We start from the raw sequence: 57,403 nt of genomic DNA, 5'->3' as shown, positions 1-57,403 counted from the left end.
GTCCATGGAACGGGGTCAGAAAATCGCCCTCATCGGTTCCAACGGCATAGGTAAAACCACGCTTTTAAAAAGTATACTCGGCCTGATCCCGCCTCTTTCCGGCGCAGTGGAGCAGGGGGATTATCTGAGCATAGGCTATTTTGAACAGGAGATGCCGCCGGATATATCCACCAGCTGTATTGAGGAAATCTGGCAGGAATTCCCCGGGTTCACCCAGTATGAGGTCCGCTCCGCCCTGGCGAAATGCGGGCTGACCACAAAACATATCGAAAGCATGGTAAAGGTCTTAAGCGGCGGCGAGCAGGCAAAGGTACGTCTGTGCAAGCTCATCAATAAGGAAACCAACATCCTGCTTCTGGACGAGCCTACCAACCATCTGGACGTGGATGCAAAAGCCGAACTGAAGCGCGCGCTTCAGGAGTACAGGGGAAGCATTCTCATGGTTTGTCACGAACCTGAATTTTATGACGGGCTGGCAACCGATGTCTGGGACTGCACCAAATGGACGACAAGGGTATTCTGACTTCTGCCGGTTATTCCGGCGGAGGTTCCCCTCCGGATATCCTACTTGATTTACCGGAGTCCATACCAAAGGTTCCAGAGAACACTGCCAAGCAACGGCTGCAGGGTCATCATAATAAGAATGACAATGGCAAAGGAAAGCTCCATCTCGTATCGGCAGACGGGACTTTCCGCGCCGGAGCTTTTATTTCCGCAGCCTTTATTCCCACAGCTTTTACTGCCGCAGCATTCCTCATTCACAGTCTGTGCCTTCATACAGGCATCCTCCGCATTTCCTTGCACATTTCCTTCCGCTTTCGCCTCCTGACCGCCTGCCTCCTCCACTGCCCACAGACTTCCGGGCTCCGGCTTTTCTCCCACGCCGAACCTGCCGCACGTCCTGGGGAAAATACGGTTTATTGCCAGAAACAGCAGATATCCCAGCCATGTGCCCATAGTATTCATAAGCAGATCATCAATATCTGTAGCCCGGAACGAGAATAACTGCGCAGCCTCAATAAACAGAGAAAAGAGGAAGCCGATGCTCACCGTCTTTTCCACCATCTGTTCCCGCCGCCAAAGCAGGGGGACAAGAAAGCCCAGGGGCATAAACAGCAGCATGTTTTCAAAATATTGTCTGGAATTACTGAAAAATTCCACCATAGGAATCATATTGATATTAGCGTCAAAATGAAATTCCTGAAACGCCGGCACCCCTGTCAGCGTCAGAATACCAGCCAGCAAAAATGCAAACAGAAAGACACCCGCCGTATGCCATCCGCTTATTTCACACTTTCCTTTCCCCTGAGCCGTACTACACTGTGCCATACCCTTTTGCACCGTGTTGCGCATCCTTTTATGCACCGTGCCCTCCAGCCATCCCAGAAAAGGAATGGAAAGCGCCAGTCCGCTGCCGGCCCCTATTGCCAAATTCAGGATAAATAACATTCCCTCATCCTCCCCTTTCAGACAGTTTTCTTTTATCTGCTTCCATCATAACCTGTTAATTATAAAACTTTCTTCACTTCCCATTAAGATTCTCTGAAGATCAGGCTATTTATTTCTGTATAGGCACCGCTCAGGCTGCTGTTCGTTTTTGATTGTATATTTGCCCGTACTCCATTATAATAAAAACAAATTGATATGGGGGGATAGTTATGATGATTACTGAAAAAAAGGACTCTAAATCCAAAAGGAAAATAATAATAATATGCGCTGTTGCCATCGGCATCCTGGCGACTGTAAATATAGTTCTGCTTATTTTGTTGCTGCAGTCCGGCGGAGGGCCGGGCAGGCACGGCGCCGTAAATGTGGGGATTACTGAAAATCCGACCGTTATAAGTTCCCGCCTGGAAGAAAGCAAAAAGCCGGATTCCATCCTTCAGAATGTGCTGGAACAGTTCCGCAGCATCCGGGAAGAAAAGGAAAAGCAGGCGGCCAAAAGCAAGAAGCCCGTAGAGGTTACTATAACGGATAAAATCAACGTGGAAAAAGGCGCTGCCCCGGATGTGACCCTTCCCCGCTGCTACTTTATTTTTGAAGTTACCAACAACAGCGCAGACAGAACTATCGTTGAAATCCAGGGTTCTGTCCATATGAGCAACAGTGCCGGGCAAGAATTCCTTACCCTTCCCTGCGATCTCACCGACATCAGCGTCGGCCCGGATGAGACCTCTGTGGAGGAAGGCATTTATCTGGATATTTATGAGGATTTGAATGAAACAAGGTTTTTATATTCCACTGACTATGACGATTTGATTTTTGAATATAAAACAAATACGATCATATATTCCGATGGCGGCCAGTCCCTGCCCAATGAGGATTGGCTGTGACCGTAAGACACAATTAAGAGGCAATCAATATGGATCTGATAAATCAATTTATAGAAAATTACAAGAAGAAAATAAACTTTTACGAAACAGCAGGACGCATTGCCGCCGAAATGCTGGAGGATGCCCTGCGCTCCTCCGGTATCCGCGCCATGGTAACCTCGCGCGCCAAGAGCCCCAGCCGGCTCAAAATCAAGGTGACGCAGCGGAATGAAAAACGGGAAACTCCCTATAAAAACATGAGCGAAATCTATGCGGATATCGCCGACCTTTCCGGCGTACGCGTGTCCCTCTATTTCCCCGGCGACCGTGCAAAAGCGGATCGGGTCATCAACAACCTGTTTACGGTGGCTGAAACCAAGAAATTCCCGGTGCAGTCCAAACAGCCTTCCTACAACAAACGTTTTTCCGGCTACTGGGCCACCCATTACCGGGCTTCCATGAAGGAAGATTCCCTGGATAAAAGCCGGATAAAATATGCCCCTGTGCGCCTGGAAATCCAGGTGGCGTCCGTTCTGATGCATGCCTGGTCGGAGGTGGAGCATGATTTGGTTTACAAGCCGCTTCAGGGCACCCTTTCCGATGAAGAGCTAGCCATCCTTGACGAACTGAACGGTCTTGTCCTCAGCGGCGAGATAGCTCTGGAACGGCTGCAGGCCGCAGGAAACGAGCGGATCCAAAGTAAAAATACATCCTTTAACAACCAATATGATCTGGCGGCTTATCTTTACAATTATCTGAGCACCCGATATAAGCGGATGGATATCGAACCGCGCATGGGAAATGTAGAACTGCTCCTGCGTCTGATGGGACGGCTGAAAATAGCCAATGCCAAAGAGCTTGAACCGATTCTGAAGTCCACAAAGCTTGTCAACGACAAGCGGACCATCTCAGAACAGCTCTCCGACCAGATCATCTGCGGCAATGAAAAACGCTATCATCTTTACAGGGAGCTTCGCGCCCCCGGAGAAAAGCTGAGCAAAGAGCAGTACCAGGCTATGGAATACTTTATGAAGCCCTGGATTAGCCTGGAAACCATTCTCGGCAGGCTGACCCTGAAAAGCAATCCCAAGGCAAGAGGCACCTTTAATGTGAACAGCCTGAAACGGATGAAGGTACTTTCCAAGGAAAACCTGGACCGGGTGGTTGCGTTGCGGAACGCCCGGAATGTCCTCGTCCATGGAATTGAAATTCCCGATATGGCCGCCCTTATAAAAATGGGTGACGATGTGCGGGAAATCCTGTCCCAGCTGGCGGCTTCCGGGAATACATAAGGGGTTGTTTATTTATATTACCCTGAAAAATTGCAGGAAAAAGACGTTGGCCGTTTATCAGCCAACGTCTTTTTCCTATAAGAATATATGAATTTATAATAATTATTCAGCAGATCAGCGCATCTACGACGCTGACCATAAGAAAGTAATTCAGGAATGTTACAAACGCTTCCTTTCAGAATTTTAGTTCGTCCTTTTTCATATAGCCGCCGGAACCCGCATATTTTACCTTTGCAGCTGTTGTTGAGGATGAACTGTCAAGTACCTCAACCGGCCGCCCCTTCAAAACATAAAATACCAGACTTGAATCCGAACAGTCTGAGGAAGAATAAAATCCGTTTATTTCATATTTTCCGCCTGCGTAAACGGCACTTTTCTGTGGATCATCAGGATCTGTTACGATTGGGACTCCGCTTTCATCATAAGTTATAATCATACCCGGGAAATTGTTTTTATCAAATTCATTACCAAAAACTTCAGAAAATGCTTCCGTCATTTCCCTGTCTATATCTTCATTTGTCTTAATACCATATGCATTTACCGTCCGTTCTGCAGGAATATCTACTGTCCCACGTTCATTTCCCGGCGCTGCAAATACCATTCCGGCGCAAAATATGGACAGGAAACATATAGCGAATACAGCTGTTCCCAATCTTTTCTTCCCCGTACTCATTATAGAAAACAGTCGATTTTTCATATATTTTTTACCTCCGCAGGAAAATGATGAGAATAAGGTATTTGATTTTGCCTTGCAGCCGGCCAGATGTATAATAATCATCGAATACCGATACCTCCCGGCTTCCGGCATATTCTCTGTAACCAACTCATCACAGGATAGTTCGCAAAAGCAGGTGAAAGCCCTGGAAAACGCATAAACAGCCGGATTAAACCAATTGATGGCGACTGCCAGAAGCAGCGCCCATCTGTACCAAAGGTCTTTACGCTTCAAATGAATCATCTCATGCCGCAGTACAAGCAGTAAATCTTCCCTGGCCATTTGGGCATCCGTAAGCAAAATAGCAGGCTTTAACAGCTGAATAAGCATAGGACTTGATATACAGGCGCACTTTCTTATCTGAAGATATGAGGTAATCCCAAGCTGATTCTTTATTTCCCGAAATGCCTCTAATATCCGGGCATCTGCTATATCCCCGCTCCACCGTTCCACCATCCTTTTGAAACTCACGTACTTCATTACATGGTAAAACAATACGACGAAAAAACCAAATAACCATATAAAGAAAACAATCATTACCGGTGATACGGCCGCAGCAGGCGCTGGAATAAAAACAGTTCCGTCTCCCCCGGTCTTTTCCGCAAGAGCTGCAAAAACATTCTGCAGGGAACCTGTTCCTTCAGAACATAAAATACTTGTAGAACCCATGGGAAAAAATATCTTAATTCGCGGTCTGAACGGAATTATAAAACCAGTCAGTATCATTTTCCCGGCACAGTAAAAATCCCCTGCGAAATATTTTCCATTCGCTAAAGCCCCGGCCAGTATGTACACGGCTGCAATGACCGCCATTATACAGGAAGTATGAAATAACTGGTTCATAAATTCAATCATCACTTTTTCCTCTGATCATTAACCCACTTTACCAGTTCGTCTATTTCATCACCGCTTAATCCCTCACCCTGATACAGCGTATTAATCAGATTCAGCCGCGAACCGCCATAATATTGTTTTACAAAGCTCTGTGTTTCATATTGAAGATATTCATCCCTTCCTACCAACGGTTCAAAAAAACGTTCTTTTCCCAGTTTCTCCGTTTTTAAAAATCCCCGCTCTACAAGACGGCCCAACAGCGTATGGACGGTCTGCGCTTTCCATACTTTCCTGTTTTCTCTGTTTAACTGCTCCATCAACATGCCTGATGTGACCGGAGGCGTTAACTGCCATACAATATTCATAATCTCAAACTCCGCGTCCGGTAGCTTTTTTATTGCAGTCATACGCGTCACCTCCATTATCGACAATTGTCTTATCTATATACTATATTACTTACCTGTCAAAGTCAATAGTTTTCTACATTTGTAGACAATTGGCAACGTGGAAATCCTTTCGGACTTAGCTTCGTTTTTTAACAATGCCTTTAACAATATTTTATCACAAATTTTTCTCGCACCATTCCTGAAGCGGACATTGTGTACATTTGGCTTTACGCGCTGTACAGATCTCCCGTCCCAGATAAATCAGCTGAAAATTAATCCGGTTCCAGTGATCCTTAGGCAGAACCTTCATCAATTCCTGTTCCGTCTGCTCGGGGTTTTTCCCTTTTGCCCAGCCCAGCCTGTGGGAAATCCGAAATACATGGGTATCCACCGTAACCCCGGGAATCCCATAAGCGTCCGCCAGAAAAAGAGTGGCCGTCTTTCTTCCCACACCGGCCAGCTTCAGCACTTCTTCCAGCTTATCCGGGACTTTCCCGCCATAATCTTTTACAAGCTGTTCACAACATTTTTTCATGTTTTTCGCTTTATTTTTATAAAGCCCCACTGACCGGATATATTCCTCTATCTCTTCCACCGGGGCCTGTGCCACTTCCTCCGCCGTCCGGAATCTTCCAAACAGGCCGGGAAGGGCCTCATCCACCTGTTTGTCCGTGCTCTGGGCGCTGAGCATTATCGCTGTCAGCAGCTGCCAGTCCTGATTATGATAAAACCCGTCTTTTGTAGTACCATAAATCTTATCCAGAGTCTCCAATATATGCTGTAGCTTCTCTTTTTTTGTCATCGGTGTTTTCCCCCTGCTGACTGTTTTCTTCATCTGTGTTATCATGAAATAATGGGCTTCAGAATCTCCCGAAGCTCCCGTTGCTGCAAAATGGCTGCTATACAATTTATTATAACGGGAATGCCGGCAGGACGCAACTTGGAGGTTTTGCCGCACAGCGGATAGCTGGCGGCGGCATCTGCCCGCTTCCCTTCTTATGGAGAAAAAATATGGACGGTTTTTCCAACCTGAAACATGCCCTGCTTGCGGAGCAGGTCCAGGAACAAATCTATCAGTTTATACTAAACACCCCTCTGCCTGTCGGTGCGCGCCTTCCCAATGAATTTGAACTGGGCCGGAAATTCGGTGTGGGACGAAGCACTGTCCGGGAGGCGGTGAAGCTGCTTGCTTCCCGTGGTATTCTGGAAGTGAGAAGAGGTTCGGGAACCTATGTAGTTTCAACCACTCCCGCGGACCTGGATCCGCTGGGACTGAGAAAAGCAGAGGATAAAATGGCACTCGCCCTGGATTTGGCTGATGTACGGATTATACTGGAACCGGGAATTGCAGAAATGGCCGCCCTTAAAGCCCGTCCCGCAGACGTAGAAAAGCTGGACAGCCTGTGCCGCCTCATCGAAAAACGAATTGCCAGGGAAGAAAGCTACATTGACGAGGATATTGCTTTTCATACCTGCATTGCAGAATGTTCCGGCAATATCGTGGTAAAGCAGCTCATTCCCATCATTGATACTGCCGTCCTGATGTTTGTCAATGTAACCCACCGCCGGCTAACCAAAGAAACCATCCAGACCCACCGCGCCATTACGGATGCCATTGCAGAACATGATTCCATCGGCGCCAAAACAGCGATGCTGATGCATATGATCTATAACCGGGATATGATAAAGCAATTGATAAAAGAACAGGAAGCTCCTGCCCTTACTCACCCAAACCATAGGGATAAAGCAAAAGACATCTGATGATTTTTTCCTGTCATCATCACAAAAATCTGGAAAACCAGCAAACGAGCAGGCAATTAAACGAATTTTTATGGAACCTGTCCAAATAAATAATAATAATTCCAGCAAAAAGTAGAATACACATCTGACAACTTGCTAAGAGAATTAGGGAATGCTAGGATAAAAGCAACGAAACATCTGATGATTTATATTTTGCTCCGCAAAACATGGAGGAAAATCCCTCTGCTCGCCAGGGGGCTCGCATTTTGCTCCGCAAAACATGGAGGAAAATCCCTCTGCTCGCCAGAGGGCTCGCATTTTGCTCCGCAAAACATGGAGGAAAATCCCTCTGCTCGCCAGAGGGCTCGCATTTTGCTCCGCAAAACATGGAGGAAAATCCCTCTGCTCGCCAGAGGGCTCGCATTTTGCTCCGCAAAACATGGAGGAAAATCCCTCTGCTCGCCAGAGGGCTCGCATTTTGCTCCGCAAAACAAGGAGGGATTGACAAATGGAATTGAATAGTCAGCGGGTCAGGGCACTGGCCCCGGAAAACGATCCACTGAAAATCGGCATGGGTTGGACGGTTGAGGATCTTGATAAGCCGCAGATTCTTGTGGAAAGCACCTTCGGGGACAGCCATCCGGGAAGCGCGCACCTGAATCTTTTCGTGGAAGAAGCCATGAAAGGGATCCGGGATTCGGGCGGCAGGGGCGCGCGTTATTTTACGACGGATATCTGTGACGGAATCGCCCAGGGGCATGACGGAATTAACTATTCCCTCGCCCATCGGGATATGATTGCCAATATGATTGAAATACACGGCAATTCCACTGGTTTTGACGGCGGTGTATTCATCGCCAGCTGTGATAAATCCGTTCCGGCCTGTCTGATGGGGCTGGCAAGGCTTAATATGCCCTCCATCGTCATTACGGGGGGCGTCATGGAAGCCGGACCCGACCTGCTGACTCTGGAACAAATCGGCGCTTATTCCGCAATGTGCCAGCGCGGCGAAATTACCGAAGAAAAGCTTACCTATTATAAACAGAATGCATGCCCCTCCTGCGGCGCATGCTCATTTATGGGAACCGCTTCCACCATGCAGATTATGGCGGAAGCGCTGGGATTGATGCTTCCCGGTTCAGCACTGATGCCCGCCACCTGCCCGGAGCTGAAGGAGATGGCCTATAAAGCAGGCAGACAGGTAATGGAACTGGTTAAAGCAGGGCTGAAGGTAAGTGATATCGTAACAATGGAAGCCTTTGAAAACGCGATCATGGTTCACGCGGCTATTTCCGGCTCCACCAATTCCCTGCTGCACATCCCGGCAATGGCCCATGAGCTCGGCCTGGAAATCGATGCGGACACCTTTGACCGGATGCACCGCGGCGCCCACTATCTCCTGGATATCCGCCCCGCAGGCAAATGGCCCGCACAATTTTTCTATTACGCAGGCGGCGTCCCTGCCGTCATGGAGGAAATCAAATCCATGCTCCATCTGGATGTCATGACGGTCACAGGAAAAACTCTGGGAGAAAACCTGGAGGAGCTGAAGCAGAACGGTTTCTATGAAAAATGCAGCGTATCCCTGGAAAAATGGGGGCTGAAGCGTACGGACGTCATACGCCCCTTTGATAATCCCATCGGTTCGGACGGAACCGTTGCCATTCTCCGCGGCAACCTCGCCCCGGAGGGCTCTGTTGTAAAACACTCCGCCGTACCTGCCGAAATGTTTCAGGCAGTTCTTAAAGCCCGCCCCTTTGACTGTGAGGAGGATGCCATCGCCGCTGTTTTATCCCGGAAAATCCGCCCCGGAGATGCGGTCTTTATCCGTTACGAAGGCCCGAAGGGATCGGGGATGCCGGAAATGTTCTATACTACGGAAGCTATTTCTTCCGATCCGGAGCTTGGCAGATCCATTGCACTGATTACAGACGGCAGATTTTCAGGTGCCTCCAAAGGCCCTGCTATCGGCCATGTTTCTCCGGAAGCTGCTGACGGCGGACCGATCGCCCTTGTGGAAGAGGATGACCTGATCCGTATTGACATTCCGGCCCGTATGCTGGAGATCATCGGCGTCAAGGGCCGGGAGCTTCCTCCAGAGGAAATAGATAAGATTCTGGAAGAACGAAGAGCTAACCTGAAGCCCAGGGAGCCGAAATATAAAAAAGGAGTGCTGAAAATTTACTCCGAACATGCGGTTTCACCTATGAAGGGCGGCTACATGGAGTAAACCTCTCCGCTTAAATTTACGGGCTGTCAAAAGGGAACCCCGGCCTTTCCGCCGCAGGTTCCCTTTTATATCAGTTCCATCCATATTTCCCACATTGCTCCCGCCATTTATATAGCCACTCCAACTGGCAGTCGAAAAATTCATCATCCACACAGTCCATGCCGAATACCTCAACAATCGTGGCCTGCAGGGCAAAATGGTAAAGTGCGATCAGATCATAAAATGCTGCCTCCTCCTCCGGCATAATGTCACTATATTTTAAATACGCAGGCAGGAAGCGGGCAAACACCTCACGGGATTTCTCATAGCCGTTCTCCTGAAACTCAAAATAATCGGTCATATTACAGATTAATACCGGATCATACATGGGAAAACCTTCACAGGAGGTATCAAAATCCAATATGTAAAGTCTCCCGTCGCCCGCCTTATGGATATTCCCCCGGTACATATCCCCATGACAGTACCCCGTCGGCAGACCCCTGATCTTTTCCCATAAAGCCTCGCCGTATGCAGCGAACTCTTCAGCCCTGGGATACTTCTTTTCCCGCAGAATATCTATGTACCTGCCAATATAAAAGTATTTATCCCGCTTCACAAGCGTGCCGGGATACGCCTTCATCGCGCTGTGAAATTTCCCCAGCAAAGCACCAATTGCCTCCGCATCCTGTTCCGGATCCACTTCTTTGCCTTCTATGAACTCATACAGAATATAAAGATGCTCTCCGTCTTCTTCACTCGTATGGACACAAGGTGAGCCATCCCGGGTAAAAATAACCGGCGGCACGGAAAATCCCTGTTTCATCAGAAATACATGAATCTCCAGTGATTTATGCACCGTATCAAAAAACGCTGGTTTCGTAATCCGCAGGAAATACTTATCCCTGCCGGAAAATACAGCATAAGCCATACTGCCGCTGTCCCGTACAAACTCCAGACTGTCAAAACACACGGGATAGTGCTCATTCAATATTTCCAGAATCTTTTCCTTCTCCATCATTTTTCCCTCTGTTCCTTAAACTCTTTTAATTCTGGTTTCACCCACCCCGGCCGGTAATATTCATGATTCAGATGAATCAGCGGCAAACCCGTCCGTTCCTGCATCTTCTTTGCCAGAGTACTCTTCCCGGCCCCGCAGCATCCGATAACCAGAAATTTTTTGTCCATAACCCTCTACTCCCGTTTTCCATTATATCACAGAATGCTTTTCTTTCCCCTTCCCTACGATCATGATATATTTTTATTACATCTTTTGCGGATTGCACAATGTATACCCGCAAATGCGGGCTGCTGGAAGAAAGCCCTTGGTATTCCAGTCATTTTCCTGACAGTCTCCGGTGACGAGGCAAGTGTTAACCGGATTTTAACAGCTATCATTTGAAGACCGCCGGAAAACCTTGCAAGCGGCCCTGTATTTCATCTTGACATTGACGCAAGGTCAAGTGCTATTCTGGACATATACAAAACGAGAGGAGCAGAATTTATGGAGCTGGTGAAAATAACCGAGCTGACCGGTATGCTTGGCATCACATCCCGCAGCCTGCGTTACTATGAGCAGGCGGGACTGATCCGCAGCGTCCGGCCGGATTCGGGGAAGTACAGGTACTATGATGCCGCAAACATCGAGCGTCTCAGGCAGATCCTTGTGCTGCGCAAAATGCAGATTCCCGTCAAAGATATCCTCCGTATCTACGAAAGCGAGGATATGAGCGTCGTTGTGGAGACCTTTGTCAGCCGCATCCGCGCCATAGACGAGGAGGTAAACGCCTTAACCGACCTACGCCGCATCGTTAACGATTTCCTTGCGACAATGACGCGGAACGGAATCACTAAAATTTCAGCGTTGCCGCTTTTATATGAAAGTATGGAAAAACAGCTGGATTCCCTGGAAAATAACAGGACCGGAAGCTATAAAGAGCTTGCCTCAATATCGGACCGTCTGACAAAGCCTGTGCAGCCTTCCCTTGTGCAGCTGCCCCCCATGCGGATTCTTTCCTCCTGCCTTAAGGAAAACAGCCAGATCTCCGATGTTGAAGGCTTCTCCCGCTGGGTGCAGATGCATGGAATCCCCTCAGGCAGGCCGGGCGCACATGAACGCTTTGATACCCGGACGGAGGCCGGTGATATCATTCTTCTAAAGCTTGCAAAGGACTTCCAAAACAGCAGCCCCTATCTGGATTACTATTGGGAAGGCGGCCTGTTTGCGGCGGCCGATCTGTATCTGGATGAGGATATGAACGCCGGCTTTTGCAGCCTCCTGTCAGCCTTTGATAACAATCCCTATTACGAAATAGACTATACCCATGGCGGCCGCCTGCGGCAGGAACCCCTGCTGGAGGATCTGATATCGCCGGACAGCCGCCGCGAGCTTGTCTCCCTGCTGGTACCGGTGAAAAAGCGCCTGCCGGATCCCAAACTTTTCAAAGCCCCGGAGGAAATACCGCCAGATTCCATTACGCCTGAGGAAATCGAACGGGCCAATCCCGTGCTTTGGTCGAAGGATGTCCCCATGGATCAGCTGATACCCATCAACCATCCGCATTACCGCGTCACTGAACAGGGGGAAGCGGAGTATATTTCCTGGATCAGCACCCGGGTGCTGTCCACCAATGTGGAAGTCCGGCTTCCTTTCCGCGTCGATATTGATTTCCGTATTGGTGAAGAAAGCGGGGGATGGGGCCATGGCAAAAAAGAAGAAAGCATCCGTTTCCACCATGGCGACGATCTGAATTTTCTGTTCGGTATCAATATGTACAACCATACCGACGAAAGGCTTTCCCGGAAGGCCATTTGCTTCCACCAGCCGGTATTTGGCGACTATTACAGCTTTCCCGGACGGGGCGCAATCCTGCCTGAGGTGTATAATCACCTGACCTGGATTGTGGGCCAGAATCATTTTGCGGTCATTATCAACGAAGAAATCCGCTACTGCGGCAGGAATTTCCCGTATATGTCCGTTAATATGTATCAGGAACAACCCCGGCCGATTATTCTCGGCTCCGACAGCTCCATTAAAAAATATTACCGCGCCATACGCATTTCGCAGCTGGCACAGCTTCCAAAAATCAGGATACAGAAAGGGGCATTAACCATGGTTACCAGACAAAGCAATAATATCATACCCAATATCCACCGGCTTATCACCAGCGAATTCGGAGAAAATTACTGGTTCAGCGGCTGCGCCCGGTACGTTATGGAATCGCTTGGCGAATATACCGCGGAGCCTGACTTTGGCTACTGGTTTTTCGCAGGTCTGACCGGCGATATTCTTGCACAGGTATATTCTTATGAAAAATATATGGGAGAGGCCGTATCCTCCTGTATGTTCAACAGCATGGGCGGCAGCTATTTTCAGGGAATTTTTGAAAAGTGCGGCTATGCCTCCACCTTTGTAAGCCTGGAACAGCTTTGTTCCAACAGGGAAATGTATCTGCAGACGCTTATGGCCTATATTGACAAAGGCGTGCCCGTCATTGCCGTCACCCGTTTTGGCGGGGACGCTCCCTGGGGTATTTATGCAGGTTATGAGGAATACGGCAGAACCCTGCTTTATTTGTCGGGTGATAAAACGGAGCCTGAACGGATTCCCGCACAACAGGCAATCGATGAACAACAGACAGCGACCTATGCCGGCCAGGGCTGGCTGTTTATCGGTGAAAAGAAGCGCACAGTGGATTTGGCGCAGGTCTACAGGAATATTATTATCGATATGCCCCGGCTGCTCACCGTAAAAACGGACGGGTTCTGTTTTGGCCCGGAAGCCTTCCGCGCCTGGGCTGAGAGCATAGAAAGCGGAAAATTCGACGCTATAAGCCTTGAAAGCTTTGAGGACGGCTGGGATTCCCATATCAGCAATATCTGCAACATGGCGACTAATGGCAGCTGTGTTTTTACCTTTCTCGACAGAGCGCGGGAACTGAATCCTGATTTTGCCTTCCTCGAGGATATCGGCAGACAGTACAGGCGCACGGCGGAAATCTGGAATAACGACAACGGAAATGATTTGGAAGCCCTGGGCGGAGGCTTTAATGTCACTCTCCCCAACCTTCAGGACAAAACCAGGCGCGGCAAAATTGCCGCAAAAATAAGGGAGGCCGCCGCATGTATGGATAAGGTACTTGAAATTCTGCACGCCAATCTGCCTGAACGTCCGTAACAACCGACGCCTGCCAGCATCTTCTCTTGATTTTTCCCCCACTGCCCTTTACAATAAGAGAAAAGCGGCCCTTGAGCCACTTTTCTCCAAAGGAAACTGCTGCGTTCCTCCTTTTCCTCATGGAAGGAGTGAAAATGTGCAGTAAAGTGACGCTTATTACAGAAGATATGCTCGCAGGCGTTTATCATCAGATAAAACCTGCCGGAAGTGTCGGAACAGGAGCCTTAATGCTTACAAAAAAGCAAAAAAATACGCTGCTTTATATTCTGTTTGTTTTTATTTTGTGCTCTGCCGCCATGGATTTCGAATTTCTCGTCCTGAAAACGGACGAAACCTTCCTGGCGGAAAATATATTCTGCAAGCTTTTTGCCCTCCTCATGATTTATCTGTGTCTGGAAGACCGGAAACTCACCTGGAGAAGCATCGGCCTGCGCCGCAGCGGTATTACCAAAGGTATGATTCTGGGTTTTTCCATCGGTATTATTACCTTCACGGCCTCATACCTGGTGGAATTCATCCTACTTCTTATCCTTGGCAAATCTCCCAGGCCTGGTTTTTACCTCACCAGTTTTTCCCTGACCAACCGGACAGCCACCAAACTTACCGTCTCAGCGATCCTTATCTGCATTGCCGGAAATATCATAAATGTATTGGCAGAGGAAGGCCTTTTCAGAGGGCTTTTCTACAAGCTGGGCCGCCGCGCCCTTTCCGCAAAATATGCCAACCTGCTCCAGGCGCTGCTTTTTAGCATCTGGCATCTGATTACGGTTGTTGTATGGTACAGGCAGGGCAGCCTGACAATTCCCTCTGCGCTGCTTTTCGGCGCCGGCTATCTCCTCACCGCTGGTATCTCGGGCTTTGCATGGGGCCTGTGCGTCACGCTCACCGGTACTCTCTGGACAGGTATCTTCCAACATTTTTTTAATAATGTTATCGGCAGCTTCCTGCATGTAGTCACAGCTACAGGGACAGATGAGCTTCAGATATTCCGGCTTGCGCTGTCCAATGTGCTTTCCCTCCTTCTTGTCATACTGCTTGCAAAACACAAAAAACAGCCGGCCGGCCGCAGGCAGCGCAGCATGAAATCCATGCCCTCCAATGCAGTGCGGCGCACGGATCCCAGCCCTTCCAACGCAGGGCAGCGCTCAAAATCTTCAATTCCCCCTGCCGGAAAGGCATCAAAACCAGGACGGCGCAAACGGCGGGGCAATTAACTCCGATATAAGCCGCCGAAGCATAACCGCATACTGAAACATTCCCCCGGAAGCTGCCGCTTTTGCAGTCTTCCGGTTTTTTTATTACAAAATAGCATTGACATCCACAGATTACCTGCTATACTGTAATTACTACGACAGACATAGTACGACAGATGAAGTAGAATAAAAAGTTCCCCTGGCCTGGCAGATTGTTTCCGCCGCCTTCGGGAGTTAAAAGGAGCTGATGAGTTGATAAGCAGTGATGTCATCCGCGGCTACAATGATACCTTCATTCTTTTCTTTCTGCTGGACGGCCCCTCTTACGGCTATGAGATTTCAAAGCATATCAGAGAGCAGTCCGATGGAAAATACATTATTAAAGAGACGACGCTGTACTCCGCCTTCACAAGGCTTGAGAAAAACGGTTATATTGAATCCTTTTCCGGGGATGAGACAAACGGAAAGCGCCGTACCTACTACCGCATTACGGAAACCGGCCGGCGTTATTATGCGGAAAAGTGCGAAGAGTGGAAAGTAACCAAGGAAGTTGTTGAACAGTTCATACGTCTGTAAAGAAAGGAACCCTATGGAAACGATTAGAATTTATCTGGAAAATATGTTTAGCAGATTACCCCGTACTCCTGAAATAATCAAACTGGAGAACGATATGCTCCGGACAATGGAAGATAAATACGAAGAATTAAAGATGGAAGGCAAATCGGAAAATGAAGCCATAGGAATCGTTATTTCCGAATTTGGGAATATTGATGAGCTTATTGATGAGCTGGGCCTGCTTTCCACAGCCGCAGAGAACGGCGCCGGCAACGGAAACGGCGGTTTCCGGGAAACAGGGAATTCTGGAGACGCCTCCGGCAGCTGTCAGGCGGAAGGCTTTGCGGACTATGACAGCGGGGATATTTACCTGTCCAGGGATCAGGTGGAGCAGGTAATCTCCGATACAAGAAAATACCACCGCATGATGGGCATCGGCATAGCCCTCTGCATTATCGGCCCTGCTTTTATGATACTTCTCGGCGGCATATTTTCACCTGACAGTCCCACCGCCGCCGGATTTATTCGTGATTTTTCCAGCCTTCACGGGCTGCTGACCCTGTTTCCCCTGTTTCTGGGCCTGGCCGTCGGGCTGAGCCTGATTATTTACGGAAGCAGCAGACTGGAGCAGTACAAGTTCCTGAAGCATTCCAACCTGATAGTAAGCCCTTCCCTCCAGTCGTTTATCATGAGTATGCAGGCTGATTTCCAGCCCCAATATGCTGTGATTACAACAATAGGCATTGTGCTGTGCGTGCTTTCTCCCTTTATCCTGATTATCATTTCCCAGATTGGTGAATCCACCTTCCTGGGCGAGGAAAACGGAGGGACCATCGGGGTTTTCTTCATGCTTCTCTTTATTGCCATCGCCGTATATCTCTTTGTAACCTCCAGCGGCGAAGAAGAAATTTATAAAATTCTGCTGCAGGAAAAGAAACGGAAGGCGGAAAAAAAGGAAGAACACTTCACCCATTCCTCAAATAGCACAGCAAAGACGATATCCCTGATCCTTTCCGTCTACTGGCCCCTTGTCACCTGCTTTTACTTTGTATGGAGCTTCTTTATCGGCTCCTGGTCAACCAGCTGGCTCATCTGGATTCTGGCCTCTGTTGTCAGGAATGTCCTCAGCTCCGTCCTGAAGGATCTGGAACCGGAAAAGAAAAAGAAAGAAAAAAAGAAGGAAGCGTAGCCTGCGCTTCCTTCCTTTTACTGCAACGGCATTTCCGGATTGATTTTATGCCGCCTATTTACCGGCTCCTTTTATGCCGCCGGTTTTTCTATAACAAATTCCTGGACTCCCATGAATCCGGGCGATACCTCATATTTTTCAAAGCAGACTACCGGGTTGCCATCGGCATTGATATAAAAATTTGTATTCTCATCTACCGTTTTAAATCCGTCAATTGCCGGCACATCATCCTCCAGCTGCTTGCCGATTCCCCAGTAAACCACGTTTTCATCCGCCGCCGACCGTTCCTCCATCTGGCGCAGGATGCTTTCATTGGCGATTTCCACATAATTATCACCCAGAAGATCCCGAAGGGTGAGCTCACGGTTCGAAGCCAGATCCAGGTTGTAATAATAACGCACCCCATAGGCCGCTACCCATACCTCATCCGTGGTCAGCACCATGGAAAGGATATTTCCCTCCTGATACTTCACCTCGTAATCCACATTGACGGCAATATCACGGTTGCCCCATTCCTCCTCAGTTCCTCCGGTAGCAAAAAATGCATCCTTATATTCCGCGAACTTCTGCTTTGCTTCCGCCACATAATTATCCACTATGGACTGGATTTCGGCATTGATATCCCCTACAAAGGTTTCCTTCTGCTCTTCCGTGCTCCCTGCCTGCCCCTCTTCCACCTGGCTTTCAGGCTGGCCTTCCAGTTGGATTTCCGGAACCTTTACCGTAATATCATGTCCTTCATCCTTCTCGTGGTAGGAACGGATGGTCAGAACCTTTGCCAGGGAACCGATAACAGGAAGCTCACTCATTTCCCTTGCAAACACTTCACTTGTGTTGAGACCGATTGTCATGCAGACGAGCAGCGCTGCCGCGGCTGTACCGCAATACCTGAAGATCCTTACGGTATTGCGCGAGCGATGCTTTTTTAACGATTTCTCCTTATCCATGGAATGGATAGCATTGTTCACCACATCGTTCAATTCTGCCGGGATTTCTATATTATCATAAACTTTTTTTCCATCTTCAGGCTTTCTCATAATTTATCTCCTCCAAACTTTTTTCCAGTTTTTTAAGAGCTGCATACAACCGTGATTTTACAGTGCTCAGATTCGTTTTCGTTACCTCGGAAATTTCCTGAAGGCTCAGCTCCTCGTAGAAACGAAGTACGACTACCGTTTTCATTTCCGGCGGAAGCTTCTGTATCTGTTCGTAGACTTCTCCTGATCCTGCGTCAGCTTTCAAAAAGCCCTCTTCCTGGTATGGCTCTTCTCTCATCTCCGATGGTTCCGTACTGATTTCTTTTTTATGCCTGCGCAGATACTGCAGCGCTTCATTTACTACAATACGGTAAAACCACGTCTTCATTGCAGCCGGGTTTCTGAGTCCCCAGCATTTCTCCAGCGCCTGGCATATGGAATTCTGAACCACATCCAAAGCGCTGTCCCTGTCCTGTACATAACTATAGGCCAGCCGATAAAACTTTTCCTGGTTTTCCAGGATATAAGCCACTGTCAGGTCATAAATATCCTGCCTCATTTTAATCCTCCTCCTACTTGTTTTACGGAGCAAAATGCGAGTTTCCCTGGCGAACAGGGGATTTTCCTCCTGTATGCGGGTATTCATCCTGAGCGGATTACCCTTTCAGTATGGAAAAGCCAGGCTGTTATCGGCCGCTTTTCCGAATGGTCCGTTGTCCAACGTTTCCTTTCATACTATAGATGTACAGGTTTGGATAAAAGTTTGAAAAATAAATTATTTTTTGAAGGCAATAATTTTTTGTTCTGTCTCCTTCACGGATTCCTCTTGGAGCTTTTCCAGTATGGGAAAGCCTTTGACGCTTTCGGCCGCATATGTTTTCTGCAGCTCATATTCCAGCGGCAGCCACGTACTGATATCACTTTGATTATGCTGGATTACTGCTTCCAGCTTGTCTAACGCCTTATAGACCCTGGCCTCCTTTGTCTGCAGCGCTTCCATTTCTTCAAACATTGCATGCAGCTCCTGATACAAAGGATCCGGCAGCTCCCGGAGCAGTCCGTCCACCGCCAGCTTTTCTATTTCCTCATGCTCCCCCGTTTTTTCAAAGGTAGGAATATCCCCTGTTACGGCCTCGCCCAGATCATGCACAAGGCACATCCGGATAACCCGGTCAATGTTGATCTCCCCCAGTTCATCCTTCAGCAGGAAGGCCATAAGCGCCAGCCGCCAGCTGTGGGCAGCCACATTTTCCACAACTCCGTCCGACGTTACGCAGTGCCTTGGCACTGACTTCAGTTTTTCCGCTTTCCCCAGAAAATCAATTAATTCCTTAGCTTCCATACTCTCTTCCTTTCTTTTTATACCCGGCCTTTTCTTTCCTGAAAGGCGCCGGAGTAAATTCCTGTCCGTCACAAAAGCGCCTTACAAACGGCAGACCGGACTGCCAGTGCATTGGCACCGGACACACGGCTGTTCCTCAAATCTAAAAGTAACCGTACCCTTCCAAAGAGTACGGTTACCATTATAATGCTTATGTACTTAAAAATGTAACTGTGAGGGTACTGAAAACATACCTCAGAATCTGAATTAGTATGCGATCATATCCTGATCAAGCGCGCTGATAGCATCATCGCTGATTCCGTAATATCCCTGCGCGTCCTTCTCCACCTTTACAATGATGGACTTTTCTGTCTGATATCCCAGATTGGCCATATTGCCGTTGATTGTGTCTACCACCAGCTTTGCCAGCGCATCGTTAACCGCCTGCTCATCCGCATAATCATCCGCATTCGCATTGGCAATGAATTCATCCACTGCCGCGCTGATAGCGTCTTCGCTGTTAACAATAACATCAATAGGGCTGATTACCACTTCTACGTTGAAATCATCGCCGTTCTTTACAGCTTCCTTCACTTCAAATTTGGACTTGCTGTAAATCTGATGATACATATCAACGATTTCCTGATATACCTCATCAGAAACGGTGTCCAGTCCATAATACTGGAGGAAGAAATCTGCTTCGACTTCCACACCCTGTTCATATTCTTCCTTTGCTTCTTCAGCTGTAATATCTACCATCTCCATATAAGCTGCGGAATCTCCGAGATAGATATTATTCAGTACGCCCTGTACGTACTTGCTGGCATCAAACCCGCCTGCACATGCGGTAAGCGCCAGTGCGGTCACCATTGCCACTACTGCTGCGGCCATTTTCTTCATTCGCATAACTATACTATGCCTCCCAAATTGTGAATATTTTGTGTCCTACATAATATTACCCTTTTGGTCGACAGGTGTCAATGGAGTAATTATTTATTAAGAATATTTTAAATATTCGTAACGGTTCACCACTATCACGCTTATCAACAAACTCCCTTTCATAACAGTTAAGGTTTCTGAGCCGCCGCATCACTTACGCTCCGGACCGCCCTGCCTGCCAGATATCTTGACAAATTAAAGCTCCTGATTCCCATTCTATCCGCTTTGTCCTGCATCCTACTGAAATAACTCTGCATGGCCATGGAATTTTCCGTCAGGTAAGCATAATTCTCCGGCTTCGCCAGCACCGGTGCAGCGTCTGCGGAAAGATGGCTCAGATAATTGAAATCCCTGTAACTGTTCTCCGCCTGCTCCGCCGCGTTCCCTTCCAAATTCACATATTGGATGTTATATCCGGCAATCCAGTAATCCGGCTTTGCAAAGGCAAGCACCAGATAGAAAACCGTCACCACCATCATACAGTACCGAAACAGCCGGAAATCCGGGCGGAAAATAGTAACGATAATCCCCGCCAGCACAAAAGCCGTCACCGCCAGCGCCCACAGCACAATAATCCTCAGAAAGGTAAGCTGGCAAATCCTGATATACAGAATCATACGATATGCACTGGAAGCCACCATAATATAGGTACAAAGGGAAATTACGGTGAGAATGGCCTTCAGCACCCTGCTCTCCCTGAAAAAGCCCAGACATACCAGCACAATGGCCAGATTGATCAGACATACCGCCAGCAGCTGGAAAAAGCCCTGCCTTGCGTAGGATGAATACGTATATCCTTCAGGCAGCTTCATCTGCCCCATAAAGAGATATACAATCTGAATCATGCTGAACACCAGATACAAAGCCGCCAGCACCGAGGTAAAGGTAATCGCCAGCACCGGCTCCTGATTCCGGTTTTCCTTACACTCCTCCTTAATAACCCTGCTGTTCAGCATGGCAATAAAACAATAGGAACCAAGGAAGCCGAAGGCCAGCATACACAGGATGCACAGAATACTCAGGATATTAATGTGACGGAAAACCCGGACAAACAGATCCCTGAACACTGCGTCCGCGCTTACAAGAAGCGCCAGGATTAACAGCGTCAGAGGCACTGCCACCAGTATTCCCAAAGCCACATACCGGCCCTTTCCATCCTTTTTTCCCTCCTGGACAGCCTTTACCCGCCATGCGGCACCGTCGCTGAAGGGCCGCCCCAGACAGGCCACCGTTTCCAGCAGACACTGGCCTATGGCAAGCAGAAATTTGGAAAAATTCCATTTGCTGTCATCTAAATACTGATGAAGCATCAGGCTGATGGTGAGAAGAAAAAGTCCTGTTTTTGTAATGAGCTGTATGCTCAGATTGTCTGTGAGGAAAACGGATACGCCCAGCAGGAGCATGCTCACAACGGTGAAGGTACTGTCTTTTTTCAATGGAACCCCTGACCTTCTGGTACATAAGCCAAAATAGATAAGGGTTCCTGCGACGAAAAAAGGGTAGGTGATCCCCGATGCATTTTTATACAGACAGAATGTGTAAAACAGGGCATACACCGCGCTGGCCCATCCGAAAAAAGGAAAATTCCCGCGCATAACAGCCGTGCGCCGCTCTTCCTCCAGCCGCTGTTCTTCCATCCTGAGCTCCTCCGCCCTCCGGCGTTCCTCCTCCGCTTTCCGGCGCTGCTCCTCTTCCGCCATCCTCCGGTTGTTTTCTTCCATATAGTTTCCGTTTACCATGTCCATTCTTCCATAATCCATTCTGCTCCGGCTCCTTTCAAAGACTTTTCAGCTCAATTGCCCCATCCTCTTCCTCATCCTCCACATACTGCAGAATATCACCGGGCTGACAGTCCAGCGCCTTGCAGATGGAATTGAGAGTGGACAGACGTACCGCTTTTGCCTTGTTATTTTTCAAAATTGACAGGTTGGCAAGAGTGATATCCACCTCTCCCGCCAGCTCCGTCAGGCCCTTTTTCCGTTTGGCCATCATAACATCCAGATTAATAATTATCGCCATCTTCCACCTCCTAAATTGTCAGGTCATTTTCCAGCTTATAGGCCACCGCCCGGTCAAAAACCTGGCTCAGCACTTTGCTGAACAGCCCCGCAATCACAAATACGAGGATAACGATCATCACCGCCGGCGTCAGATACAACAGCAGCCTTCCTGCGGTGACAAGGGCGATCAGGAAGCTGTAGGTCCCCATCCTGTTCAGGCTTTTCACATTTGCCTCCACAAAACAGTCGTTGGCAAGCACCGTACGGAACATATTCCGCAGTTCATACAATATCAGCTCCGCCAGCACGCCGGAAATCGCAAATAATATCACCAGATGAATATAAAACTGTTCAAAATAGGAATTGAAATACCCGTAAATCTTCACGGAAACCGGCAGCGTCACCGTTACCACAATCCCTGCAAAAAACATAAAATCCAAAAGCCCCTTTGTAAAACGTGTGAGTGTATTTCCCTTCATCCCTTCCTGTCCTCCTGCAATCATTAAATAAACCTTTCAACCACATACAGCCTTGCGGCTTCACCATCAAACAGAAAATATACGCAGGATCCATCCTGCTTCTTATCCTTCCCCATATCGGTAACCGATTCAAAATCCGGATACCATTCCTTCTTCCCGTCCAGCCCGTCAAGAATCTCCACAATCCGCTTCCTGTCGGCATCCTGCAGTCCTTCCGCGTTCCCCCATACGGGAACCTCCTTCCCCTCCCGGTATTCAAATACATGATACCGCTCTCCGTCCCCATGAAAGCTGGGCCCGCTGTCAATCTCATAAACCTCCACACATCCTGCGGGAAGAGAAAGCCCCCAGTTATTCCTGATAACCTTCAGGTAAGAATTCCTCCCCGCCGCCCGCTGTATCATTGGAAGCCCTGCCGCCAGGACGACCGCAATAACTACTGCAATCACTGAAATCAGTTTCTTCTTTTTATTTTTCATTGTCCATTCTCCTTTGCAGCGGTACAGCAGCCCATAAAGTTTCCTGTTTCTCCCATGTATCTCATCCCTTTTCCATAAAATAACACTATGCGCATTGAAAGTCAATATGTTTTTATTGTTTTACAATAAATATTTATTAAGTTAAGGAAAGTGCATTCAAAATATTATATTTATTTATTTGACTTTCCGGCAAATTAATGGTAAACTAATATAGAGGCAGTCCCGGGTGAATGGCTGCCGCACCGATAAATGAACGCAGGTAAAAGTCACTTAATTAAAGTGGCTTTTTCTTTTTATAAGCAACAAGTCAGGAAGACGTGCCTGTGCGTGCAGCTGACGACTGCCTTGAATATCAGATATTCCAGGATTTCAGGATAAATGCCTGGTTATTTACAGCCGGATATCTGGCTTGAGGCGCAATGGATACACGGGAGGCCTCCCGCTATCCGGAAAGAGGTGGTTTTATGGCAATACAACGAGTTCTGATAGGTTGCCCCGTACGTGAAAAAAGCAGTATTCTCCGGGCATTTCTGATTTCCCTGAAAAGTCTGCTTCACAAAGATTTTCTTATTGATTATGTTTTTGTTGATGATAACGAAAAAGAAACCTCCAGACAGCTTCTGTCTGCTTTCAAAAGAGATGGCTCCTCAGTTACGGTTTTACCTGCAGTAAAAGGGAAAACCGAAACGAGTGAGATAACAGATATAAGAGATGAAACCAGGCTGGTACGCGTGGCCGGATACCGCAACCGAATTATCCGTTACGCCCTGCAGCACGATTACGATGGACTTTTCCTTGTGGACTCGGACCTGATACTCCATCCGCAGCTCCTGGAATATCTGCGCGCTTCCGGGAAAAAGGCTGTTTCCGAGCTGTTCTGGATAAAGAACCGCCTTGGCACGCTCTCCCGCCCCAATGCATGGCTCATGGAAAAAAGGGCTTTGGATTCAGACAGCCGCAATGCCGCCATGTATAAAAAAGAAGCGGAACGAAGGAAACAGAAATTTTCCAACTGCCTGAAAACCTCCGGGATCTACCAGGCCGGCGGCCTTGGCGCCTGCACCTATCTGGACCGGGAAGCCCTTACCGGGGGCCTTCGTTTCACACCCGCCCCCAATCCGGACACCCATGACAAAGATATATTTTTCTGCCTCCAGTCTTCCTCCCCTGACCTTCCACTGTACGTGGACACCGTATATCCGGCATACCATATACATCTGGACAAGGACCTGGAAGGCGCCCTTGATTATATCAGAAAAAGCCGAAGCACACAGCTCACCTTCAAAGAGCCCATCATAAACAGCTTCCGCTATAAACTGGAAACCCCTGCAATGGTTTAGGAAAGATAATTATCCGTCCCATTCCTCCGGGAATCTGCTGAGAAAGAACCACAGCTGCGCGCAATCCCGCCTGATCCGCGGCCGCGCTGCTGCCCTTCTCACAGATTCCCTTTTTAATCCCTCCGTATATCACAGGTCCCGCAAGCCGCATTAATCCGCAGCCTGAAAGGAACCTCCGCACTTCTCCTCCAGCACATGAATCGCATGATAAAACATTTCATTTACCGGCGTAGCAATTCCCAGCTTGCGTCCATATTCAATTACAGTCCCTGCAAACATATCAATTTCCGTCCGTTTACCTGCCTCCAGATCCTGCAATGTGGACGGCTTGTTCTGAAATGGAAGCGCCATCAGCGTTGATTCCTGCCTGTCCATATCCTCTTTCCCCAAATCCACTCCCAGCTCCTGCGCAATCAAAACTACCTCTTCCATCGCCTTCCTTCTGATTGCATTGGCATGATCGCTCGTTCTGAACACCCCAAAAGGAATTCCCAGAAGCGCGCATGTCAGGTTCTCCCCAACATTGCACATGAACTTAAACCAAATTCCCTTTATCATATCCGGATCAATAATATTCGTTATGCCGCAGCGGTCAAAAACCTCCTTAACCGCCAGCACCCTGTCCGTATAAGCGCCTTCCTCATTCAGCTTTTCCCCGAAATGGATATTCCCCAGCGCCGGATCATAGCTGGTACACCCATCCTTCATCACAACGGAAACCCGCATATAAGAATAAAGCACTTTGTCCTCCCCATACGTCTCTATTACCCGCTGCTCACTGTCCACACCATTCAGCACCGAGAGAATCACCGTATTCTCTCCCACCTGGTTCCGGATATCCTCAATTGCCTGATCCAGCCCATACCCCTTCACGGCAATAATCACCAAATCCGCAGGCTCACCGCACTCTTTTGGATCAACCACAGGAAAATACCGGCGCGTACCATTTATTACAATTCCATTTTCCTCCAGCCGCTTCTTCCGATCCCCTCCGGCGATCACCCTGAAATTATCTCCGAACTCCTCATAAAGCCTGGGTGCGAAATACGCTCCCATAGCCCCCAGACCAATCAATGCCACCGTATGAACCTGCCTCATATTCTTCTCCTTTTCCCTCATCAGCAAAAATTTCCCGTATCTTTTCAGCGCCGCGAATCCCTGCAGCCTCAGCCCTTTCCGCCCGTCCAGGGCCGCCGGGACTCCCCGCATTTCTACTCCAGTTTAATTCCTGCCAAAGCTTATGTCAAACGCCATTTTTATTCCCTGCCCACACCAATAAAATACATAAATCTGACTAAGATAATACATTTTTTTCCGGCCGCCCTTATTGTAATATCAGGCTGAGGGACCTACTTGGGAAAGCCGCGCCAAACGCGGAGAATGGGGTATTTTATGAGCAAACTTATACTTGATTTCAACTGGCTGCTGGGACACCTGCGCCGCATCTACTTTATGGCTCTGCCCGAAAACGAAGAAGACTACGAAAAAAGCCGCGGCTACTACATAGCGGGGGATTCCGCCACACAAACCATCGCCCAGCTGGCAGGCGGGACCTTCCTCGTCTCCTTAATGCTCTCTGTCAACATCCCGGACGCCACCATTGGGGTCATCACCTCCATGGCGAGCTTTGCCGCCCTTTTTCAACTCTTCACAATGCAGAAAATCAACCGCCTCAAAAAAAGGAAGCTCTTTGTCTCTCTCTGCGTCCTCCAAAAACTCTTCCTCGCCCTGATATTCTTCATCCCCCTCATGTCCCTGGAAAACCACGCCGCACAATTCCTTATCATTGCAGGCTACTTTTTTGCCCAGGCCTGCACACAAATCGGCACCCCCGCCACCCAGGACTGGATCGCCACCCTCGTCCCCATGGAATTACGCGGCCGCTACTTCTCCCGCAAAGACGCCATCGCCGTATTCGTCACCGTTACCACCATGCTCATTGCAGGCGTCATCATGGACAAAACAGCCGGACCGCTCCAACACATCGGCTTTCTCATCAACGGCAGCCTCATCCTCATCCTGGTAATCCTTAACTTCTGGGCCTTCAGCTGCATGAAAGAGCCCCGCCATGCCCGTCTCAACGCCTTCGGCCAGGAAATGCACGGCCACCTTGCCAGAAAAAACAAAGAAGACGCCCCTGCCAGACAAAAAGGCGTCCTGAAAACAGAAATCCTCGAAGCCTTCCGCAATCCCGACTTCCGCAAGGCCTTCTGGACCAATATCCTGTGGCTTACCGCCTTTTACACCTCCTCCCCCTTCAACACCAGCTACCAGATAAAAGATCTCAGCCTCCCATTCACCTTCATCATGGTAGTGGGCTTCTTCGGCAACCTCATAAGAATTGCCATCACCCCCATGGTAGGCCGCATGGGAGACCGCTACGGCATGGCCTGCATATACAAATACTCCCTCGTCGGCATACTCCTCAACTTTGCCTTCATGGCCCTCTCCGTCCCCTCCAACGCCTACCCTATGACCATTGCTGCCACCATCTTCTCGGCAATAGGCTGGAGCTTTGCGGGCATCGGCCTCTTCGGCATACAGCTTGAACTCATAAACGAGGAAAAAAGAACCCTCCAGCTCTCCATCCTCTCATCCATCGGAGGCGTTTACGGCTTCCTCGTCTCCTTCCTCGCCGGCCGCCTCCTCTCCCACCTCCAACACACCCCCCTAATCCTGGCCGGCCGCCCCCTCTACGCCCAACAAATCACCAACACCCTGGGCGTCCTCTTCCTCACCGCCCTCATCCTCTACACCAAATTCGTCGTCCAAAAAAGAGAAACCCAACTCCACCCCTAACCCCTCTCTTATCCCTTGTCCTTAAAAACCTACCCCAGGAGGCCGCCGCCTTTCCATGGGGGCAAGCAGGCTGAATTAGAGCAGGGAGTTTCTCCGCGGACGGCCAGGGCCTTTCTGGAAGATGGGGGCGTTTATTCCGGCAGACTCCGGCTGAGGTATGTTTTGTGAAAGGGTCGTTTAAAAACGTCGGTCCTTGCGTTGTGTCCTTTACAACGCTAGTACCGCTACGTTTTTAACCGAGCGAAAGCGTACCCGCTCACAAAACATACCTCAGCCGGAGCCTGCCGGAATAAACGCCCCCATCACGCCAGAAAGACCCTGGCCGTCCACGGAGAAACTCCCTGCTCTAATCCAGCCTGAAAAGCCCCCATGGAAAGGCGGCGGCCTCCGTCTCCACTACATAAGGCGGATGTGTTGGATGGCTCCGCTCTCCTGGAAAATCTCCCACTCAGCGATATTTACCGCATGATCCCCAATCCGTTCCAGATACTTGGCAATCATCAGCACATCCACACAGGCATCGATATTATCCACACCCTCCTGAAGCATATGCACCAGATCATCCTTCACCTTGGCAAAAAGCTCATCCACCACATCATCATGCCTGATCACCTCATCCGCGGCCCTGCTGTCACGGTTTACAAAAGCACCTACCGCATCATGCACGATTTCCTTAGCCACCTGCAGCATACCCGTAATATGCCTGGAATAAGCATCCAGATCACAATCCCGCAGACGAAGCATCAGCTCCGCAATATCCGCAGTCTGATCCCCAATCCGCTCAATATCCGTTACTACCTTCAGGGCGGCGGATATCATCCGCAGATCCCCTGCAATCGGCTGCTGCCTGGTAATCAGGGAAAGACACTGGGATTCAATGCTTCTTTCCATATCATTGATCACCCGATCTCCCCTGATAATCTGCTGCTCCAGATCTGTATCCTTATTTTCCACCGCAGTCAGCAGCAGATTAAAGGACTCCTCCACTGCCGCTCCCATTTCCGCCAGGCTTTTCCGCAGGCTGTTTAATTCCTCCAGATACATACTTCTCGTCGTCATAGCTTTAAACCTCACTCCTCTGCTCTGTTATCCGAAACGCCCCGTAATATAATCCTCAGTCCGTTTATCCTTCGGCCTTGCAAAAATATTAGACGTAATATCCTTTTCCACCACTTCCCCCACCAGAAAAAAAGCGGTTTCATCAGAAACCCTGGCTGCCTGCTGCATATTGTGGGTAACTACCACCACCGTATACTTTTTCTTGAGATCCTCCATCAAATCCTCGATTTTTAACGTGGAAATAGGATCCAGCGCTGATGTTGGCTCGTCCATAAGCAGCACCTCCGGCTGTACGGCAAGCGCCCTGGCGATACAGAGCCTTTGCTGCTGCCCTCCTGACAAACCCAGCGCGGACTTTTTCAGCCGATCCTTCACCTCATCAAAAATAGCAGCCCCTTTCAGGCTTTCTTCCACAATTTCATCCAGCCGCGCCTTACTCTTAATCCCATGAATCCTGGGACCATAGGCAATATTGTCGTAAATACTCATCGGAAACGGGTTGGGCTGCTGGAATACCATGCCCACTTTTTTACGAAGCAGGGTTGTATCCACCTTTTCATCATAAATATTCTCGCCGTCCAGCGTGACCTCTCCGTCAATTTTTACGCCGTCCACCAGATCATTCATGCGGTTCAGCGTCTTTAAAAAAGTGGATTTCCCGCATCCCGAGGGACCGATAAAAGCGGTAATGGCATTGGCGGTAATATCCATATCCACATCCTTCAGCGCATGGTTGGCGCCGTAATATAAATTCAGCTTTTTCGTACTTATTTTTGCATTATTCATTCTCATACCTCCGGCATATCACAGTCCTGCCTGCAATACTGCATCAATCTCTCTTTATTCTCTCGTTTCCACATTGAACTTCCCGGACAGGTACTTTGTGAGCATATTGATAAGAAGCACCAGAACCAAAAGCACCACAGCGATTCCGAAGGCCTCTCCATACTGTGCCTTAGACATGCACAGATACAGCTGTATGGTAAGGGTGCCCCCTGATTCCAGGATTTTGGTAAGAAAGCCCATGCCGCTCTTTGGAAGAAGGAAACCGCTTCCCGCAGTGAACAAAAGCGCTGCCGACTCACCCACGATTCTGCCCACAGCCAGGATAATACCGGTTATAATACCCGGCATGGCGGAGGGCAGAAGAATGGTGCGTATCATATACCATCTGGCAGCCCCCATTCCCAGCGCCCCGCTCCGATAGCTTTCCGGCACTGTTTTCAGCGCTTCCTGCGTGTTGCGGGTAATGAGAGGCAGCACCATAAGCGTCAATGTAAGGGCGCCGGTTATAATGGAATAGCCAAGGCCCAGGGTATTTCCGAAAAAAACCATGCCGAACAGGCCAAAAATTATTGAAGGGATGCCAGAAAGGATTTCCGTGGTAAACTCAATGGTACGCACCACTTTTCCAGGTTTGGCATATTCATTCAGATAAATGGCCGATCCCACGCCGATGGGTGTGGCAATAACCAGCGTAATAACAACAATATACAACGTATTTAACAGATTTCCCGCAATGCCGAAGGTTCCCTTCAGGCTGCTGGGAACTGTCGTCAAAAACTGCCAGCTGATACTGGAAATCCCTTTTACAAAGGTATAACAGACAATTCCCGCCAGCAGGAGAATGGACAGGGAAGCCGCCGCATAAATTGCCGCAGTAATCACTATGTCAGAAACTCTGACCCTTTTTACCAGAATACTTTGATCCATAATTTATCTCCTCACATCCACAGAGTCCGCCGCCTATTACGCCTCTCCCTGAACTGCCGCGCCGGCCCTGTTTTTCTTTTCCCCTGCCGTCCCACAGCTTTTGCCCTCGCTTCTGCTTCCCGCTTCTTTTACCTTTTCCTGCGTATCCTTTGACTTCAGAAGCTTTGTCAGACACGTATTGATAAGCATGATAAAAGCAAATAAAACAAGCCCGATGGTAAACAGCACTTCCCTGTGAAGTCCTGAAGCATAGCCCATCTCACTGACAATTGCGGTGGTAAGAAAACGAACGGAATGAAAGGGCAGCGGAAAATTGACGGAGCTGCCGGAAACAAGCGTGATCGCCATGGCCTCGCCTATTGCGCGTCCCACACCCAGGACAACCGCCGTTATAATTCCCGATTTGGCCGCAGGAAGCATCACCCTGAAAATAGTCTGTATCTTGGAAGCGCCCAGGGCCAGGGAGGCGGATTTATATTGGGAAGGCACCGCCCGCAGGGCGGACTCGCTGATATTGATTACCGTAGGCAGTATCATAATGGCAAGCACAATGACAGCGGAGATCAGATTGGCACCGCCTGTGAACTGATGTGTCTCTGAACCTTTGAAAACCGCAGTTTCCACCCGGTACATCAACGGGTTTAAAATCATGATTCCCAGCAGGCCGTAAATCACGGAGGGAACGCCAGCCAGCAGTTCCACCGCCGGTTTTACCACGGCAGCCAGCTTTTTCGGCGCTGCCTCCGCCAGGAAAACGGCGGTCAGCACACCTATGGGCACTCCGATTGCTATAGAAAACGCCGTCCCAACAATTGAAGTCAGAATAATATAAAGGATACCAAAGCTCGGTTCCTTCGCCGTGGGCTTCCAGACCGTCCCGAACAGGATATCCTTAAGCCCCACCTTAAACAGGGCCGGTGTCCCATTAATCAACATATATAAAGTAATGGAGAAAACAGCCAGAACGGCAAAAAAAGCACAAACAGTAAATATGATTTGGGCAGCCTTTTCCACTGCATTTTTGGAATGCCTGCCCCTTACAATTGAAAAAGCCATTTTCATAATATATGTTCCTTTATCCCCGCAGAGGCCCTGTTTTTCACAGGGCCCCAAACTTGCACTATTCAGTTTCAAATGCTTACTCTGTGACAATCAGGCCGACACTCTCAATCAGGGCCTTTCCTTCGTCTGAGGCCAGGTAATCAAACAGCGCCTGTACCGTCTCGTTCTGTTCGGAAATCTCCCCCTTTGTAGCCATTACAAAAGGCCTGCTCAGCAGATAGCTGCCTCCCTTGATGTTTTCCACCGTAGGCTCCACCTCATCAATGGAAAGCGTTTTAACGGTATCATCAATTACATCCAGGGATACATAACCGATTGCCCCGGGTGTTGCCGCAACCTTTGCCATCACCGCGCCTGTGCTGTCCAGCTCGTTTGCATAAGCACACTGGTCTTCGATTTCCAGCAGCTCTTCAAAAGCGCCCCTGGTGCCGGATCCGGCTTCCCTGCCTACCACTACAATCGCCTGATCCGCACCGCCTGCATCCTTCCAGTTCTTGATTTCACCGGTATAAATTCCGGAAAGCTGTTCCCTGGTAAGGCCTGAAGCTGTGTTTGCAGGATCGGTAACCACAGCGATTCCGTCGATGGCTACAATATTTTCAGCCACGCCGCCTGCCTTTTCTTCCTCCGTCAGATTCCTGGAGGCATTTCCAATATCAACGCTTCCTGCGGCAACGGCCTCCACACCTGCGCCGGATCCCGTAAACTCAGCAGTTACGGTAACACCGGGATACTTTGCCATAAAGCTTTCAGCCAGCGCATTGGAAAGCTTCTCCATAGAGGTGGAGCCTGCCATGGAAATACTGCCGCTCAGGCCGGCGTTTGCAGATGCCGCTTCCGATGCTGTTTCTGATGCCGTTTCGCCGGAGGCCGCTTCACTTCCGGCCGCCGCGGCTGCCGTATCTGTGCCGGCCGTCTCCGATGCCACCGCCTGGGAAGAAGCTGCTCCGTTATCCGCTGTTGTTGTTTCCGTAGTGCCGCAGCCAGCCAGAGCCGCCATGGCAAGTACCGCTGCCGCTGCAATTGCTGTAATTTTCTTTTTCATAATATTTTTCTCCTTTACATCTGTTTCTTTCTCTCGTCTGCAATAGCAATGATAACTGTTTCACAAAAAAGAAAAAAGCAAAGTAAGGTTATGAGTTTGTAAGTTCTTTGTAAAGCACCGCTTGACTTTTGCCAGAATCATGCTAATATAAAAGCAGTTAGTTCTAAAAAGAACTAATTGCTTTCGTTCACTCTGTTAACCGGGAAGCTTTCCCTTTTTGTTTATAAAGAGAGAATCCATATGAATACCATTATTGATTATCTTCTCACCGGAAGAAGCCTGAAGAGGGCATATAACAAATTTCTCAGCAAGACCAGCAATGTTTACGGCCTGAGCGGGATGGAAACCAACGTCCTTCTTTTCCTGTACAATAATCCGGGCTACGACACAGCGTCTGATATTGTGGAGCTGCGTTCCTTCCCAAAATCAAACGTATCCAAGGCTGTGGAATCCCTGAGCGCCAGAGGCTATCTGGAAAGCATCATGGATAAAGAGGATCGCAGAATCTTCCATCTGCGGATCCGCCCGGCAGCTCTTGATGCCGTAAAGGCGGCCAGACAGAGCCAGGAGGACTTCCTCCGTTTTATATACAAAGGGATCGATCCGGAGGAACTGAAGGTCGTTGACCACGTTCTTTCCGTCATATCACATAACCTGAAGGAGACATAATAACATGATTGCAAAAATTATCGTATGTATCATCGCAGGCCTGGGAGCCGGCATCGGAACCGGATTTGCCGGCATGTCCGCGGCTGCGGTCATTTCCCCCATGCTCATCACCTTCCTGGGCTTTCCCGCCTATGAAGCGGTAGGCATCGCCCTGGCATCCGATGTCCTGGCATCGGCAATTTCCGCCTACACCTATGGAAAACACAAAAACCTGGATATTAAAAACGGTATCATCATGCTGATATCCGTACTGGTCTTCACCCTCGTGGGAAGCTTCATTGCATCCAGGGTCCCCAACCGTTCCATGGGCAGCTTTTCCGTCATTATGACCCTGCTTCTTGGTATTAAATTCCTGGTAAAGCCCGTTATGACCACCAAAGAAAACCAGGCCGACAAGGATCTGAAAACCAAAGTCATCCAGTCAATCCTGTGCGGAATGCTCATCGGCTTTATCTGCGGCTTTATCGGCGCAGGCGGCGGTATGATGATGCTTCTCATACTCACCAGCGTACTTGGCTATGAGCTGAAAACCGCTGTGGGAACCAGCGTTTTTATCATGACCTTTACAGCCTTTACCGGCGCGCTGTCCCATTTTACCATCGGCGGCATGCCCGACATCCCTGCCCTGATTCTGTGTATTCTGTTCACACTCCTGGGCGCACGCCTGGCCGCCCTGTTTGCCAACAAGGCCTCCGCCAAAACGCTGAACCGGGCCACCGGCGCAGTACTGACCGGCCTGGGAGCCGTTATGGTAGTGATGAACTTCCTGTAATATCAAGGTCCTGTAATGTCAAAGTCCTGTAATATTAAAGTCCTGTGATATTAAAGTCCTGTGATATTAAAGTCCTGTGATATTAGAAGGCAAGGATACCCAGATGCTCCAGCAGAATCTTCGTTCCCATGAGAATTAATATGATTCCGCCTGCCAGCTCTGCCTTGGCCTTGAATTTCGCGCCGAATACATTTCCTATTTTAATGCCCAGCACACTGAGGAAAAAGGTAATGGATCCGATAAAGGAAACCGCCGGTACGATATCCACGCTCAAAAATGCAAAGGTTACGCCTACGGCAAGCGCATCAATGCTGGTGGCAACTGCCAGGGGAACCATAGTTTTCACATCAAAGGAATCATTCTGCTCCTCCTGGGCGCACTTTTCACAGCCGCAGCCGGCGGAGCGGAAGGAATCCACCGCTTCCTTCACCATATTCAGCCCGATGAGACAAAGCAGGATGAACGCGATCCAGTGATCAATGCTCGTAATCAGAACCTTGAACTGTGTTCCCAGCACATAACCAATCAGCGGCATGCCCGCCTGAAAGCCCCCGAAATATAATCCGGCGATAATGCCGTTTTTCCAGCTCATCTTTTTCATGGAAAGCCCTTTGCAGATCGACACTGCAAAGGCATCCATGGACAATCCCACCGCAATTACAAACAATTCCCACAAATTCATCTGTCGTTCCTCCTGTAAAATAGACAGCCCCCAATGGACTGTGCCCGTATGTCCGCCGGACGTAAAAAAAAGACCTATCTGCCGCCCGGCAGATAAGTCTCATTATTTAAAGTAAAGCCAGATAAGCTTCTTATCAGTATGTTGACTTCACTACACCATTCCGTGCTAACTACTCCCTTATCGTGAAATTCATCATAGCATTTTGATAAAATGATGTCAATAAACTTTTTCAAAAAACTCCCTTATTTGCGCTTTCTCAGCCTGCACAGAGCCCTGAATCATCGGATTCTTCCCTCCGCCCCTGCCGTTCAGCTCCCGGTTCAGATCTTTTCCCAATGCCGCCGCATCCTTTTGCCGGCTGCAGACCACATATTTATAGCCTTCCCCGTCACTGCCGGAAAAGACAGCCGCAAGGCCCGTCCGTTCTGAAAGCATATCCGCGAGCTTCCTTATTTCCACTGCATTCAGCCCGTCCTCAAAAATTACTGTTTTTTCCTGGCCTTCAGGTATTTCCTTTACCATCATTTCAAACAGCCTTTGCTTCAGTCCATTATTCTGAAGCCTCAACTCCTGCATCAGCTCCTGCTGCTTTTGAACCGCCGCCGCGGTTTCCTCCGGTTTTACGGAAAGCAGGGCCGATATGGCTTTTACATTTCTGTGCTTTTCCTCATAATCCTCCAGCGCCCTCCAGCCGATCTCAAGCGTCAGCCGGATTCCTGTTTTGTAATGCTCCGAAGAGGTGACCTTAATCGGCCCAATTTCCCCGGTCCGCTTTACATGGGTCCCGCAGCAAGCGCATACATCCGCTCCCGGCACCGTCACAATACGCACCGCCCCGTCAATTTCCTTTTTACTCCGGTATTCCAGCGTCTCCAGTTCCCGGGCGCAGGGGTATTCCGCCAGAATCCTTTCATTGGCCAGAACCACGGTATTGGCCTGCCTCTCCGCCTCCGCAATCTCCTCCTCCGTAAGCAGTCCGCTGAAATCCACAGTGACAAAATCCTTCCCCATGTGAAAGCCGATATTGTCATAGCCATGCAGCCTGTGCACAATCCCGGAGAAAATATGCTCCCCGGAATGCTGCTGCATGTGAAGGAAGCGGCGCTCCCAGTCTATCCTGCCGTGAACCAGGCTGCCTGGTTCCAGGGACTGTGAGCAGATATGAAGCACATAATCCTTCTTATCCCTCACATCCGTCACCCGGACATCATTCAGGAAACCCTGATCCGCAGGCTGTCCGCCGCCCTCCGGGAAAAAAGCGGATTCATCCAGAACCACCTCATAGCCGTTCTTACCCTCTTCACAGCTTAAAACCCTGGCGTCAAACTCCCTGATATAAGAATTCTCATCATATAATCTCTTGGTAAACATGTCTTACTTCCCTTTCTGCCCGCAGCTGGTTATTGCTTAAATTCGCAGTTTTATATTTGCTGACTTCCTATTTGTTGACTTTATATTAATCGGCTTCCTATTTGCCAGCTTTATGTTTCCAGCCTATATTCCCAGCGCATTCCTGAAAAACCGCACGATCCCTTCACTCTTCTCAAAAATACTCTGCTGCCCCTCAAGCTGTGTAAAATACTTTCCATTATCCACATCCACAGAAATCGGATCCAGCGGAAATCCCTCTTCCTTCTGCTGCACCGGCTTGTCCACCAGATAAAATCTGACTCCGCTGATATCCGGCCCGTAATGCTCATACCGCCTGTTTTCATCCAGAATCAGGCAGATAGCATTTCTGTATTCTGCCATACACCTGCCTCCCAGCCTGTGAGCGATCCCCGCATAATAGGCCGTCATTTCCGCATCACTGAGACGCCGGCCGCCCACATTACGCACATGAACCCCCGGCTGCTCCTCCTCCGGCAGGCCTTCTATATACATGCCGCTGTCACAGGAGAACACAGGCATTTTAAAAATGCTGTAATAAAATTCCGCCTTCTGCCTTGCATTTTCCAGCGGCGTCCTGCCCGTTTCCTCCGGCTCTTCCTGTACAGCCGGCAGATCCCTGAGACTGAGCAGTTCCACATCCAATTCCTTCAAAGCTTCCTTCATCATGGAAAACTTTCCTGGATTCCCGGTTCCGTAAATCAGCTTCAAAACGTTTCCCGCCTTTCCAAAAATACTTTTTTCAGGTACTCTTCCATTCCTGAAGTTCTATATAAAAGCAGCCCGGCTGCATCTTCCAGCCGGACTGCCTTCTAAGCCAAAGTCTGATACACGCGGCGGCGGATTGACGGATGCGACGCCTGTCCACAACCATCTTACCCGCCGCCCGCTGTACTAACTCCGGCCGGGGAAGGACTCTCTGTCCTTCCTATTTTACGCTTTCGCTCTGCTTTCTGTCTACCATTCTTTTTTCAAATCCTGCTCAGACAGATCGTAATGCTCCAGGAATTCCCGGAGGTCGCTGTCCTCCCGGATATACATCACTTCCTCCACATGCCCCGTCTGTCTGTCCCGGAAGCACGCAACCCGTTCTCCCGTACAGATGCTGCACCGCAGCACCGGGATCTGGTTTATCCGGTCAAAGGAAGGATACCCTGCGGCAGACTTCTTTTTCCGTGAAAACATATGCTTCATCCCCTATTCGGCAGCATAATTCAGCCTCACCGTAATCATGGCATTCTTATATCTGGAACTGGTATCAAAGGCTCCGTCATAGCTGTATTCCCCGGATCCGGAATTCTTGGCTGTAATCTGGAAAACTCCCAGGTTCGCGCTGAGCAGGGCTCCCGTCCTGCTGCCAGTGCCTGCCGCCATGATATCGATCCTCTGCTTTGCATTATCAGTTGCCTTCTCAATAAGCTCCAGCTTCACCTCGTCCAGCTTGGTACAATAATATTCCGGAGAATTGGAGACAAACTCCACGCCCGATTCAATCAGCTTGGTAATATCCCTGGAGATATTCTCCACCTTATCAATATCCTCTGAAGTAACGGACAGGCTCTGATAGAGATCATAACCATCCGGATAATCTCTTATATAGTTCCCGTTTTCGTCATATTCCGTACGGTAACGCTGGGAAATATCCACGGAACTGAAAACCAGCTCCTCTTCCGAGACCCCGTTTTCCAGCAGATACTGCCTGACTACCTCCGCGTCCTTCTTAATAATGGCGTAGGCATCCTTGGGCGTGGCGCCGTAAGCGGAGAAGCTCCCTCTCCAGACCACCAGATCGGATTCGAAATCAATGCTCGCCGAACCGGTAGCCGTCAGCCCGCCGGCTCCGGAGGTCTTTTTATAGTCCACAATGCTCCCTGAAAAAATAACCACACACACAATGGCCGTAATTCCTGCAATCAGTGCAATAATCACCGATTTCCATTCACCGGCCCCGCCTTTGCGGTTCCCGCCGCGTTCATCCATTTCTTTTTTCCCATCCATAGACCAACCTCCCTCTTCCTGTTTTCCATTATTATCATTATCCATTATATTTTCAGTATAACAACAGCCCTGTAAAAAACAAGGAAGATTTTCTTAATTTAGCGATTCCTGCGCCATTGCCGGGAAGGTCGTTGATCTATACATGGATTACCGCGTATAAATAGGAATCCTGGATACATCCGTTTTTGAAAATACTTTTCCGTTTGATGCCCTCCAGCTCAAAACCGGCCTTTTCCAGAACACCCCTGGAAGCCAGATTGGTGGAAAACGGCTCCGCATAAATCCTCACAAGCTTATAACGGCGAAACGCCTCTTCGCACATCAGCTGCACCGCCTTTGTCATGATGCCTTTTCTCCAGAAGGGCTCTCCCAGCCAGTAGCCCAGCTCCGCCGACTTGCAGTATACATCGTCGTTAAGCATAACGGTAATGCTTCCCACCGCTTCCCCGTTTACAATAATCGCCCTGGCAAGCTGGGTAATCCCTTCCTTTTCCATGCAATCCTGAACGAACCATTCCGCATCGTCCTCCGTATAAGGGTAGGGGAAGGAATCCCTCAGCCTTCCTGCGATTTTTTCATTATCAGCGTATTTTGCAACCGACGGTATATGTTCTTTTTTCCATGTTTCCAGTGTAAATTCCATTTTCTGCTCCTGTCTGTACGTCCCGGCAGCTGTGCCGGACGAACCTTTCCTTCTTTTTTTTTGTGTCAAACCTGATATTTATAAAAATACTCCTCTTTATCTTGCCGCCGCGTCCCCGGTAATGCAAAAGGACAACGGCCTGCACATGACGGCCGTTCCGGTGCTCCCCAGCATCAGTTTTCCCTTACGGTTTGTGAGTAAAAGCATCTTCATAATACCTTCTTTCTTTGACTTCGGCCTGCAGGCAGAAAGTTGCGGGCTTCTTCACGGACATAAAAAATCCGCACGGATTATCAGAATATTCAAATCTGGAATCCATGCGGTTTCATCCTATCTATTCAGACCACACAGATACAAGCCTCTGCGTACTTGCATCTGCTATAACAGCTACAAGTACCGGAAGTTCATGGACATGACTGTGCACATCATGAAATCTGCAGTTGTGGTCATTTTGTTTCTCATAGTCAACCTCTTCACATAATGGAACTATTTTCCCAATTGGTATCAGTGTAACAAAGTCGGCGCAAAAAATCAACCGGACAAAAGACTTTTTTTAATAAATTATTAAAGAAATTTTTGTGACAGCTTAGTTTTTACCGTTTATAATTAAAATAATTTTTAAACCTGTTCTTTCGGCGCCTGCCGCCGCATATAATTGCAAGAGGGGATTTTTATGTATTTATATATTTTATTGCTGCTTTTCCTGTTACTGTTCCAGGCAAGCTCTTCCGGGCCGGAAAACTTCCAGGAAGAGCATTTCACTAAAAATTTTGAACTGCCGCTGCGCGGTTTTTTCACATTGGTGATCGTATTTCACCATCTATCTCAGTATCTGGACAACCCCGGACCGTTCCGGGTATTCCAGGAAGTGGGGATTCTTTGCGTTGCCGCCTTTTTCTTCTATTCAGGCTACGGACTGAGGAAAAGCGTTCTCACCAATCATGGATATTTCCATCATTTTTTTCTCAGGAGATATATCAAGATATTTGTTCCCTTTTTTCTCTGCAATGCCATATATCTCTTCGTTTACTACCTGACTGGAAATCGTTATGGGATAAAGCTGTCACTGGAATATTTAAGCGGCATCCGGCTGATTAATCCCCAGTCCTGGTATATTATCGTAATCGCCCTGTTTTATTTTGTGTTCTTTCTCACCTTCCGCTATATCCGGAAAACCGCCGTCAGTTTTCTGCTGCTTGGGATCTTCCAGATTGCCTTCCCTACCTACTGCATGGTGAAAGGTCCCGGCGTCTACTGGTTCCAGGGCGAATGGTGGTTTAATTCCAGCAGCCTGTTTTTTATCGGCGTCCTGATGGCCCAGTTTGAAAAACAGATCCTGGCCTTCGCCCGCAAATGGTATTACCCCTTGCTGCTGGCGGCGGCCCTTACCTTCCTTTACTTTTTCCCCAAGTCCGTCCGGGTCCTTGATAAGATCGAACCACTGCTGCTGAACGAACATATTTTTGTAAAGGAAATGCTGGAAAGCTGGATCTGCTTCATCTGGCAGACGCTGGCCGTTATCAGCTTCGTTGCTTTTGTTTTCCTGCTGACACTGAAAATCAGGTTTAATAATATATTTCTCCGCTTTCTGGGGACCCATTCCTTTGAGCTGTATCTGATTCATGGACTGTTCCTTGAAATATTCCGGAGTGATAGGTTTTATATAAAGAGTGATTTTATGTATACAGCGGTTGTGTTGATCTTTTCCCTGGGTTTGACTGCGCTGATGTATTATCCGTTTAAAATTATATCTGGGAAGCTGCAGGAGTATAGCCTGCAATTATAGAATGTATTAATTTTTGTAACTGTTCATCAGGCCAGCGCTTTGCGCTGACCGTAAGAAAGTGATTCAGGAGCAGGAAAATAATGGTATATCTTGAAACCAATCGGCTTATACTGCGGGATTATACAGAATCAGATGCAGATGCCTATTTTGAATTAAGAAGCGATCCTAAAACAATGTATTATTTACAAGGTATTCAACTTTTTACCAAAGCAGCAGCTGTTAAGGATTTCCAAAAAATTTTGGAGGATTCAAGGAGCATTAATCGAAAATTTTATTTCTTACATATAGAAATGAAATCATCACATCAACAAGTCGGAAGTATTGGATATACAGTGACAGACAATACACCCGTTGGCAAACTGGTTGGCGCGGGGTATTTTATTTATCCCAAATTCTGGGATAATGGATATGCTACTGAATCGTTTGAACGGGTTTTAAAATTTGCGTTTCTTGAAAACAATGTTTATAGGGTTGCAGCCGGATGTTTAGCTGAAAATATTGGTTCTGAAAAGGTCATGCAAAAATGTGGTCTTATTAAAGAAGCAGAACACATTGATTACGAATGGCACGATGGGAAAATGAAAACCAGACTGGAATACCGATTACTAAAAAGCGAATGGGAAAGGTTAACATGTATTTAATTAATTTTAGGCTTAAGTAAAAAATAGATCAAAGCAGTTTAAATATATTATTATGAGAAAACGATGAGCGGTTATACTGAACCTGCTCATCGTTTTATTATAAGATATTTTTGATTACAGACACGCCGTCATTATTGAATGTGCTTCCAGCACAATCTTACAGCCCTTGCCGTCTGCCCAAAGTTCAAACGTCCTGTCACTGTCCGTCGCATTTAAAATTACGGCGCCTATTATAGTAACATTTTTTATTTTTGCTTGCAAGGGGGTGATTTTGCAGAGCAATTTTGCGAAGCATGTTTTTTGAGAGCCTGACGCCTTATTACGCAAACAGCAAACAGACCACGGCTCCCGCCTCATACACCTTCTTTTTCCTGAGAAGCCCGGTATCCGGTTCCCTTTCAAACACCACCAGATTATCACTGTCCTGGTTTGCCGCAAGCAGCCAACCGCCGGACGGAGCCAAGGTAAAGCCCCTGGGATTTTTTCCTTCTGAAGATATCCACTGCACCGGACTTAAAAGCCCATCGTTATCCACAGCGAAAACACCTATCGTATCCGCCCCTCTGTTTCCCACATAAATATACCTTCCGTCATCGGAAAGCACAATTCCGCCGATAGAGCTTTCCACCCCTGCATCCTCTTCCGGCAGGCTGGAAACCATCTGTACGAATGAAAGGCGCCGCTCCTCTTTCTCCCATCGGTACACCGCTATCCTGTTTTTCAGCTCGCAGGTCACATACACCATATTCCCCGCCTGTGAAAAAGCAAAGCTCCTCGGTCCGCTTCCCGCCTCCAGGAAAACAGAAGCCGCACATTTACCCGGCTTTCCTTCCTCATCAAGCTCATAACAGGAAATTTCATCCGTTCCCAAATCTGCCACCCACACAAACCCGTCCTTTACGGCGGCGCTGTGTACATGCGGCTTCTCCTGCCTTACCGGATGGCGCAGCCTCTCCCTGCCGTCCGCATTTTCCTTTTCCCCAAAGCTATGTACCAGCTGTCCGTCCATTTCTGCCAGTCCGCCGTCTGGCGACAGCTGAAAACAGCTCATGCTTCCGCCGTTATAATTGGCAGTAAACACATGTCTGCCGGAACCGTCACAGCTCACATGGCAGGGAGCCGCACCCATTACGGGAAGAATGCTGTCCGCCGCAAGATGCCCCTGCATGTCAATGCGGTAAGCGCTGAGCGCGCCTCCCATGGTTCCCTCATAGTCATCCAGCTCATTTACCGCATAAAGCATTTTCCCATCCGGCGATATGGTAAGCCAGGAAGCATTTAAAGCCTCAGGCCAGCTCTCCTCAAGCCTTACTTCTCCCGTACTCTCGTCAAACTCCCAGAGACAGATCCCCTGTCCGTTTCCCAGATAGACGCTGCCGTCCCCTGTCACAACAGGCGCGTTATAACTGCCTGTGTATAACTTTACTTTTTTTCCATTCTCCTGTGGATACATTTCACTCGTCTCCTTCCAATACTTTATAAAGATAGGCATTTCCTTTTTTCCCAACCCGTTCCACCACCCCGGCGTAAGCCAGGATCTGCAAAACCACCTGCGCCAGGCTCGCCCGGATATGTACTTCCTTCGCAAACTCCTTTACCGTAAAAGGCTCCGGTATCCCGTAGGGAACCAGCTGCAGATAATCCCTGGGACAGTCAATATCCATTACCTCCACCAGCTCCAGCGGAATCCTGTCAAAACGGGAGGAGCCCTTTTTCCTGTCCCGGCTCCATCCATTCAGAAGCCGGTATTCCTCCATATTTATAAACACAAACTTTAAATGCAGATTCTCATCCAGAAGAAAATTTTTTATCCGGTACAGTTCCTTGAAGGCCACATACGGATTCCCCTTCACCGGTGATTTTCTCCGGCTGCTGAATTCCCCTGTTTCTTCATCGATCCAAATCAGCCACTTTTCATAGGGAATCGGGTATACGATCGTCACCGGGTAAAGCGGCAGAAATTTCCCCAGCTTATCCCTCATCCGGTCAAAATTCCTCGTCTGTATCTCCACGATTTCCGTTCCGGTATAAATATCCGCCACACAGCCCTCTATGGGAATTTCATGCATGTCCTCATCCGGCGCGTAAAAATTCTTCAGCACCGCATGAACCGTCTTTTCCGAAAGCGTACCGATTCCCTGCTTTTCTCTCTCTGTCCCTACAATCTTATCCCTGGCCCACTCAAAACGTTCCTTATCGGTCACGGCTAATCTCTTTCCTTTCCGCCGCCGTATTGCATCCCGCAGCGCCTGTATTATACCACAACCAACTGCCCCCTACATCCCTGCAGACACAAATCCGTCCCATACAGCCTTTTTATAAATCTAATCATACCTCATTATTATATAATTTGCACAATTTTTGTTAAAAATGCGTAAAATAAATTGCTATTTCCCCGGAAAATATTTATACTAAGAAAAAGAGAACTTGTGCCGCAGATGTGCGGCGGAAGGAGTAGCCTATGAAAATGCTCTTAGCTATCGTGCATAATGAAGATGCACCCTTACTCATTAATGAACTGAATGAAAAAAAGTATTTCGTAACCAAGCTTGCCACCACCGGCGGATTCCTGAAAAAAGGAAACACCACCCTGCTCCTTGGTATTGAGGACGAAAAGGTGGATGAGGTATGCGATATTATCAAACAGCATTCCGGCAAACGCCAGCAGATCATGTACACTCCGCCGGCACCGTCAAACTGTAATGTATACCCCAATGCCGTATCCTCCGTACCCGTAAATGTAGAGGTAGGAGGAGCCACCATCTTCATCATGCCGGTAGATGATTTCCGGAAAGTCTGAGATGGGATAGCCCTGACACTACAAACAGCCCTTCCATAACCTCAACTGCCTGAACACCTCGCATTGTTCACAAGCGACAAAAGTTGCTGACAAAGCAGTTGAAAGATGGTTATAGAAGGGCTGTTTTTAACGTAAGAAATCTCCCCTTTTTTCGGACAAATCAAAAAATACCAGCCCCCCGCCGCGCCCAAATTCTATCCGCCCCATTCGCCTCCCCACGCCCCGGATAAAATTCCCAATCAGCCAACTATTCCTTCAACACGTTCAGGAAATAGGTTTTGGAGGGATTAAGGAACATTATGAGAGGCCGGGAATTCTGAGATGAGGGGGCATGCTTTCCGGTCCGGGGGGCTGTCTTACCCGGCCATAGTCTGCCGGCTGTTCCGAGCCGGGGGCCGGGCTTTCTTCTTTGGGGATGCTGTGGGGTATTTTCTGTTCCATTGGAAAAAACGGTGATATTTCTTACTGCCCCGGAAGGTCAGAACTCCGCCGCCCTTAGCGGCTTGTCTGACGAGCAAATGCGACTTAACACACAAAAGACAATCCAGCCCCCCGCCGTCGCTTTGCGAGGAGTTCAGCCGCGTTGGCGGAATTCTGACCTTCCGGGACAGTTAGAAATACCCCGTTTTTGAGACTGGAACAGAAAATACCCCACAGCATCCCCAAAGAAGAAAGCCAGCCCCCGGCTCGGAACAGCCGGCAGACTATGGCCGGGTAAGACAGCCCCCCGGACCGGAAAGCATGCCCCCTCATCTCAGAATTCCTCTTTCCCCCCTCTAATAATACTTCCCAATCTCACTCTCCTCCATCTCCTGAACCAACTCCCTCATTTTCTGAAGTTCTGAGAGATAATTTTGCGGAGTAAGGCGGTAATTATCCTGCTGCATCTGGGTTACCATGTAGTGGTTGATATCGGCCGTAAAATGGATGGGATCCATATAGAGATCCAGGTTATAAATAATATCCGGATCATTCTGGAAGTAATACAGCTTAACATTGTCGCAGGAAAGCAGTGCCTGGGCGGAAGCCTGGGCAGCATAGAGAACCTGATTCAGCTCCCCGCTCCGGGTCATATTGTCCCACCACAAAAGGGAATAGGGTGGATAAAAGAAATAGAAGGTGGTCTCCGGATGGGCATTTACCTGCTTTATCAGCAGATCCACATTGGCATCTATGACAGCCTTGTACTGATCCTCCGTTTTCATAGGGGTGATTTCGGCCGGGCGGTCGTAGTGGGACAGAGCCTCCTGCGTTCCGAAGGTTTTGTATTGTGCCCAGTTATAAGAGGCTCCTTCGTCATAGTCATCCAGGAAGGTTTCCGCCAGCATGTATGGGATGTCTTCAAAAATTACGTCTTTGTTAAGAAGGTAATTTATGTCGTTGAAGGGATTTTTGTCGTAGAGGTAAAGAGGCATGGAATCATCCGGGAATTCGGCCTCGGGGTCGCCTCCCAGGGCAAACAGATCGAGGCTGTAGAAAATATTTTTGATTACACGCTCTTCAAACGCCTGGGTCAGGTAGTAATCCAGCTGGGCGGTGATGCCGGAGCTTTTGATAGCCTTGATGGTAACGGCGTCAAAGGCTTCGTCAAACCATTTGTTATTGAAGTTCTCCGCGGTGGAGGAACCCACAAGCAGGCTGTCGTAATTGAAATTGCGGATGGTGCCGATGCCCTGGTATTCCTTTTTGGTAAGGACGGCTTTCAGCGGGGCGGCCGGCCCGTGGTAGTGGAAAAAAGGATCAAAAAAGAGAACCAGGGCTGCTGCCGCAATGAAAAGTATGGCTACTGTAATTGTAAAATTTTTCAAAAACTTCCGATACATATTTTCTCCGTGCCTTTCAGGCCTGCCGCAACAGCGGCGGGTTTAAAAATTGAAATAAACAAAGGAGCTTACCCCGGATAAGGAAATAACCGACCAGGCAAATAAAAATGCCAGGGCAACCGTAAACCTGCCGGTTATTTTTTTCTGTTCCGTAATCTGCTGCGCCGTGCTGCGGGTGAGGACCACTGCGGATATTATAGTGATAAGCAGCATCATACCGATCTGGACCAGGCTTATCAGGCCGGGGGCCATCATGGAAAGCGCTTTGGTAACGATATAGATTTCCGACGGCTCCATGGCGGCGGCCAGGTTCACCAGGCTTCCGTTGTACTGGAAGGACAGGATGCGGCCCAGCAGGTGAAAGCCGTCCGCCAGGCTGTCCGCCCGGAAAAATACAAAGGCCATGCACACGTAGGAAAAAGTAAAAAGGCGGCAGAGCCATTTCTTTTTGATGGAAAAGAGCTTCAGGCTGTTAAAGGCAACGCCGATCCCGTGAAGCAGCCCCCAGAACACGAAGGTCCAGTTGGCACCGTGCCACAGGCCGCTGATCAGAAAGGTGATAAGGGTGTTTACGATAGTCCTGGACTTTCCCCTGCGGCTTCCTCCCAGAGGAAAATAGATATAGGTCTGTAAAAAGGAGCTGAGGGTAATATGCCATCTTTTCCAGAAATCCTTGACCGACACCGCCTTATAGGGAGAATTGAAATTTTCCGGGATTGTAATACGGAACATTTTTCCCACACCGATGGCCATGTCCGAATAGCCGCTGAAGTCGAAATAAAGCTCCAGCGTATAGAAGCAGGCTGTCAGAAGGGCTGAAACAGTGTCCAGGGAACCGATATTTTCATAGCCGTAATTCACGGCCAGCATGAGCGTGTCGGCCAGAAGCACTTTTTTCCCAAGGCCCATGGTAAACTGCATAACGCCCTTTGCAAAGCTTTCCTCATCAAAATGCCTGCGTGAAATATCACGGAACTGGGAAACCGTCGCCGCGTGCAGCACAATCGGTCCGGAAATAAGGGACGGGAAAAAGGTGACAAAGCTCAGATAATCCAGCAGCCCATAATGGGGCGCTTCCCCCCGGCACCTGTCAATGAGGAAGGAAAGCTGCTGGAACGTAAAAAAGCTGATTCCCAGCGGAAGAAGGATGTTCTTCATCTGGAAACCGGCACGGAACAACGCATTGATATTTTCCAGGAAAAAATTGCAATATTTAAAATATCCCAGTGCCCCCAGATTGCCGAGGCAGCCAAGGAGCATCAACGTTTTCCTCATTTTCGGGGTATCTTTTTTTGAAAGTATCAGGCTGAGCCCATAATTAAAGAGACAGCTTCCGGCTATCACCCACAGGAAGCTGACGTTAAAATAAGCATAAAACCACAGGGACATCCCAATCAGATATCCCTGTGCCAGCTTATATTGTCTGCATTTGTTAAGAATCAGCCAGCCCGCCAGTGCGAGGGGCAGAAACAGAAAAATAAATACGTATGAGTTAAAAAGCATTCAGTCCTCCTAAGAAACCAGTGCTGATTCCGGATCCTGGGGCATTTTATCCTTTGAGTAAAGAACCTTCAGGATAATAGGCGTAAGGATAGAGGAAAATACAATCAAAAGGATAACCGCCGTAAAGTATACGGGATTAAGCAGCCCCACGTTCAACCCCTTCTGCGCAACAATCAGGGCAACCTCTCCTCTGGTCATCATACCCACGCCTATTTTCAGGGAATCCGCCGCATTGAAACGGCAGGCCTTTGCCATCAGGCCGCAGCCCACGATCTTGGTAAGCAGCCCCACCAGAACAAAACATACGGCAAAAAAAAGAATGGACATATTCATGTCGCCGATATCTGTTTTCAGACCGATGCTGACGAAGAAAATCGGCCCGAATATCATATAGGAATTGATATCCATCTTACGGGCAATATAGTCGGAATCCTGAATGGAGCAGAGGATCAGTCCTGCCACATAGGCCCCTGTGATGTCCGCAATCCCAAAATATTTTTCCGCAATATATGCCATGGCAAAGCAGAGAGCCAGGCCCATGATGGGAATTCTTCTCGTATGGGGATATCTTTTATCCATCCATTTAAATACAATATAGCATACGAAGCCAACACCAATGGCAAACAGGAAAAACAGAACCGTGTCCATAACTACCGTTCCGGGATTGGATTCGGGATTTTTAAAGCCGATAACAAAGGTCAGGACAATGATGCCGATAACATCGTCGATTATCGCCGCGCTCAGGATTGTGGTTCCCACCTTCCCCTTCAGCTTGCCCATTTCCTTCAGCGATTCCACGGTAATGCTGACCGAAGTTGCGGTGAGAATTACGCCCATGAACACCGCTTTATAAAAGTCCTCCGATCCCCAGGGCATAAATCCGTAAAAGCACATATACAGCAGCGCGCCGCCGATCAATGGAATGCCTACGCCACAGGTGGCTATCAACAGCGCTATCGGCCCTGTTTTCATCAGCTCACGCAGGTTGGTGCCAAGTCCTGCTGAAAACATGAGGAGTATAACGCCGATTTCTGCCATCTGCAGAATAAATTCCGACTGCTGCACCAGTCCAAGGAGACTTGGCCCCAAAAGAAGTCCTGCCACAATTTCACCCACTACCTGGGGCGCCTTGCATTTTCTTGCCAGGATCGCAAAAACCTTTGCCGCTACTATGATAATCGCCAAATCCTTAAACACACTATAAGCTTCCATGATATCCTCCTCATCGTATCTTCGGGTAATCAAACCACCGTCCAGGAGTTCCTTCTCCCCCTGTCCGGTCCGTACCGCCCTGCGGGCACAGAAAGTTCGCAGGTGTTTTCCCGGCGTGCCTTAAACGGCAATCCAACACCTGCGCTGCTTTCATAAAAAATGTATCTGCTACTTTCTGGACTGGATAAAGCTTTCCACTTCCTCCACTTCAGGCATTACGCGAAGCGCACCCTTCCTGGTGGTAACAATGGACGCCGCCGCGTTGGCGAAGGTAAGCATTTCCTTCAGCTTTTCTTCATCCAGCTTATCAAGGCCGTATTTCAGTATGTAGTGAAGACAGCTTCCGCCGAAGGTATCCCCTGCTCCTGTTGTTTCAATCGTGCTTTCCTGCAGGAACGGCGCCGCATCCACCTTCAGATCCTTATAATAAGCCCTGCTGCCGTCCCTTCCCATGGAAAGAAGAATCAGAGGAATCTGGTACTGCTCACGGAGCCTGGCAATTCCCGCATCGAAATCCTCTTCTCCGGTAAACCACTGGATTTCATTATCGGAAATCTTCAGCACGTCACACTGTCCCAGCCCATACGCCACCTGAACTCTGGCATCCTCCAGAGACTTCCACAGCGGAGGTCTTAAATTCGGATCAAAGGAAATCACGGCTCCGCTTTCCTTTGCCACCGCAATGGCCCTTTTGGTCGCCTCCCTCACACCGTCGTGAGTCATGGAAAGCGTTCCAAAATGGAAAATACGGGATTCCCTGATAAGCTCCTCATTTACCTCATCCGCCGTAAGCATCATATCTGCACCGGGATTGCGGAAAAAGGAAAAATCCCTGTCCCCATCCTCAAAGGTCTGTACGAAAGCCAGGGTTGTCCGTGCATTCTCGTCCACAATCAGGTTTGAAGTATTGATTCCCACTTCCTCCAGCGTTGCCTTCAGCTTCAGGCCAAATATATCTTTTCCCACTTTTCCTACAAAAGCGGTGGGGTGTCCGCATTTATTCAGCATCGCCAGTACGTTGCAGGGTGCCCCGCCCGGATTCGCCTCAAACAGTGTATTTCCCTGAGCGCTCTTTCCATTGTCGGTAAAGTCAATCAAAAGCTCTCCAAGTGCTGTCACATCAAATTTTTTCATAACATAAACGTCCGCCCTTCCTGTTTTATACAGCCCAAACCGGCTGATTATAATTTTATTCTATCAGCTTTTAGGAAAAATGAAAAGAATTTTTCGGGGAAAGTTTGGGTCTATAAGCCGCTTAGTTAATCTTGCTGTCTACCCGCCTGTTTCCCGGTATTTATCGGCCTGCTTCCGCTTTGGCTTGACAGCCCGGACATATGAAATTAAAGTGGGAATATGGAAACGTAACAGTTGTGGTAGGCAGTTATTGCTTACGGGAACCACTTATGGAGGGGACAAAATGTGCAGTGATGATATTAAAAAAATTGTAATTTCCCTGGGAGCGGATTTGTGTAAAATCGCGGGAATGGAAAGGTTTGAGGATGCGCCGGAAGGGTATCATCCCCGGGATGTGCTGCCTTCATGCAATTCAGTGATTTCTTTTGCATGCAGGTTTCCGGCGGGCACCCTGGCATGCAGGACTGCGGTCCCTTACACAAGGGTTAGGAACTCCATTACCGCTAAAATGGACGCCATTGCCCTGGATTTATGTATTGAACTGGAAAAAATGGGGTTTTTAGCAGTTCCTGTTCCTACGAATGAAAGCCAGTGGGATGATAAAACAGGGCGTTGGCGTTCCATTGTTTCCCAGAAGCATGCCGCGCAGGCTGCGGGACTGGGAACCATAGGAAGGCATTCCCTGCTTATAACGCCAGAATTCGGTAGCATGGTCTGGCTGGGTGCAGTTCTTACGGAGGCGGAACTTGCGGAGGATCCTGTCCTTGGAAAAATCTGTAACGACTGTAACCTGTGTGTGGAAGCCTGCCCCCATAACGCGCTTGAAAAAGCGGAACTTAACCAGCAGGTATGTTGGGATAATGCCTTCGGAGATAATGAGGGTACCAGGAATTGGGAAATATACTGTCATAAATGCAGGGATATCTGCCCTTTCAACTTGGGTAGCGAAAATAAGAATTTGAAAAGATAGTATTTTTCCAGAATGGATTTGAATCTGTGCGTAAGACTACGATGTTCAACTGACATGAAAATAACCGACCAGATAATTGTCTGATCGGTTATTTTACTACACAACCTTACCGTTATAATCCGTTACCGGAATTTCACTGGCGAATACTTTTGCTTTCGCGATGATTAAATCCAGTTTTTGCTGTTAATCATCCTGGCCAAACCAGGAATGCCCCATCGTATTCAGCATTTGGTCTGCGGCCTCCGGGCCGGAGGTTCCCTGTGCGTATGTGACAATGGGAAGGTTTTCTTCCTGGTAAATCCGCTTCATTCCGCTCACATAACGCCAGCCTGCCTCGATTTGATCCCACTGGGAGAACCAGGAACGTTCGCCGCGCATACAGGCGCCCAGAAGGCGTTCATAGGCTTCAGGAGTGTTGATGCGGTTTTCCACGACGCAACTTTGGCAGAAGTCCATTTTTGTCTGGATGACTTCCTCGGATTCCCCGGGGCGTTTGATATTGAACTGAAAGTAAACGCCCTCCATGGGCTGGATTTTAATGAGAAGCACGTTGTTTTCGCCATTTTCTTCCGTCTGCCGGAAAATCACGGCTACCTCCATCTCCCTGCGTCCCAGCTTTTTCCCTGTGCGGATATAAAAGGGGACGTCCTGCCAGCGTTCATTGTCAACGAACAGCCGCAGTGCAGCATAGGTCTCCGTGGTGGAGTCGGGCTTTACCCCCTTTTCCTCCCGATAGCCTTCATACTGCCCCAGTACGAGCATATCCCGTATGGTTTCCCCGGATGCCGGCCGAAGCGCCTTCAGCACCTTCAGCTGTTCCTCATGCAGATCCTCTCCCTTAAAAGAAGCCGGACGTTCCATGGCCACGATGGAAAGTATCTGCAGCAGATGGTTCTGCACCATATCCTTCATCGCGCCGCTGGTATCATAATAACCGGCCCTGTTTTCCACGCCCACATCCTCCATGGCGGAAATCTGGATGCAGCTGACCGCGTCCCTGTTCCAGTTGTTTGCAAAAACCGGATTGGTGAAGCGGATAATCTGCATGTTGCGGACCATTTCTTTTCCCAGATAATGGTCGATACGGTAAATCCGATCCGGCGCAAAAATCTCCTCCAGCCGCCTGCTCAGCTCCTTTGCCGACTCAAGATCTTCCCCGAAAGGTTTTTCCAGAATCACCTTGCCCTTTCCGGCCTCATGGATCCCATCCAGCCCTTCCGCAATCGTACTGAAAAACCGCGGCGCCACCGCAAAGTAAAAAATATGCTCACTCAGCCCCCTTTCCTTATAATAATTCTCCAAACCCTCATAGGCTGCCGGATCTGAAAAATCCATCCGGTAATACTCTATTTTCTCTGAAAAATCTTTATATTTCTCTTCCGTAAAGGGCAGCCTGGAAAACTGCTTCACCCAATCCCTTGCGATCTGCCGGTATTCCCCGGAGGTATAGTCTCTCCTGCCGATAATTACAATATCATACCCAGCTCCCTCGCCCCCTGTCACATGCATATTATACATGGCCGGAAGCAGCTTTCTGAAGGTGAGATCCCCAGTCCCGCCGAAAATAGTAATTGTTTTTTTCAATTTCTTTTCCCCCAATCATGATGAAACGTGCCTTCCCGGTCCGTACGCTCAAACGTATGGGCCCCAAAGCAGTCCCTCTGCGCCTGAATCAGGTTGGCTCCGGTATATCCGCCTCTGAAGGCATCGAAATAAGAGAGCGCTTCAGTCATTGCCGGAAGCGGCAGACCGCTGCGGATGCCCTCCGCCGCCGCATGACGAAGCCCACCCTGGCACTCCTCCAGACGGTTCCTGAAAAATTCATCCAGCATCAGATTATCCAGCTCCGGATTTTTCCGGTAAGCCTCAGTAATATCATTCAAAAATACGGCCTGGATAATACATCCCGCCCTGAAAATGGACGCGATTTTCCCTAAATCAAGGTTCCAGCCATATTTCTTCGAAGCATCGCGCATCAGATCAAAGCCCTGGGCATAAGCCGCGATTTTGGCCGCATACAACGCATCCCTTACCTGATTTTTGAAAAGCTCCCTGTTCTCCGCCTTCACAGGCTCCGGCCCGGAAAGCAGACCCGCCGCTTTTTTTCTCAGCTCTGTATGATTGGACAGGATCCTGGCGTTGCAGGCAGCCGTAATCATGGAAATATCCACGCCCTGCTTCATGGATTCTATGCTCGCCCAGCGTCCCGTACCCTTTTGGGCCGCACTGTCCACAATGTAATCCAGCAGCTCTCCCGCTTCAAAATCATCCTTTTCCCTGAAAATATCAGCCGTAATCCCAATCAGGTAGCTCTTCAGCTCTCCCTGGTTCCATTCCTCAAAAATATCGCCCAGCTCAGCATTAGTATAGCCAGCCACCGACTTCAGGAGAATATATGCCTCAGCAATCAGCTGCATATCCGCATACTCAATTCCATTGTGTACCATTTTTACATAATGACCTGCGCCGTCCGGTCCGATATAGGTACAGCACGGCTCGCCCTCGGCATAAGCCGCTATTTTTTCCAGCACAGGCCGGATCTGTTCATACGCTTCCTTCTCACCGCCGGGCATAATGGACGGACCGCGCCTGGCCCCTTCCTCACCGCCGGAAATTCCCACGCCGAAATAACGGATTCCCTTTTCCTTCAGCGCCTCATAACGCCTTCTGGTATCCTCAAAAAAGGAATTTCCCCCGTCCAGGATAATATCCCCTTCCTCCAGAAGCTCTGTCAGCTGGCCGATTACCGCATCCACGGCCCCTCCGGCCTTGATCATCAGCATCACCTTTCTCGGCCGCGCCAGCGCCTCCACAAACTCCCTCAAATCATAAAAAGGCGTAAAATTATCATGAGGATATTCCTTCACCATCGCTTCCGTTACCTCCCGGCTCCTGTTATAGCCGGCTACCCGGAACCCCTTATCCGCCATATTAAGCGCCAGGCTCCTTCCCATTACTGCAAGTCCTATCATACCAATATCAAATGTTCCCATCTCTTCTTTCCTTTCTTTTTATGTGCATACTATTTTTTCTATATTTAAGTCCGCAGCAATATGAATTTACAAACTATTAAAAAATCCATACTCCGCAAATCATTACTGCCTTTTTTCCGGTACAGCCATTTCGGTACTCTGCCAGCCTATTCCTCCAACGCAATACAAACAGCTCTTCCCGTCCGTACCCGTCCGCATTCCTCTCCGATCCGTCCGCTCCCCTGATCCACAGGAAAGCTTACCAAATCCCTTGAATCCCTGTTTGCCGTTATCAGAAATCTGCCGTCCGCCGCCAGTACCAAATCCCTTGGATGCCTGCCTCCGCACTCCTTCCTCTGCACCACCTTCCCAGTCCCTTCCTCAAGAGAAACAACCACAACAATATCCGCCCCCCTGACACTTACATAAAGGAACCTTTCATCCGCCGACAGCCGTATAGCTGCCGCCTCATTCCCGCTTTCCTCCGTTCCGTCAAGAAGCTCCAGATTCCACGCTTCCCTGAATTCCCCATCCTCCATCATATGAAAACAATAAAGCCTGTTATTCTTCTGCCCCACAATAAAAAGCCGTTTTCCTTCCCTGTCACACACACCATGCCGCGGCCCGCTCCCTTCCGGAAGCCTAATCCTGCCTGCTTCCGCAAAAGCCCCATCCCGCTCAAACACCCGAATCTCATCCAATTCCATACACGGAACCAGCATCCTCCGCCCTGAAAACAAAACCTGATGACATCCGGCTCCTTCCCCGATTAAAATCCTTTTTTCCAGGTCTGCCTTCAATCCCTCAATCCTGTAAACAGACACCGTCCCCTCATGAAAATTCGCCGAAAACAGCCGCCCCCCATCCATTCCCACATAACAGGAAGCAACCCTCTCCGTCAAAACCTCCTCCTTCTCCCCTTCCGGGCTTCCGCTTCCACTCCTTCCCCTCACATCCGCCAGCAAAATTCCCGCCTGCTCCCCCCTCTTCACCGGAGCCGCCAGCACTCCATCCTCCAACGCCAGGAACTTTGCATCCGGCGCCTCGCACACCAACTCCCCGCCTGACATCTCCCCCGACCTGACATCCATCTCAAACCCATAAATCCCAATACTCCCCATTCCCTCATAAGTCCCGATATACCCCTTCATTCCACCAAACCTCCTAAAATATTATGTAAAAGCATTCTCTTATCTTTTCACTGTAAAACCCCGTCATAACTCTCCCTGTCAAACTCTCCAACAAAAGTATTCCCCCAACCAGCCACTTCCTTCACTATCACACAAAAAATCTATATTCATTTCCCATATTGATAATTTTTATCTGTAACATATTAATTAACAGTTTATATCTGTAATTATACCAATTACAGATATATAAATCAACCCCCATTCTCCTCCTTTTACAATACAATTTTCCCTCCCACATCCCCTCTCCGCCAACTCTCACATACCATTTCAGTTCTCCACAGCCTACCCTCCTGAACCGTGTCAGCACCGGAGCTTCCGGCTTTTGTCACGAAGGCGGAGCGGGTTTTCTCCGGTGGGGCGGCTGTGGGGGGATTTGTTGAGCCATCCGAAAAAACGGAGGCTGTTTCTTACTGCTTCGGAAGCCCGGAATTCTGCCGTCCCTAGCGGCTTGTTTGACGAGCCGCCAAAATATAACTCCTCTGCGCCAACAATCCTGGCGAGGAGTTCAGCCGCGCTGGCAGAATTCCGGCTTTCCGAAACAGTTAGAAACGCCCCGTTTTTGAAACTGGTTCAACAAATCCCCCCACAGCCGCCCCACCGGAGAAAACCCACTCTCCGCCCGTGACAAAAGCCGGAAGCTCCGGTGCTGACACGGTTCAGGCCATTACCCCCACCCCAAACTTATCAAACTCTTAATTTTTACTAAAGCTTTTCTGAAATCCAAGACATTTCCTGACAATATGTTATACTATAGTCATCACAAAAAATAACCCTCTTTTTTGAAAGAAAGGATGAATGACTATGGATATTACAGAAGGAATCAAAAAAATATTTCTTGCCGGTGTCGGCGCTGTTGCAACAACCGGAGAGGCTGCTAAGAACCTGATTGACAATCTTGTGGAAAAAGGCGAGCTCACCGTTGAGCAGGGAAAGGTCCTGAACGAAGAACTGAAGCGCAGCACCAAAGAGAAAATCAACAAACACGTTACCGTAAATGTGGTAAACGAGTTCAAGGATGTCTTCTCCGCAGTGGACAAGATGTCCCGCGAAGAGCTTGACGCTCTTAAAGAGAAGCTGAACGAAATGGCTACTAAGACCGCTGAAGAAGCTGCTGAGGAAAAAGCGGAAGCTGACGCCGAAGCTGCTGAAGATGAAGGCTGCGGATGCGGATGTGAAGAGAAAGAATGCTCCGAAGATGCTGCCCGCAAATGTGACGGGGAAAATTGTGACAACAAGTAATCTGCACCAGAATGACGCCTCCGGTATCCGATTAAAAGAGATACTGGGGGTTTTAAAAAAACATCATATTACTTCCGGTATTCAGCCGGAAAAGCTCCGGCTGATATTGGAAGACCTGGGACCCACCTACGTGAAGCTGGGCCAGATCATGTCCATGCGTTCCGATATGCTTCCGGAGGCCTACTGCAAGGAGCTTGAACGGTTAAGAACCGATGTTAAGCCCCTTTCTTTTGATGTCATAAAAGAGGTGATAGAAGAACAGCTGGGCTGTCCGGCAGAAGAGATTTTCACAGAAATCTCCCCCATCCCCCTGGGTTCGGCTTCCATCGCCCAGGTTCATCCTGCCGTGCTTAAAAATGGGGAACGGGTTGTCATCAAGGTACAGCGCCCCCACATCCATGAAATCATGGCGGAGGATATCACCCTTATGCGCCATGCGGTATCTCTTCTGAGATTCACTATCGGCACCGGTGATCTTATTGATTTCCGAACGGTAATTGATGAGCTGTGGAAGACCTCCCAGGAAGAAATGGACTTTCTGAAGGAAGCAGCCAACTGCGACACCTTCTCTCTCAACCATAAGGACATCCGTTATGTAACCTGCCCCTCTGTATATCATGAGCTTACCACCTCCTGCTGCATGGTGATGAGCTATATCGACGGAATCCAGATTGATAATACCGAAGAGCTGGAAAAACAGGGCTATGATATGACGGAAATCGGCCGTAAGGCCGCGGAGAATTACTGCAAGCAGATTCTGGAGGACGGCTTTTTCCACGCTGATCCCCATCCGGGAAATATCCGCATTTCCGGCGGTCAGATAGCCTGGCTGGATTTGGGCATGATGGGAACTCTTTCTTCCCGTTACCGCGCCCTTTTTAAAAGAGCCGTAGTCGCAGTCCTCAAAAATGATATGTATGAACTGAAAAATGTACTTCTCGCCCTCGGCGAAGCCAAAGGGCGTATTAATCATGCCCTCCTTTATACGGACATCGATGATATTGTAAGCAAATTCCTGACCACCGGCTTCGGCAGCATGGATGTGGGCGATTTAATAGAAAAACTGCTGGATATGGTGAAATCCCACAATATTGCAATACCTTCTGATATCACCCTGCTTGGACGCAGCATGATAACAATGGAAGGAATGCTCTCCGCCTGCGCACCCGATGTGAATATGTTCCAGATCCTCTCCTCACACATGGCCTCCATCCTCATGGACGATTTTGATTTAGGCCATGAGCTTAAGAAAAATTCGCGCCTGGCTTATTCCTCCCTGTCCAAATCCCTGGAAATCCCGGCTCAGCTCTCCGATCTTCTCAACATCACCAAAAACGGACAGACAAAGCTGAACCTGGAGCTGGTAAATGCAGAAGAGACGGGCAGGATTCTTAAGAACGGTATTCACTACCTGGTCCTCGCCATCCTGGCCGCCTCTTTGTTCATAAGCTCCGCCCTTCTGTGCCTGGCGCCGGTTACACCTCTTCTGCTGGGCGTTCCCTGGCCTGCCTTTCTTGGCTTTTGCATGGGTGGTATTCTGTTTCTATACCTGCTTTTCTGTATCTTCCTGCGAAAGAAATAACCTGAAACCTGTTCCGGTTCTTATGGCCGTCCCTTAGTTACCGATCAGGAAGTCCAGAATATCCCAGCCATCGGACCCCTTCGCCTTATACAGCTCCGTATAGCCGCACTGACAGCAGCTTATGGTAACAAACTTTTTATTCTGAACATCAAAAATCTTTGCGAAGTTGCCGCCTGTTGCCTGGAACTGGTCGCTCTCATAATTCTGGCATCCGCATTTCGGGCAAATGTATTGTCTTTTTTCCATGATCCTCTACCTCATTTCCTCCATATTGATGCTTCACATTATAGCAGATTATTCTAAAGATAGATCTTAAATTAATCTTATTTTTCTCTAAAACCGTTTATTTTAAGAACAGTTTCCTTTATAATTTTTATGTAACTTTTGTTTCTACAGCTGCTGCCTAAACCCATCCTAAATCATCTTTAACGATGGCTTTCGGCACAGGGAATCCGCAAAAGAGGAGGCAAATCCTCTGCTCACCAAAGGGTTCGCATTTTGCTTCGCAAAACAAGGAGGCAAATCCTCTGCTCACCAAAGGGTTCGCATTTTGCTTCGCAAAACAAGGAGGATTGGTATAGCAATT

56 protein-coding genes (1 of these 56 only partly in view) are annotated in these 57,403 nt (G+C 48.7%); 19 read left to right on the top strand and 37 right to left on the bottom strand.

Annotation, left to right across the window (positions count from 1 at the left end):
* On the top strand, positions 1-523 hold the end of the coding sequence (locus DXC51_RS00795; RefSeq protein ID WP_021635143.1) for an ABC-F family ATP-binding cassette domain-containing protein. The gene continues 1,034 nt to the left of window position 1, outside the view; the window shows 523 of its 1,557 coding nt (coding positions 1,035-1,557); the start codon falls outside the window, past its left edge; it ends in the stop codon at positions 521-523.
* 50 nt (positions 524-573) lie between these two features.
* Here the strand turns inward: DXC51_RS00795 and DXC51_RS00790 are convergent, their stop codons facing one another.
* On the bottom strand, positions 574-1,449 hold the full coding sequence (locus DXC51_RS00790; RefSeq protein ID WP_117543324.1) for a VanZ family protein: 876 nt from the start codon (positions 1,447-1,449) through the stop codon (positions 574-576).
* Between the two features lie 209 nt (positions 1,450-1,658).
* Here DXC51_RS00790 and DXC51_RS00785 point away from each other — a divergent pair, with 209 nt between their 5' ends.
* Both DXC51_RS00785 and DXC51_RS00780 read left to right on the top strand, forming a co-directional pair.
* A complete protein-coding gene (locus DXC51_RS00785) occupies positions 1,659-2,333 on the top strand; it encodes a hypothetical protein (protein ID WP_117543322.1) in 675 nt (224 codons plus the stop codon).
* Positions 2,334-2,362: 29 nt separating this feature from the next.
* Entirely contained in the window at positions 2,363-3,604 is a 1,242-nt protein-coding gene (locus DXC51_RS00780) for a RelA/SpoT domain-containing protein (RefSeq protein WP_021635140.1), read from the top strand.
* A gap of 175 nt (positions 3,605-3,779) precedes the next feature.
* On the opposite strand, the gene DXC51_RS00775 is transcribed toward DXC51_RS00780, so the two are convergent.
* The 3 genes from DXC51_RS00775 to nth all read right to left on the bottom strand — a co-directional run bounded on the left by DXC51_RS00775 (position 3,780) and on the right by nth (position 6,341).
* On the bottom strand, positions 3,780-5,174 hold the full coding sequence (locus tag DXC51_RS00775) for a M56 family metallopeptidase (RefSeq protein WP_117543320.1): 1,395 nt from the start codon (positions 5,172-5,174) through the stop codon (positions 3,780-3,782).
* Positions 5,174-5,560: a BlaI/MecI/CopY family transcriptional regulator gene (locus DXC51_RS00770; protein ID WP_117543318.1), complete on the bottom strand. Its 387-nt coding sequence runs from the start codon at positions 5,558-5,560 to the stop codon at positions 5,174-5,176. Before DXC51_RS00770 ends, DXC51_RS00775 begins: the two co-directional genes overlap by 1 nt.
* A 154-nt stretch (positions 5,561-5,714) precedes the next feature.
* The gene (gene nth / locus DXC51_RS00765; protein ID WP_117543316.1) at positions 5,715-6,341 is read right to left on the bottom strand and encodes an endonuclease III; all 627 of its coding nucleotides are present in this window, start codon (positions 6,339-6,341) and stop codon (positions 5,715-5,717) included.
* Between the two features lie 209 nt (positions 6,342-6,550).
* Here nth and DXC51_RS00760 point away from each other — a divergent pair, with 209 nt between their 5' ends.
* Complete coding sequence (locus DXC51_RS00760; RefSeq protein ID WP_102288525.1) at positions 6,551-7,300, top strand: FadR/GntR family transcriptional regulator; 750 nt, start codon at positions 6,551-6,553, stop codon at positions 7,298-7,300.
* A gap of 487 nt (positions 7,301-7,787) precedes the next feature.
* The gene (gene ilvD, locus DXC51_RS00750) at positions 7,788-9,509 is read left to right on the top strand and encodes a dihydroxy-acid dehydratase (RefSeq protein WP_117543312.1); all 1,722 of its coding nucleotides are present in this window, start codon (positions 7,788-7,790) and stop codon (positions 9,507-9,509) included.
* A 70-nt stretch (positions 9,510-9,579) separates the two neighbouring features.
* Here the strand turns inward: ilvD and DXC51_RS00745 are convergent, their stop codons facing one another.
* Together DXC51_RS00745 and DXC51_RS29395 are read right to left on the bottom strand one after the other, a co-directional pair.
* A complete protein-coding gene (locus DXC51_RS00745; protein ID WP_243003091.1) occupies positions 9,580-10,506 on the bottom strand; it encodes a phosphotransferase enzyme family protein in 927 nt (308 codons plus the stop codon).
* Positions 10,503-10,673, bottom strand: a complete 171-nt coding sequence (locus tag DXC51_RS29395; RefSeq protein ID WP_181969997.1) for a P-loop NTPase family protein — start codon at positions 10,671-10,673, stop codon at positions 10,503-10,505. Before DXC51_RS29395 ends, DXC51_RS00745 begins: the two co-directional genes overlap by 4 nt.
* A 316-nt stretch (positions 10,674-10,989) precedes the next feature.
* On the opposite strand from DXC51_RS29395, the gene DXC51_RS00740 reads away from it, so the two are divergent.
* From DXC51_RS00740 to DXC51_RS29390, 4 genes are all read left to right on the top strand, one after another.
* Positions 10,990-13,662, top strand: coding sequence for a MerR family transcriptional regulator (locus DXC51_RS00740; protein WP_117543310.1), 2,673 nt, complete (start codon positions 10,990-10,992; stop codon positions 13,660-13,662).
* 227 nt (positions 13,663-13,889) lie between these two features.
* The gene (locus DXC51_RS00735; RefSeq protein ID WP_117543588.1) at positions 13,890-14,876 is read left to right on the top strand and encodes a CPBP family intramembrane glutamic endopeptidase; all 987 of its coding nucleotides are present in this window, start codon (positions 13,890-13,892) and stop codon (positions 14,874-14,876) included.
* A gap of 231 nt (positions 14,877-15,107) precedes the next feature.
* Positions 15,108-15,431 carry a PadR family transcriptional regulator gene (locus tag DXC51_RS00730; RefSeq protein WP_021635126.1) on the top strand — a complete coding sequence of 108 codons (324 nt, stop codon included), beginning with the start codon at positions 15,108-15,110 and terminating at the stop codon, positions 15,429-15,431.
* 13 nt (positions 15,432-15,444) lie between these two features.
* Complete coding sequence (locus DXC51_RS29390; protein ID WP_181969996.1) at positions 15,445-16,599, top strand: permease prefix domain 1-containing protein; 1,155 nt, start codon at positions 15,445-15,447, stop codon at positions 16,597-16,599.
* A 71-nt stretch (positions 16,600-16,670) separates the two neighbouring features.
* Here DXC51_RS29390 and DXC51_RS00720 read toward each other — a convergent pair whose 3' ends face one another.
* From DXC51_RS00720 to DXC51_RS00685, 8 genes are all read right to left on the bottom strand, one after another.
* A complete protein-coding gene (locus DXC51_RS00720) occupies positions 16,671-17,636 on the bottom strand; it encodes a DUF3298 and DUF4163 domain-containing protein (RefSeq protein WP_021635124.1) in 966 nt (321 codons plus the stop codon).
* A complete protein-coding gene (locus DXC51_RS00715) occupies positions 17,623-18,135 on the bottom strand; it encodes an RNA polymerase sigma factor (protein ID WP_025488051.1) in 513 nt (170 codons plus the stop codon). The genes DXC51_RS00720 and DXC51_RS00715 overlap by 14 nt, the downstream gene beginning before the upstream one ends.
* Before the next feature lie 216 nt (positions 18,136-18,351).
* A complete protein-coding gene (locus tag DXC51_RS00710) occupies positions 18,352-18,918 on the bottom strand; it encodes an HD domain-containing protein (protein WP_102287260.1) in 567 nt (188 codons plus the stop codon).
* Positions 18,919-19,164: 246 nt separating this feature from the next.
* Positions 19,165-19,803 carry a hypothetical protein gene (locus DXC51_RS00705; protein ID WP_146045254.1) on the bottom strand — a complete coding sequence of 213 codons (639 nt, stop codon included), beginning with the start codon at positions 19,801-19,803 and terminating at the stop codon, positions 19,165-19,167.
* 161 nt (positions 19,804-19,964) lie between these two features.
* Positions 19,965-21,596, bottom strand: a complete 1,632-nt coding sequence (locus DXC51_RS00700; RefSeq protein WP_117543308.1) for a DUF4153 domain-containing protein — start codon at positions 21,594-21,596, stop codon at positions 19,965-19,967.
* Positions 21,597-21,612: 16 nt separating this feature from the next.
* Positions 21,613-21,855: a helix-turn-helix domain-containing protein gene (locus tag DXC51_RS00695; protein ID WP_025488048.1), complete on the bottom strand. Its 243-nt coding sequence runs from the start codon at positions 21,853-21,855 to the stop codon at positions 21,613-21,615.
* Positions 21,856-21,865: 10 nt separating this feature from the next.
* Positions 21,866-22,315: a DUF2975 domain-containing protein gene (locus tag DXC51_RS00690; protein ID WP_117543306.1), complete on the bottom strand. Its 450-nt coding sequence runs from the start codon at positions 22,313-22,315 to the stop codon at positions 21,866-21,868.
* Between the two features lie 23 nt (positions 22,316-22,338).
* Complete coding sequence (locus DXC51_RS00685; RefSeq protein ID WP_025488046.1) at positions 22,339-22,794, bottom strand: hypothetical protein; 456 nt, start codon at positions 22,792-22,794, stop codon at positions 22,339-22,341.
* 464 nt (positions 22,795-23,258) lie between these two features.
* Between DXC51_RS00685 and DXC51_RS00680 the strand changes: the two genes are divergently transcribed.
* Positions 23,259-24,134 carry a glycosyltransferase family A protein gene (locus tag DXC51_RS00680; RefSeq protein ID WP_147332325.1) on the top strand — a complete coding sequence of 292 codons (876 nt, stop codon included), beginning with the start codon at positions 23,259-23,261 and terminating at the stop codon, positions 24,132-24,134.
* 150 nt (positions 24,135-24,284) lie between these two features.
* Here DXC51_RS00680 and DXC51_RS00675 read toward each other — a convergent pair whose 3' ends face one another.
* The gene (locus DXC51_RS00675; protein WP_117543586.1) at positions 24,285-25,232 is read right to left on the bottom strand and encodes a ketopantoate reductase family protein; all 948 of its coding nucleotides are present in this window, start codon (positions 25,230-25,232) and stop codon (positions 24,285-24,287) included.
* Between the two features lie 294 nt (positions 25,233-25,526).
* Between DXC51_RS00675 and DXC51_RS00670 the strand changes: the two genes are divergently transcribed.
* A complete protein-coding gene (locus tag DXC51_RS00670; protein ID WP_025488042.1) occupies positions 25,527-26,933 on the top strand; it encodes an MFS transporter in 1,407 nt (468 codons plus the stop codon).
* Between the two features lie 396 nt (positions 26,934-27,329).
* Here DXC51_RS00670 and phoU read toward each other — a convergent pair whose 3' ends face one another.
* The 5 genes from phoU to DXC51_RS00645 all read right to left on the bottom strand — a co-directional run bounded on the left by phoU (position 27,330) and on the right by DXC51_RS00645 (position 31,812).
* The gene (gene phoU, locus DXC51_RS00665) at positions 27,330-27,992 is read right to left on the bottom strand and encodes a phosphate signaling complex protein PhoU (RefSeq protein WP_025488041.1); all 663 of its coding nucleotides are present in this window, start codon (positions 27,990-27,992) and stop codon (positions 27,330-27,332) included.
* A 27-nt stretch (positions 27,993-28,019) separates the two neighbouring features.
* Positions 28,020-28,778, bottom strand: a complete 759-nt coding sequence (pstB, locus tag DXC51_RS00660) for a phosphate ABC transporter ATP-binding protein PstB (RefSeq protein ID WP_102287255.1) — start codon at positions 28,776-28,778, stop codon at positions 28,020-28,022.
* A gap of 54 nt (positions 28,779-28,832) precedes the next feature.
* Positions 28,833-29,705, bottom strand: coding sequence for a phosphate ABC transporter permease PstA (gene pstA, locus DXC51_RS00655; protein ID WP_021637784.1), 873 nt, complete (start codon positions 29,703-29,705; stop codon positions 28,833-28,835).
* A 36-nt stretch (positions 29,706-29,741) separates the two neighbouring features.
* On the bottom strand, positions 29,742-30,767 hold the full coding sequence (gene pstC / locus DXC51_RS00650) for a phosphate ABC transporter permease subunit PstC (protein ID WP_117530857.1): 1,026 nt from the start codon (positions 30,765-30,767) through the stop codon (positions 29,742-29,744).
* Positions 30,768-30,843: 76 nt separating this feature from the next.
* Positions 30,844-31,812, bottom strand: coding sequence for a phosphate ABC transporter substrate-binding protein (locus tag DXC51_RS00645; protein ID WP_117543302.1), 969 nt, complete (start codon positions 31,810-31,812; stop codon positions 30,844-30,846).
* Positions 31,813-32,052: 240 nt separating this feature from the next.
* Here DXC51_RS00645 and DXC51_RS00640 point away from each other — a divergent pair, with 240 nt between their 5' ends.
* On the top strand, positions 32,053-32,481 hold the full coding sequence (locus tag DXC51_RS00640) for a MarR family winged helix-turn-helix transcriptional regulator (RefSeq protein ID WP_025488038.1): 429 nt from the start codon (positions 32,053-32,055) through the stop codon (positions 32,479-32,481).
* A gap of 4 nt (positions 32,482-32,485) precedes the next feature.
* On the top strand, positions 32,486-33,253 hold the full coding sequence (locus DXC51_RS00635; RefSeq protein WP_025488037.1) for a sulfite exporter TauE/SafE family protein: 768 nt from the start codon (positions 32,486-32,488) through the stop codon (positions 33,251-33,253).
* Positions 33,254-33,335: 82 nt separating this feature from the next.
* Here the strand turns inward: DXC51_RS00635 and DXC51_RS00630 are convergent, their stop codons facing one another.
* The 6 genes from DXC51_RS00630 to DXC51_RS00605 form a co-directional block, all read right to left on the bottom strand.
* Positions 33,336-33,935, bottom strand: coding sequence for a manganese efflux pump MntP (locus tag DXC51_RS00630; protein WP_021637789.1), 600 nt, complete (start codon positions 33,933-33,935; stop codon positions 33,336-33,338).
* 216 nt (positions 33,936-34,151) lie between these two features.
* Positions 34,152-35,306 carry an alanyl-tRNA editing protein gene (locus DXC51_RS00625; protein ID WP_117543300.1) on the bottom strand — a complete coding sequence of 385 codons (1,155 nt, stop codon included), beginning with the start codon at positions 35,304-35,306 and terminating at the stop codon, positions 34,152-34,154.
* A gap of 123 nt (positions 35,307-35,429) precedes the next feature.
* Positions 35,430-36,035 (bottom strand): non-canonical purine NTP pyrophosphatase, encoded by a 606-nt coding sequence (locus DXC51_RS00620; RefSeq protein ID WP_025488035.1) that lies wholly within the window; start codon positions 36,033-36,035, stop codon positions 35,430-35,432.
* 246 nt (positions 36,036-36,281) lie between these two features.
* On the bottom strand, positions 36,282-36,509 hold the full coding sequence (locus DXC51_RS00615; RefSeq protein WP_243003090.1) for an aspartate dehydrogenase: 228 nt from the start codon (positions 36,507-36,509) through the stop codon (positions 36,282-36,284).
* 12 nt (positions 36,510-36,521) lie between these two features.
* Complete coding sequence (locus DXC51_RS00610) at positions 36,522-37,304, bottom strand: SIMPL domain-containing protein (protein ID WP_390580599.1); 783 nt, start codon at positions 37,302-37,304, stop codon at positions 36,522-36,524.
* A 154-nt stretch (positions 37,305-37,458) separates the two neighbouring features.
* Positions 37,459-37,965 (bottom strand): GNAT family N-acetyltransferase, encoded by a 507-nt coding sequence (locus DXC51_RS00605; RefSeq protein ID WP_021637795.1) that lies wholly within the window; start codon positions 37,963-37,965, stop codon positions 37,459-37,461.
* Between the two features lie 673 nt (positions 37,966-38,638).
* Here DXC51_RS00605 and DXC51_RS00600 point away from each other — a divergent pair.
* Both DXC51_RS00600 and DXC51_RS00595 read left to right on the top strand, forming a co-directional pair.
* Positions 38,639-39,751 carry an acyltransferase family protein gene (locus DXC51_RS00600; RefSeq protein ID WP_117543296.1) on the top strand — a complete coding sequence of 371 codons (1,113 nt, stop codon included), beginning with the start codon at positions 38,639-38,641 and terminating at the stop codon, positions 39,749-39,751.
* Positions 39,752-39,831: 80 nt separating this feature from the next.
* On the top strand, positions 39,832-40,392 hold the full coding sequence (locus DXC51_RS00595; protein WP_117543294.1) for a GNAT family N-acetyltransferase: 561 nt from the start codon (positions 39,832-39,834) through the stop codon (positions 40,390-40,392).
* A 319-nt stretch (positions 40,393-40,711) separates the two neighbouring features.
* On the opposite strand, the gene DXC51_RS00590 is transcribed toward DXC51_RS00595, so the two are convergent.
* Together DXC51_RS00590 and DXC51_RS00585 are read right to left on the bottom strand one after the other, a co-directional pair.
* A complete protein-coding gene (locus tag DXC51_RS00590) occupies positions 40,712-41,845 on the bottom strand; it encodes a lactonase family protein (protein WP_181969995.1) in 1,134 nt (377 codons plus the stop codon).
* A gap of 1 nt (position 41,846) precedes the next feature.
* On the bottom strand, positions 41,847-42,596 hold the full coding sequence (locus DXC51_RS00585) for a DUF8091 domain-containing protein (protein WP_117543290.1): 750 nt from the start codon (positions 42,594-42,596) through the stop codon (positions 41,847-41,849).
* Positions 42,597-42,853: 257 nt separating this feature from the next.
* On the opposite strand from DXC51_RS00585, the gene DXC51_RS00580 reads away from it, so the two are divergent.
* Positions 42,854-43,192 (top strand): cyclic-di-AMP receptor, encoded by a 339-nt coding sequence (locus tag DXC51_RS00580; RefSeq protein WP_021637803.1) that lies wholly within the window; start codon positions 42,854-42,856, stop codon positions 43,190-43,192.
* A gap of 776 nt (positions 43,193-43,968) precedes the next feature.
* On the opposite strand, the gene DXC51_RS00575 is transcribed toward DXC51_RS00580, so the two are convergent.
* The 4 genes from DXC51_RS00575 to DXC51_RS00560 form a co-directional block, all read right to left on the bottom strand.
* Positions 43,969-45,015 carry an SGNH/GDSL hydrolase family protein gene (locus DXC51_RS00575; RefSeq protein WP_117543288.1) on the bottom strand — a complete coding sequence of 349 codons (1,047 nt, stop codon included), beginning with the start codon at positions 45,013-45,015 and terminating at the stop codon, positions 43,969-43,971.
* Positions 45,016-45,057: 42 nt separating this feature from the next.
* Entirely contained in the window at positions 45,058-46,518 is a 1,461-nt protein-coding gene (locus DXC51_RS00570; RefSeq protein ID WP_117543286.1) for an MBOAT family O-acyltransferase, read from the bottom strand.
* 9 nt (positions 46,519-46,527) lie between these two features.
* On the bottom strand, positions 46,528-47,730 hold the full coding sequence (locus DXC51_RS00565; RefSeq protein WP_117543284.1) for a cation:proton antiporter: 1,203 nt from the start codon (positions 47,728-47,730) through the stop codon (positions 46,528-46,530).
* 168 nt (positions 47,731-47,898) lie between these two features.
* A complete protein-coding gene (locus DXC51_RS00560) occupies positions 47,899-48,864 on the bottom strand; it encodes a carbohydrate kinase family protein (protein ID WP_025487978.1) in 966 nt (321 codons plus the stop codon).
* A 283-nt stretch (positions 48,865-49,147) separates the two neighbouring features.
* On the opposite strand from DXC51_RS00560, the gene DXC51_RS00555 reads away from it, so the two are divergent.
* Complete coding sequence (locus DXC51_RS00555) at positions 49,148-49,834, top strand: 4Fe-4S binding protein (protein ID WP_117543282.1); 687 nt, start codon at positions 49,148-49,150, stop codon at positions 49,832-49,834.
* 183 nt (positions 49,835-50,017) lie between these two features.
* Here DXC51_RS00555 and zwf read toward each other — a convergent pair whose 3' ends face one another.
* From zwf to DXC51_RS00540, 3 genes are all read right to left on the bottom strand, one after another.
* The gene (gene zwf, locus DXC51_RS00550; protein WP_035322762.1) at positions 50,018-51,418 is read right to left on the bottom strand and encodes a glucose-6-phosphate dehydrogenase; all 1,401 of its coding nucleotides are present in this window, start codon (positions 51,416-51,418) and stop codon (positions 50,018-50,020) included.
* On the bottom strand, positions 51,415-52,827 hold the full coding sequence (gene gndA / locus DXC51_RS00545; RefSeq protein ID WP_117543280.1) for an NADP-dependent phosphogluconate dehydrogenase: 1,413 nt from the start codon (positions 52,825-52,827) through the stop codon (positions 51,415-51,417). The genes zwf and gndA overlap by 4 nt, the downstream gene beginning before the upstream one ends.
* A gap of 146 nt (positions 52,828-52,973) precedes the next feature.
* On the bottom strand, positions 52,974-53,957 hold the full coding sequence (locus DXC51_RS00540) for a beta-propeller fold lactonase family protein (protein WP_117543278.1): 984 nt from the start codon (positions 53,955-53,957) through the stop codon (positions 52,974-52,976).
* Between the two features lie 840 nt (positions 53,958-54,797).
* On the opposite strand from DXC51_RS00540, the gene DXC51_RS00535 reads away from it, so the two are divergent.
* Both DXC51_RS00535 and DXC51_RS00530 read left to right on the top strand, forming a co-directional pair.
* Positions 54,798-55,235: a phasin family protein gene (locus DXC51_RS00535; protein WP_117543276.1), complete on the top strand. Its 438-nt coding sequence runs from the start codon at positions 54,798-54,800 to the stop codon at positions 55,233-55,235.
* Entirely contained in the window at positions 55,168-56,817 is a 1,650-nt protein-coding gene (locus tag DXC51_RS00530; protein ID WP_243003089.1) for an ABC1 kinase family protein, read from the top strand. Before DXC51_RS00535 ends, DXC51_RS00530 begins: the two co-directional genes overlap by 68 nt.
* 33 nt (positions 56,818-56,850) lie before the next feature.
* Here the strand turns inward: DXC51_RS00530 and DXC51_RS00525 are convergent, their stop codons facing one another.
* Together DXC51_RS00525 and DXC51_RS29775 are read right to left on the bottom strand one after the other, a co-directional pair.
* On the bottom strand, positions 56,851-57,063 hold the full coding sequence (locus DXC51_RS00525) for a zinc ribbon domain-containing protein (protein ID WP_021640106.1): 213 nt from the start codon (positions 57,061-57,063) through the stop codon (positions 56,851-56,853).
* 157 nt (positions 57,064-57,220) lie between these two features.
* A partial coding sequence (locus DXC51_RS29775; protein ID WP_207660847.1) for a hypothetical protein occupies positions 57,221-57,403 on the bottom strand: 183 nt, incomplete at its 5' end.

Source organism: Eisenbergiella massiliensis (genome assembly GCF_003435485.1).
This window is presented reverse-complemented; position numbering and strand designations above follow the sequence as displayed.

Excerpts from the sequence above, each read along its gene's own strand:
- DXC51_RS00790 (WP_117543324.1), bottom strand. The coding sequence starts at position 1,449 with ATGTTATTTATCCTGAATTTGGCAATAGGGGCCGGCAGCGGACTGGCG.
- DXC51_RS00785 (WP_117543322.1), top strand. The coding sequence starts at position 1,659 with ATGATGATTACTGAAAAAAAGGACTCTAAATCCAAAAGGAAAATAATA.
- DXC51_RS00780 (WP_021635140.1), top strand. The coding sequence starts at position 2,363 with ATGGATCTGATAAATCAATTTATAGAAAATTACAAGAAGAAAATAAAC.
- DXC51_RS00775 (WP_117543320.1), bottom strand. The coding sequence starts at position 5,174 with ATGATTGAATTTATGAACCAGTTATTTCATACTTCCTGTATAATGGCG.
- DXC51_RS00770 (WP_117543318.1), bottom strand. The coding sequence starts at position 5,560 with ATGACTGCAATAAAAAAGCTACCGGACGCGGAGTTTGAGATTATGAAT.
- nth (WP_117543316.1), bottom strand. The coding sequence starts at position 6,341 with ATGACAAAAAAAGAGAAGCTACAGCATATATTGGAGACTCTGGATAAG.
- DXC51_RS00760 (WP_102288525.1), top strand. The coding sequence starts at position 6,551 with ATGGACGGTTTTTCCAACCTGAAACATGCCCTGCTTGCGGAGCAGGTC.
- ilvD (WP_117543312.1), top strand. The coding sequence starts at position 7,788 with ATGGAATTGAATAGTCAGCGGGTCAGGGCACTGGCCCCGGAAAACGAT.
- DXC51_RS00745 (WP_243003091.1), bottom strand. The coding sequence starts at position 10,506 with ATGATGGAGAAGGAAAAGATTCTGGAAATATTGAATGAGCACTATCCC.
- DXC51_RS29395 (WP_181969997.1), bottom strand. The coding sequence starts at position 10,673 with ATGGACAAAAAATTTCTGGTTATCGGATGCTGCGGGGCCGGGAAGAGT.
- DXC51_RS00740 (WP_117543310.1), top strand. The coding sequence starts at position 10,990 with ATGGAGCTGGTGAAAATAACCGAGCTGACCGGTATGCTTGGCATCACA.
- DXC51_RS00735 (WP_117543588.1), top strand. The coding sequence starts at position 13,890 with ATGCTTACAAAAAAGCAAAAAAATACGCTGCTTTATATTCTGTTTGTT.
- DXC51_RS29390 (WP_181969996.1), top strand. The coding sequence starts at position 15,445 with ATGGAAACGATTAGAATTTATCTGGAAAATATGTTTAGCAGATTACCC.
- DXC51_RS00720 (WP_021635124.1), bottom strand. The coding sequence starts at position 17,636 with ATGAGAAAGCCTGAAGATGGAAAAAAAGTTTATGATAATATAGAAATC.
- DXC51_RS00715 (WP_025488051.1), bottom strand. The coding sequence starts at position 18,135 with ATGAGGCAGGATATTTATGACCTGACAGTGGCTTATATCCTGGAAAAC.
- DXC51_RS00710 (WP_102287260.1), bottom strand. The coding sequence starts at position 18,918 with ATGGAAGCTAAGGAATTAATTGATTTTCTGGGGAAAGCGGAAAAACTG.
- DXC51_RS00705 (WP_146045254.1), bottom strand. The coding sequence starts at position 19,803 with ATGCGAATGAAGAAAATGGCCGCAGCAGTAGTGGCAATGGTGACCGCA.
- DXC51_RS00700 (WP_117543308.1), bottom strand. The coding sequence starts at position 21,596 with ATGGATTATGGAAGAATGGACATGGTAAACGGAAACTATATGGAAGAA.
- DXC51_RS00695 (WP_025488048.1), bottom strand. The coding sequence starts at position 21,855 with ATGGCGATAATTATTAATCTGGATGTTATGATGGCCAAACGGAAAAAG.
- DXC51_RS00690 (WP_117543306.1), bottom strand. The coding sequence starts at position 22,315 with ATGAAGGGAAATACACTCACACGTTTTACAAAGGGGCTTTTGGATTTT.
- DXC51_RS00685 (WP_025488046.1), bottom strand. The coding sequence starts at position 22,794 with ATGAAAAATAAAAAGAAGAAACTGATTTCAGTGATTGCAGTAGTTATT.
- DXC51_RS00680 (WP_147332325.1), top strand. The coding sequence starts at position 23,259 with ATGGCAATACAACGAGTTCTGATAGGTTGCCCCGTACGTGAAAAAAGC.
- DXC51_RS00675 (WP_117543586.1), bottom strand. The coding sequence starts at position 25,232 with ATGAGGCAGGTTCATACGGTGGCATTGATTGGTCTGGGGGCTATGGGA.
- DXC51_RS00670 (WP_025488042.1), top strand. The coding sequence starts at position 25,527 with ATGAGCAAACTTATACTTGATTTCAACTGGCTGCTGGGACACCTGCGC.
- phoU (WP_025488041.1), bottom strand. The coding sequence starts at position 27,992 with ATGACGACGAGAAGTATGTATCTGGAGGAATTAAACAGCCTGCGGAAA.
- pstB (WP_102287255.1), bottom strand. The coding sequence starts at position 28,778 with ATGAATAATGCAAAAATAAGTACGAAAAAGCTGAATTTATATTACGGC.
- pstA (WP_021637784.1), bottom strand. The coding sequence starts at position 29,705 with ATGGATCAAAGTATTCTGGTAAAAAGGGTCAGAGTTTCTGACATAGTG.
- pstC (WP_117530857.1), bottom strand. The coding sequence starts at position 30,767 with ATGAAAATGGCTTTTTCAATTGTAAGGGGCAGGCATTCCAAAAATGCA.
- DXC51_RS00645 (WP_117543302.1), bottom strand. The coding sequence starts at position 31,812 with ATGAAAAAGAAAATTACAGCAATTGCAGCGGCAGCGGTACTTGCCATG.
- DXC51_RS00640 (WP_025488038.1), top strand. The coding sequence starts at position 32,053 with ATGAATACCATTATTGATTATCTTCTCACCGGAAGAAGCCTGAAGAGG.
- DXC51_RS00635 (WP_025488037.1), top strand. The coding sequence starts at position 32,486 with ATGATTGCAAAAATTATCGTATGTATCATCGCAGGCCTGGGAGCCGGC.
- DXC51_RS00630 (WP_021637789.1), bottom strand. The coding sequence starts at position 33,935 with ATGAATTTGTGGGAATTGTTTGTAATTGCGGTGGGATTGTCCATGGAT.
- DXC51_RS00625 (WP_117543300.1), bottom strand. The coding sequence starts at position 35,306 with ATGTTTACCAAGAGATTATATGATGAGAATTCTTATATCAGGGAGTTT.
- DXC51_RS00615 (WP_243003090.1), bottom strand. The coding sequence starts at position 36,509 with ATGTTTTCACGGAAAAAGAAGTCTGCCGCAGGGTATCCTTCCTTTGAC.
- DXC51_RS00610 (WP_390580599.1), bottom strand. The coding sequence starts at position 37,304 with ATGGATGAACGCGGCGGGAACCGCAAAGGCGGGGCCGGTGAATGGAAA.
- DXC51_RS00605 (WP_021637795.1), bottom strand. The coding sequence starts at position 37,965 with ATGGAATTTACACTGGAAACATGGAAAAAAGAACATATACCGTCGGTT.
- DXC51_RS00600 (WP_117543296.1), top strand. The coding sequence starts at position 38,639 with ATGTATTTATATATTTTATTGCTGCTTTTCCTGTTACTGTTCCAGGCA.
- DXC51_RS00595 (WP_117543294.1), top strand. The coding sequence starts at position 39,832 with ATGGTATATCTTGAAACCAATCGGCTTATACTGCGGGATTATACAGAA.
- DXC51_RS00590 (WP_181969995.1), bottom strand. The coding sequence starts at position 41,845 with ATGTATCCACAGGAGAATGGAAAAAAAGTAAAGTTATACACAGGCAGT.
- DXC51_RS00580 (WP_021637803.1), top strand. The coding sequence starts at position 42,854 with ATGAAAATGCTCTTAGCTATCGTGCATAATGAAGATGCACCCTTACTC.
- DXC51_RS00575 (WP_117543288.1), bottom strand. The coding sequence starts at position 45,015 with ATGTATCGGAAGTTTTTGAAAAATTTTACAATTACAGTAGCCATACTT.
- DXC51_RS00570 (WP_117543286.1), bottom strand. The coding sequence starts at position 46,518 with ATGCTTTTTAACTCATACGTATTTATTTTTCTGTTTCTGCCCCTCGCA.
- DXC51_RS00565 (WP_117543284.1), bottom strand. The coding sequence starts at position 47,730 with ATGGAAGCTTATAGTGTGTTTAAGGATTTGGCGATTATCATAGTAGCG.
- DXC51_RS00560 (WP_025487978.1), bottom strand. The coding sequence starts at position 48,864 with ATGAAAAAATTTGATGTGACAGCACTTGGAGAGCTTTTGATTGACTTT.
- DXC51_RS00555 (WP_117543282.1), top strand. The coding sequence starts at position 49,148 with ATGTGCAGTGATGATATTAAAAAAATTGTAATTTCCCTGGGAGCGGAT.
- gndA (WP_117543280.1), bottom strand. The coding sequence starts at position 52,827 with ATGGGAACATTTGATATTGGTATGATAGGACTTGCAGTAATGGGAAGG.
- DXC51_RS00540 (WP_117543278.1), bottom strand. The coding sequence starts at position 53,957 with ATGAAGGGGTATATCGGGACTTATGAGGGAATGGGGAGTATTGGGATT.
- DXC51_RS00535 (WP_117543276.1), top strand. The coding sequence starts at position 54,798 with ATGGATATTACAGAAGGAATCAAAAAAATATTTCTTGCCGGTGTCGGC.
- DXC51_RS00525 (WP_021640106.1), bottom strand. The coding sequence starts at position 57,063 with ATGGAAAAAAGACAATACATTTGCCCGAAATGCGGATGCCAGAATTAT.